This window comes from Rhizobium leguminosarum bv. viciae (assembly GCF_012276115.1).
GTDB lineage: Bacteria > Pseudomonadota > Alphaproteobacteria > Rhizobiales > Rhizobiaceae > Rhizobium > Rhizobium leguminosarum_T.
Window position 1 is genome coordinate 1 of sequence record NZ_WIEU01000004.1, and the last position, 57,671, is coordinate 57,671.

Sequence of the window (57,671 nt, forward strand, 5' to 3'; positions counted from 1 at the left end):
GCTTAGTCCCTCCCCCTTGTGGGGAGGGGTTGGGGAGGGGTTTTCCTAAAAACTGATCCGATGCCGGCTTTATTCTCCACCCGAAACTAAAAAGGCCCGGACGAGCCGGGCCTTCGAATTCCAGATATAAGTATTCCTCAGGCGGCCTGCGTCAGCTCGTCGGCAATGACCGTGTCGAGGTTCAAGAAGCAGACCATGGTCTTTTCGAGCGCGACGATGCCGCGGCAGAAGGCGCGCTGGGCTTCCGGGATGATTTCCGGCGGCGGCTGCAGGTCTTCGCTTTTGATGGTCATCATGTCGGAAACCTGCTCGACCAGCAGGCCGACCAGCTTGCCGGCGATGTCGGTGACGATGATCGCCGAGCGCTCAGATGGCTCGGTCATCTTCATGCCGAGGCGGCAGGCCATGTCGATGACGGGGATCACCGCACCGCGCAGGTTAATGAGACCCAAGACGTAGGGCGGGGTGTGCGGCATCGGCGTCACCGGCGCCCAGCCGCGAATTTCGCGGATAGCCATGATGTCGATACAGAATTCCTGATCGCCCAGATGGAACGAAACGATTTCAAGATAAGCGCCCGACTGCTTGATGGCGTTGTTGTTGTTCATGGTCAGAATTCTTCCCAGTTGTCCCCAGCGGGAGAGGCGATGCAGAACCGCTGTTAAATATAGATGTGACGGCTTAAGTCTTTCCTAACGATATGTATTTTCCGATTACCCGCCGCTCAAACGGCAAGCTATTCACAAACATGCCATTTTTGATCCGTGCCGATTCCTAAGGTCGGATTTCGTTGCCGTTGCAGTTTCTATCGGTGAGACAATTAATCACCGGTCAGAAACATATTCTTGAATTGCGCGCGTCCGATCGAGGCTATAATCACGCGGGGCAGGGGCGGACCGTGCGTCTCCGCCCGGATCGAGGATCATGCCAATGAAGACATTCCGCATCGCCGTCTGGGTCGGTGTCCTGATACTTGCCGGGTTTCTTGGCGCGTACACGCTCAACATGACGAAGTCGAGGGACATGGTGGCAGAACCGCCCTTCGGCGTGCCCTTCACGCTGGTCTCCCAAAGCGGACAGCCGATCACCGAGGAGGCGCTGCGCGGCAAGCCGACGGCGCTGTTCTTCGGCTTCACCCATTGCCCGGAAGTCTGCCCGACGACGCTTTTCGAGCTGAACGGCTGGTTGGAGAAGGTCGATCCGAAGGGCGATAAGCTGCAGGCCTATTTCGTGACCGTCGATCCGGAGCGCGACACGCCCGAGATCATGAACGAATACGTCTCCAATGTTTCCAAGCGCATCACCGGCATTTCGGGCGCGCCCGACAAGATCGCCGAGGTGGTCAAGGGGTTCCGCGTCTACGCCAAGAAAGTGCCGGTCGATGAGAAGGATCCGAACGGCGACTATACGATGGATCACACCGCCTCGGTCTTCCTGCTCGATTCGGCCGGGCGGTTTTCCGGAACGATCGCCTATGGCGAAAACCCGGACACGGCGGTAAAGAAGCTGGAGAATCTCGTCAGCAAGGGGTGACAGCTTCAGCGTGATGGGGCGTTGGCTCGATCGGCGGCGGGCAACGGAAACGGGAAAGACCGCCTATTGTGAGTGAAATCCGCCTTTATGTGACGACGACCGAAGCCAAGGCCGAGGAGATCCTCGACCTTCTGAGCGCAGTCTTCGGTGAAGAAGACTTTGCCATCGGCACCACCGAGATCGATGAGAAGAAGGATATCTGGGAAGCCTCGATCTATATGATGGCCGAGGACGAGGCTGAGGTGCAATCCCGCGTCGAGGACGCATTAAAGGCTTCTTTCCCCGATGCCCGGCTGGAGCGGGAAGTCATCCCCGAGATCGACTGGGTGGTGAAATCGCTGGAGGGGCTGAAGCCCGTCCGGGCGGGGCGTTTCCTGGTACATGGCTCGCATGACCGCGACAAGATCCGCCCCGGCGACATCGCCATCGAGATCGATGCCGGCCAGGCCTTCGGCACCGGCCATCACGGCACGACGGCCGGCTGCCTCGAGGTGATCGATAGCGTGGTGCGTTCGCGCTCGGTCCGCAACGCGCTCGATCTCGGCACCGGTAGCGGCGTACTGGCGATTGCGGTGCGCAAGCTCAGGAACATACCGGTGCTGGCGACCGACATCGATCCGATCGCGACGAAGGTGGCGGCCGAGAACGTGCGCCGCAACGGCATCGCCTCGGGCATCGTTACCAGGACCGCGCCGGGCTTTCATTCGACGGCCTTTTCCGAGCATGGCCCCTTCGATCTCATCATCGCCAACATTCTCGCCCGGCCGCTGATCCGCATGGCGCCGAAGCTTGCGACGCATCTTGCGCCTGGCGGATCGGTCATTCTCTCCGGCATCCTTGCCGGGCAGCGCTGGAAGGTGATTGCTGCCTATAGTGGCGCGAGGCTTCGCCATGTCAGAACCATCTGGCGCAACGGCTGGGTGACTATTCATCTCGATCGGCCCTGAGCTTTCAAGGTTGTGAGCAGGTGATTTCTCCTGCAACGCATGCCTTGTTTAAGGCAACGCGCCTCCTCCCCACCCTCATCCCTGTGCCCGTCACAGGGATCCAGCCACCGCGCGTCTGCGCGGTGAATGACTTCATACGAGCTTGAAGAGAGTTTTCCCGCGCCCAAGGACTTGGGCGCACTGGATCCCTGTGACAAGCACAGGGATGAGGGCGGTGGCGGGTGCCGCACCGCCTTATCGAAACGGAACCGCTCTGTGAGCCTTGTTGAAGATAAGAAAAAGGCGGTGCCGATGGCACCGCCTTGGACCGGTCTATCCGGTCAATGCCCGCGAGCTCAAGGGGAGGAGCGCTCGAGCGGGCTCTACTGCATTCCAATAGGCCGGTCCGGGAGGGAGGAGACGGACTGGCTTTCAGGCTTAGAACGCGTAGCTGGGGGCGCCCTTGTGGCGCGTGGCCCGCTGGCCGGCGCCGAGCAGCTTGAGGCTGTCCTCGTTCTGCGGACGGCGGGCGCCGATCACGTGACGCACGGTCTGGCGTTCGCCAGCCTGCACCGGGCAGCTATATGCGAAGCGCGAGAGAGAGGCGGTCATTTCAAGAATTCCTTTGTTTACAGGTTCATCGCGAACCGTTCGATGACGCCTATATAGCTATTCTGAAATGCGGAGGCAGGGGGTTTCGCTCATGGGAGCCATGCGGCCAATGCATAAAGCGTGCCAAATTAACTTTTGGCGTCACAGTTCTGTCAAAATGTTGAGCGGTCCCAGGGGTTCGACTCGTTTTGACGCTTTTTCTCCCCATCGATTGAAATTTCGCTAACATGGCCGGCATCCCATTAACCGGATTCGTCTCAATCATTCAGGTTTCCAGCATGTTCCAGTCTTTCGAGGTTACCTCTACGCCGCAATTCGGCAGGGATCGGGTTTCCGCACTACGCGCCAGTTTCGATTCGCTTGGCGTCGACGCCTTCCTCGTGCCGCGCGCCGATGAATTCAACGGCGAATATGTTCCCGCATGTTCGGAGCGCTTGGCGTGGCTGACGGGCTTTACCGGCTCGGCCGGCATTGCGCTGATCCTGCGCACGCAGGCGATCGTCTTCGTCGACGGACGTTATGTGACGCAGCTTGCCGAACAGGTCGACGGTTCGGTCTTTTCGGGCGGCGATCTCGTCAACGAGCCGCCGCATGTCTGGCTCGCCGCAAACGGAGCCAAGGGCCTGCGGCTCGGCATCGACCCCTGGCTGCATGCCGGGGCCGAGGTACGCCGTCTGGAAAGGGCGCTGTCGGAGATCGGCGGCACGCTGGTCTTCCTGCCGCACAATCCGCTCGACAGGCTTTGGGCCGACCGGCCGGCCGAGCCGCTTGGCGCGGTCAGCATCCAGAACGTCGCGCAGGCCGGCGTGCTGGCGAGAGAGAAGATCGCGACGATCGCCGCGGATCTTTCGAAGAAGAACCTTGCGGCGGTGTTGATCGCCGATCCCTCTTCGGTCGCCTGGACTTTCAATATTCGCGGCGCCGATGTGCCGCACACGCCGCATCCGCTGGCGCGCGCCATCGTCCATGCCGACGGCCGGGCCGAGATCTTCCTCGACAAGCGCAAGACCGGCATCGAGCCGGAGGCATATCTCGCGCAGATCTGCACGCAGCTGCCGCCATCGGCGCTGGAAGAAAAGCTCACCGCCGTTTCCAGGGATGGCGGCCGCGTGCTGATCGATCCTGACATCGCGGCCTATGCGCTGGCGGAGATCATCCGCAAGGCGGGCGGCGAAGTGGTGGAGGGCGCCGATCCCGCCAAGTTGCCGCGCGCAGTGAAGAACGACGTCGAGATCAACGGTTCGGCCGCCGCCCATCTACAGGACGGGGCGGCGATGGTGGAATTCCTTTATTGGCTGTCGCAGACGAAGCCCGGCACGGTGAGCGAGATCGCTGCTGCCGAACATCTCGAAGCGGCGCGCGCCCGCGTCGGCCAGAGCATGCAGAACCCGCTGAAGGACATTTCCTTCGATACGATTTCAGGTGCCGGCGAACATGCGGCGATCATGCATTACCGCGTGACGACCGAGACCAACCGGGTGATCGAAGCCGGCGAACTCTTCCTGATCGATTCGGGCGCGCAATATATCAACGGCACGACCGACATCACCCGCACGGTCGGAATCGGTACGGTATCGGAAGAGCATCGGCGCTTCTTCACGCTGGTGCTGAAGGGGATGATAGAGATCAGCACAGCGCGTTTCCCGAAGGGCACGCGCGGCTGCGATCTCGATCCGCTGGCGCGCATCGCGCTGTGGCGGGCCGGCGCCGATTTCGCCCATGGCACAGGCCACGGCGTCGGCTCCTATCTCTCGGTGCATGAGGGGCCGCAGCGCATCTCCAGGCTGTCGACGCAGGAACTGCTGCCCGGCATGATCCTTTCGAACGAGCCTGGCTATTACCGGCCCGGCAGCTTCGGCATCCGCATCGAGAACCTGATCTATGTGCGCGGGGCCGAAGAGATCGAGGGCGGCGATGCGCCGATGCTCGGATTCGAGACGCTGACCTTCTGCCCGATCGACCGCAGTCTCGTCATTCCCGAGCTTCTGACCCATGACGAGCTGCACTGGTTCAACGACTATCATCGCCGCACATGTGAGGCGCTGATGCCGCTCATCCATGATCACGATGTCAGGGCGTGGCTCGAAAACGCGACGCTGCCGCTGGAATATTGAGAAAACGGGATGCCTTGAATTTCTGCGCCGGCTGTCGGGCCGGTGCTCAGGCGCCGATCGTGTGGCGCCAGGTCATCACGACGATCCAGGCGGCGACCAGCATCCATGTATGGGTGAAGCGCAGGCCGATGAAGAGGGCGGTGATCAGCGCCAGCTTCGATTCCCAGCCGCCGATGAAGAAGGCGGGTGCGACCAGCGTCGTCAGCACGGCGGCCGGCACGGCATTCAGCGCCGCCTCCATGCGCGGGGGAATGCTCTTCATTCGGGTGATGAGGATATACCCGCCGATGCGGGTGGCGAAGGTGGCGGCGGCTGCAGCGAGGATGACGAGCGCCATGTGAAGATCAAATTCCATGGCTTAGACCTCGTGCACTTCGGATTTAAGGGCGTCGGCTTCGAGATCAGCCTCTTGCGGCGGCAAAGGCAGCACGGCGGCGAGTAGGATGCCAACGGCAGCACCGAGGCTGACATGCCAGGGCGAGCCGACATAGCGGTAGGCGAGTACGGAAGCCACCGCGCTGACGAGCGCCACGGGCAGGAAATTGTCTCGCTTGCGGAAGCCGAGGACGATGCCGAGGAAGTAGGCCGGCAGCAGGATGTCGAGGCCGATGGCCTTAGGATCGCCAATGAAGCCGCCGAGCATGCCGCCGGCGACGCTGATCAGCACCCATGGGATGTAGATGATGATGGCGAAGCCGAAATACCAGGCGAAGGTGAGTTGTCGGCCGGCCTCGCCGCGCTTTACCGCTTCGGCGAATTGCGGATCGACGAGCAGGAAGAAGGTGAAGAATTTCTGCACCGGCGTGAAATGGCCGATGTAGCGCGCCAGCGCCGCCGAATAGAGCACGTGGCGGAAATTGACGGCGAGGATCGACAGCACGATCAGCCAGGCGTGGACATTGTGGCCGAAGAGTTCGATGCCGACCATCTGGCTGGCGCCGGCATAGACCGTGGCACTCATGAAGGCGGCTTCGGAGAGCGACATGCCGTTTTCGACCGCGAGCGCTCCGAACAGGGCGCCAAAGGGCGCCGATGCCAGCGCGACGGCGGAGCCGCCCCGCAAACCTTCAACAAAGTCGGCGCGATTCATGGGATCTTTCCTGTTGGAATTCAGGTTTTCCCTTATGGTCTACTGCTTGCAACGGCAATTGAATTTCATTGATTGACCAATCGATTTCGCTGAACCATCAAACTCCCGATCGCATTCGGTAAAGAGGCAACCATGAAGAAGATCGAATTTTCGAAGGAAGAAAAGGCTGAGATCGTTTCGCGCATCCGCGCTTATTTCGACCGGGAGCTGGATCCCATCGGCGCTTTGCCGGCTGAATTCCTGCTTGACTTCTTCGTCGAGGAGATCGGCCCGTACGTCTACAATCGAGGGCTGAGAGATGCGCAGGCAGCCCTGTTGAAGCGAATGGAAGACATGGCCGAAGATATCCATCTGCTTGAGAGGGAGGAAAAAATTCTAGCGCCTTAGAATCAAACCAGAGCCTTCACTTAACGCCAAATTATTTCTGCACCGATATGGTCGTGACGCTTTCGTTCACCGGGTTGCGTGTTATTTGGCCGTGATTGTCTCTGTTATCGATGAACCTCGATCCGCCAAGCTCGGCAAAGCGTTGATCTTCACGGTCTGGCTTACGCTGGCGTCTGCGCTTTGCTGGTCCGAAACGGTCTGGCGTGACGAGGTTCGTGCTTTGTCACTCGCCCTCCAGGGGGATAATTTCATCGATATGCTTCGCCGGATGCATGGCGAGGGTCATCCTGGTCTTTGGTATATTCTGCTGCGCGCCGCCTATGTCGTGGTCGGCTCGCCTGTCGTCCTGAAGGTCGTCGCCCTGACGGTTGCGGCCGCGGCGGCCTATCTTCTGGTTTTCAGGCTGAAACTGCCGCTTTCCATCATGCTGCTGTCGTTGTTCAGCAGCTTTTCGATTTTCGAATATGCCGCGATGTCGCGAAATTACGGCATCAGCATGCTGGTGATTTTTCTTATCGTCCTGAATTGGGAGAGAGGAGCACGCAACGGCATATTGCTCGGCCTGTTGTTTGCCTTGCTTGCAAATACCAATGTCCATTCGGTCGTGCTCGTCGGCGGCTTCCTTGCCTATTGGTTTTTCGATTTGCTTCTGGCGCGACCAAGGCCTCCTCTGACGGAATATCGGGCCTTTGCGACAGCCGCTGCCATTGCCGCGGTTGGAGTTGTTCTATGTTTCGTAACGGTCTATCCGACCTTCAATGATACGGGGCAGAACGATCTCAGCGGCAAGAATTTCGCTTTGTTTGCCCTTGGTGCGCTTGCCGTGCCCAGTTCCCATTTTATGGAATTCTATCCCAACCGCGTCCTTGAACTGGTCGTGGCATATCCGTTGGCCTCCCATATTTTCGCAGCGTTGATGTCCGTGCTCATCTACGCCAGCCTGTTGGCACTGGCGAACCGGCGGCCGGCGATGATCGCAGCCGGAGTGGTTCTCTTGGGGCTTTCGCTGCTTTTTACGCTTGTCTATCCGGGCGGATACAGACATCAGGTGCTCTGGCTGGTTTTCATGATCGCGATCACCGCCTTGACCAGACATACTCAGCGCGAGGGGGCGGGCGCTGCCAGCATCGAGGCTGCTGGCGGGATCGTAAGGTTCGGGCGTCTGTGCTTCCTGATATTGCTGGCGCTACAGGTCGTGTCCGGTATCGAAAAGATCAATCAGGCCTTCATAGCCGAAATACCCCTGAGCCGAAGCAAGGATTTCGGCGCGTTCATGCAATCGCGCCCTGATCTCAAGGACGCGGTCATCATAGCGGATCCCGACTATCTCGTGGAAGCCTTGCCCTATTACGTCTCCAATCGCACCTATCTCCTGCGGGAGGAGCGGTTCGGCGCCATTGTGCGATATACCCGCAACGCGCGGCTTTCGCTCAGCCTTGCCGATATCCTCCAATCAGCACGCCGATTGCAGCAGAGTGAGGGGGTGCCTGTCATCATTCTTCTCTCGCAGCGGCTCGATCGGATCACTGCTCCCGTCTCCTTGCGTGAAAGCTACGTATGGCGGCTGTCTCTGACGCCAGAGGAGATTTCGGCTTTCCAAAGCGCGACAGAGCTCGTCAAAAGCTTCGGTGCGGTTGCCGGAAGCGATGAGACCTACGACGCCTATGTCTTGAAATAAGAAGCCAGACAGCTGCCTGCCTAACTTCCGCTCTTTCGCTCGCCCGCGCTTTCTCAGCCCTCGCGCTCGCCTGCGAGGGCTCGGCCATCGCGAAGCTGCCGGTGTCGACTTTGCCGGCGCGCTCGTAGACGCTCATGATGACGCCTGTCGTCGATACCGAGCTGGCGGTGAGCTTCAGCGCCGCCGGCTTGGTGCCCTTGCCGAACAGGCGCTTGCCGGGGCCAAGGATGAGCGGGAAGGTCAGGAGCCGGAGTTCGTCGATCAGGTCGTGCACCAGCAGGGTTTGCAGCAGGCCGCTGCTGCCCTGCGTCAGGAGGTCCGGACCGTCCTCCTGCTTCAAGCGGGCGATTTCGGCGGCGGCATCGCCGCGCAGCGCAACAGAATTTTCCCAGGTGAGCGGCTCGGCGGAAGTGGTTGCGACATATTTGGTCGCGGAATTGAAGGCTCTTCCGATGGGATCGTCTTTGCCGACGAAGGGCCAGTGCGCTGCGAAGATCTCGTAGGTCTTGCGGCCGAGCAACAGCGCGAAGGGGTCGGTAAAAATCCGGTCCATGAAACCGCCCATCGGCTCGTCCCAGTAATTGACGGTCCAGCCGCCAAGGGTGAAGCCGCCGGTCGGATCCTCCTGCGGCGTGCCCGGCGCCTGCATGACGCCATCCAAGCTCACGAAGGCTGCGGTAACAAGCTTTCTCATCTCTCAACTCCCATGATTGGTGCGTTCAGAGCCAAGGACGGATGGGCGGGTGCCGATCCGACATCCGCCACACTGTCTTTTGTCGCTGATCTCAATCAGCCGGCCAGGACCTTGGCGCTGTCGATGATCGCGATGCCATGTGTCCGCATTTCTTCGATGGCGGCGGCGACGCCTTCGGGCGTGATGCCGCGGCTTGCATCCTCGATGAAGCGCACGCGAACGTCAGGCATCATCTCCAGCGCATCGAGCGCGGAGAACTTGACGCAATAATCGGTCGCCAGCCCGCAGACGTCGAGGTCGGTGACGCCCTGATCCTCGAGGAAATCGGAAAGGCCGGTCGAGGCATCGCGGTCATTGTCGCGGAAGGCCGAATAGCTGTCGATAGCAGGATCCTCGCCCTTCTGCTGGATCAGGTCGATCTCTTCGGATTTGAGCTCGGGGTGCAGTTCGGCATCGAGCGTACCCTGAATGCAGTGATCGGGCCACATCATCTGTGGCTTGCCCGACAGTTCTCCCATCTCGAAGGGGGCGGCACCGGGATGGGCGGAGGCGAAGCTGCCGTGGCCCGGCGGATGCCAGTCCTGCGAAGCGACGATCAGATCGTATTTGCCGCTGTCGATCAGTCTGTTTGCGACGGGAACAACCTTGTCGCCCTCCGGCACCGGCAGATTGCCGCCCGGACAGAAGCCGTTCTGAATATCGACGAGCAGCAGCGCTTTCATCAAGGCCAATCCCTTCGCTCTATTGCAGTGCAAGACGCCAAGCGCACTGAATGGATCAACTAGTGGATTTCCAGGCGCGGACGCGCAAGTGTTAATTCTGGCACTAGCGGTCGTAAGTCGTCGAAACAGAATGCTCTAATACGATCATTGCGAGAGTTGACGGGGCGATCGGTGTCTGAGCGCGATTAAATCCATGCCGGTGTTGGCCCGAAATGCCGTAACGCAGTGCGGAAGAGCTATGGGCGGAGTGCCCGGGTTTGCGCGGCTACGGCATTTCGTCTGCTTTCCGCGAGAGGCGACGTCAACCGACCTTGCTCCGGGTCATGATTTCTGCCTTTCTTACCCTTGGAAGCAAGCCGGAAGCGAAACCATGTCAGAGCCGGATCCCGACGAAAAGATCGATGCGACGTTTCGCAACGGGTCGCTGACGGCGGCTGGAATCATCCTTGGCTTCTCGCTCAATTTCATCAGTGTCTGGGTTTCTAATCCCAATGACTGGAGCCGCATCGATATTCTGCCGATGCTGTTCCTGACCGTGGGCATCGCCGTCCAGGTGAAGGTCTTTGCCGATTTGCTGGCGCGGAACTCCCTCGTCGCCACCAATTATGATCGGTCGCGCCGGCTCTTTCTGATCGGGTTGGGAATCGTCGCCGCGGGCATGGGCATCGCCCTCGTCAACGATATTCTCGGGCTTGGAAGGATGCGGATGCTCGGGTGAGCGTTTTCGCGTCGTGCTGACTTGGATCGGTTCAGCTTTTCATGGGAGCGCAGAACCGCTCCAATCTTTTATTTTACGCAATTCCGGACGGAAAACCGCTTCGCACTTTTCCTGGAATTGCTCTGAGTCACACGCGATCGACGAATCCGTCCAGCACCCGTTTCTGTCCGGCCCGGTCGAACTCGATCGTCAGCTTGTTGCCCTCGATGCCAGTGATGTTGCCGTTGCCGAATTTCAGGTGGAATACGCGATCGCCGAGGGTGAATCTCGATGGTTCCGACGAGGTCGATTTCGCCACCAACTCGCCTTCGATGGTACGCCCCTTCGGGCCGCTTTCGCCGTAGCCGATGCGTTCGACGGCGTGGCCGGAGCGGGTGCCCCAATTATCGCGCGTAGCGTCGGTCTTGTTGGCCTGGGCGCGTTTCCAGCCAGGAGTGGAATACGAGTTGGCGAAGGGTTCGGCCTTGTCGAAGCGGGACTGGCCGTAGCCGCCGCGGCCATACCCGCCGTAGCTCTGCTCCATTGCGGCGACCTCGACATGGGTTTCCGGCAGTTCGTCGAGGAAGCGCGAGGGGAGGGTCGACTGCCAGAGGCCATGGATGCGGCGGTTGGAGACGAACCAGACGTGGCAGCGGTGCTTGGCGCGGGTGATGCCGACATAGGCGAGGCGGCGTTCCTCCTCCAGGCCGGCGCGGCCGCTCTCATCCAGCGAGCGCTGGTGCGGGAAGAGGCCTTCCTCCCAGCCCGGCAGGAAGACGGTGTCGAATTCCAGGCCCTTGGCCGAGTGCAGCGTCATGATCGAGACGGCGTCGAGGTTCTCGTTGGTCTCAGCATCCATCACCAGGGAGACGTGTTCGAGGAAGCCGCGCATCGACTCGAAGCTTTCCATCGAGCGGATCAGTTCCTTGAGGTTTTCGAGGCGGCCGGGGGCTTCAGCGCTCTTGTCGTTCTTCCACATGTCGGTATAGCCGGACTCTTCGAGGATCTGCTCGGCAAGTTCGGTATGCGGCGTGTTTTCAAGCAGTTCCTGCCATCGGCGGAAAGATTGAATCACGTCGAAGAGCGCTTTTCGCGCCTTCGGCTTCAGCTCGTCGGTCTCGATGATGTCGGCGGCTGCCGCAAGCATCGGGATATCGCGGGCACGCGCATAGTCGTGCAGCGCGCGCACCGTCGTATCGCCGAGGCCGCGCTTCGGGGTGTTGACGATGCGCTCGAAGGCGAGGTCATCGGCGGCCTGAGCAACCAGGCGGAAATAGGCCATGGCATCGCGGATCTCGAGGCGCTCGTAGAAGCGCGGGCCGCCGATGACGCGATAGTTGAGGCCGAGAGTGACGAAGCGGTCTTCGAATTCGCGCATCTGGAAGGAGGCGCGCACGAGGATCGCCATGTCGTTCAAGAGATGCTTGCCGCGCTGGAGCTGCTCGATCTCCTCGCCGATGGCGCGCGCCTCCTCTTCCGAATCCCAGGAAGCGTGCACCTGCACCTTGACGTCGTCCGGATCGGAGCGGTCGGTGAACAGCGTCTTGCCGAGGCGGCCCTCATTATGGGCGATCAGATGGGCGGCGGCCCCGAGGATATGTTCGGTCGAGCGGTAGTTGCGCTCGAGCTTGATCACCTTGGCGCCGGGGAAATCCTTTTCGAAGCGCAGGATATTGTCGACCTCCGCGCCGCGCCAGCCATAGATCGACTGGTCGTCGTCGCCGACGCAGCAGACGTTCTGCGGCTCGCCCTTGGGGCGCTGAGCGAGAAGCCTGAGCCACATGTACTGGGCGGTGTTGGTATCCTGGTACTCGTCGACGAGGATATAGCGGAAGCGGCCGTGATATTCCTTCAAGAGATCCGGGTTCTTGCGGAAGATCGCGATCGGATGCATCAGCAGGTCGCCGAAGTCGCAGGCGTTCAGCGTCGTCAGCCGCGCCTGATACGCAAAATAGAGATCGCGGCCGCGGCCATTGGCAAAGGCGCGGGCGTCGCCCTCGGGGATATCGGCGGGGCCGAGGCCTTTGTTCTTCCAGGTGTCGATCATGCCGGCGAACTGCTTGGCCGGCCAGCGCTTGTCGTCGAGGCCTTCGGCCTGGATGATCTGCTTGATCAGGCGGATGACGTCGTCGGTATCGAGAATAGTGAAATCGGAACGCAGGCCGACGAGCTCCCCGTGGCGGCGCAGAAGTTTGACGCCGATCGAATGGAAGGTGCCGAGCCAGGGCATGCCTTCGACGGCGCCGCCGACGAGCAGCGCGATACGCTCCTTCATCTCGCGGGCCGCCTTGTTGGTGAAGGTGACGGCGAGGATCTGCGAGGGAAAGGCGCGGCCGGTATTGAGGATATGGGCAATGCGGGTCGTCAGCACGCGGGTCTTGCCGGTGCCGGCGCCGGCGAGCACGAGGACCGGGCCTTCCAGCGTTTCGACAGCTTCGGTCTGTTCGGGGTTCAGCCCGGCGAGGTAATCCGGCCGCTTGCCGCCGTCGCGTGCTGCCATGGCGCGCGCCGCGATGCCGCCACCGGCGACGGGCGCCCTTTCGGCGGGGGCGGCAGGCGGCTGCGGCTTGCGCGCCATCTCGCCCGGCTCTTCGTCGAAGAAGGGCATATCGTCGAAACTATTGCTCATGGCGCGTAATGTAGTGATTCGGGAAGGAAAGACCAGAAAAGATGTTCTGCTTTCATTCCCGAGCCACCCGCTATCCCAAGCAGTTGGCTCTCAGCGACAGCGCCCGCCGGCGCGACGGCGGCGACACGACGGAAATATTGCAGGCACAGCATGTCGGAACCCGCGCCCGCTGCGCGTCCTTGGAGCATCGGACGGGAGTCCGGATCAACATCCGTCAACCAAGGAGATCGTTTCATGCCGAAGGTCGTTTCAAATCTCTGGTTCGCCGAGGAAGCGCGCGAAGCCGTCGAATTCTATGTGTCTGTTATCCCGGATTCCCGGATCGGCCGCACCACCATATTGCCGGCCGAAACACCGAGCGGGCCTCCCGGCAGCGTCGAACTGATCGAGTTCACGCTTGCCGACCAGGCCTTCCTGGCCATGAAGGCCGGCCCGCTCGATAGTTTCAACCATTCCTTCTCGATCGCGATTCTCGTGGAAAGCCAGGCCGAGATCGATCGGATATGGGAGGCATTCCTCGCCAATGGCGGCACGCCGGAGGCGTGCGGCTGGCTGAAGGACCGCTGGGGCCTTTCCTGGCAGATCGTGCCGCGCGTGCTCTCCGAGATGGTCGCCGACAGCGACCGTGAGCGCGCGAGGCGGGTGACCGAAGTGATGCTCGGCATGGTCAAGATCGACGTCGCTGCGCTCGAGGATGCGTTCAACGGCTGAAGCCCTGCGGAGACATGATCGCAATATCCGGCGCATGATCGTCATGCGCCCATTTCTCTAAGAATATTCTGTTTCTAAGAATATCCCGAACTTTCCAGCGTCATATGGCCCGTCGCAAATCGATATTCGCCGATCGAACGGGCTCGCCGCCTGCCGATCGCTGATTTTCGGGATCTCGAATCACGGGCGGTATTGCACACCTTTTTCATCTTTCTGTCACGTCGTGAAATGTGCTGATACCGCGATGGCGTCTTTCTGAACTATACTCACCAACAGTTTCGTACAGTAATTAAAGAACCGGTGGATGCACAATTTCGTGCATTGCTAGAAACGGCCGGTGAGCGTGGAATAACCGACGAAACTATTGATTCTCAGGAACGTCATGGCCATCTCGATGGTTATAGGGACACCTGAAGCCTGTGGCATTAACCTTGAATGGAGGGCCCATGCTGAGCGAATCCGTATTTGATGCGTTCACCCGCAGCTATGATGCGCGTCGCGAGACCGATATGTCGATCTCGGAGTATCTCGATCTTTGCAAAAAGGAACCGCTTGCCTATGCCAATGCGACCGAGCGGCTGCTCGCCGCGATAGGCGAAGCGCAGATGGTCGACACTGCCAGGGACACCCGCCTCGGCCGGATCTTCATGAACCGGACCATCCGGATCTATCCGGCCTTTGTCGGCTTCCACGGCATGGAAGAGACAATCGAACGCATCGTTTCCTTCTTCCGGCACGCGGCGCAGGGGCTCGAGGAGCGCAAGCAGATCCTCTATCTGCTCGGCCCGGTCGGCGGCGGCAAGTCATCGCTGGCGGAGCGGCTGAAGCTGCTGATGGAGGTTCATCCGATCTACGTGCTGAAGGCCGGTGACGAGATCAGCCCCGTTTTCGAAAGTCCGCTCAACCTCTTCGACCCGGACACGATGGGATCGCTCCTGCAGGAGCAATACGGCATTCCCCTGCGGCGCCTGAGCGGACTGATGAGCCCGTGGTGCCTGAAGCGGCTCGACGACTTCGGAGGCGATATTTCCCGCTTCCGCGTCGTCAGAGTACAGCCTTCGCGGTTGCGCCAGATCGCCATCGCCAAGACCGAGCCTGGGGACGAGAACAATCAGGATATCTCGTCCTTGGTCGGCAAGGTCGATATCCGAAAGCTGGAGACCTATTCCCAGAACGATCCGGATGCCTACAGCTATTCGGGCGGCCTCAACCGCGCCAATCAGGGCGTGCTCGAATTCGTCGAGATGTTCAAGGCGCCGATCAAGATGCTGCATCCGCTGCTGACGGCGACGCAGGAGGGGAACTATATCGGCTCCGAGAATATCGGTGCCATACCCTTCTCCGGCATCGTCCTTGCGCATTCGAACGAGGCGGAATGGCAGACCTTCAAGGCCAACAAGAACAACGAAGCGTTCATCGACCGTATTTGCGTGATCAAGGTGCCCTATTGCCTGCGCGTGACGGAAGAGCAGAAGATCTACGAGAAGCTGATCGAGGGATCGGAACTCGCCGATGCGCCATGCGCCCCGGCAACGCTCGAAATGCTGGCCCGCTTCTCCGTGCTTTCACGCCTGCGCAAGCATGAGAATTCGACATACTTCTCGAAGATGCGCACCTATGACGGCGAAAGCCTGAAGGAGACGGATCCGCGTGCCCGCAGTGTCCAGGAATATCGGGATGCCGCCGGCATCGACGAGGGCATGGACGGCATATCGACCCGCTTCGCCTTCAAGGTGCTCGCTTCCACTTTCAATCACGACACCACGGATATCGGCGCCGATCCCGTTCATCTGATGTATGTGCTGGAGCAGTCGATCCGGCGCGAGCAGTTTTCCGACGATGTCGAGAAGCGATATCTGGAATTCATCAAGGCCGATCTTGCGCCGCGTTACGCAGAGTTCATTGGAAATGAAATCCAGAAGGCCTATCTTGAATCCTATGCGGATTACGGACAGAATCTGTTCGACCGCTACGTGGACTATGCCGATGCCTGGATCGAAGACGTGGACTTCAAGGATCCCGATACCGGCCAGCTTCTCGACCGCGAGCTCCTCAACCAGGAACTGACGAAAATCGAAAAGCCGGCGGGAATCGCCAATCCGAAGGATTTCCGCAACGAAATCGTCAAGTTCTGCTTGAGATCGCGGGCAGCCAACGGCGGAAAGAATCCGTCATGGACGAGTTACGAGAAAATCCGGGAAGTCATCGAAAAGCGAATGTTCTCGCAGGTCGAAGATCTTTTGCCGGTTATTTCCTTCGGATCGAAGAAGGATTCCGAAACGGAAAAGAAGCACAGCGAATTCGTCTCGCGCATGGCCGCGCGGGGTTACACGGAGAGGCAGGTTCGGCGCCTCGTCGAATGGTACATGCGCGTCAAACAGGCAAGTTAATGTGGAGCCAATATGCACATTGTCGACCGTCGGCTAAATCCGCGCGGTAAAAGTCTGGAAAATCGGCAACGGTTTCTTCGGCGCATGAAAGGCGCCGTGCAGCAGGCGGTAAAGCGTTCTCTGCAAAACCGGAACATTCGTGATGTACTCGACGGCGGGGAAATCAGCCTGCCGATCGATGGAATGGCCGAGCCGAACTTGAGAAGGGGCGACGGCGGCATCCGCGACCATATCCTGCCTGGAAACAGGGCCTTCGTCGAAGGCGACATTCTTCCGCGCCCGCCGGGGAGCAGGGGCGGAAAACCCAAGGATGCGGGTGAGGGCGACGGCGAGGACGGCTTCCGCTTCGTGCTGACGCGCGAGGAATTCCTGGATGTGTTCCTGGACGATCTGGAACTGCCCGACCTTGCCAAGCGGCGCCTGGCCGAAACCGAGGAGGAAACTCCGTTCCGTGCCGGTTATTCCGTGTCGGGATCGCCGTCCAACATCGCCGTCGGTCGCACGACCAGGCTCGCGATGATGCGCCGTGTCGCGCTTCACCGTCCGCGCCGCGAAGAAATCGAAGCCCTGCGGCGGCAGATCGAGGAATGCGAGGACGACGAGAGCCGGCTGGCGCTTGAGGCAAAACTCAAATCTCTGACGGAAAAAAGCCGGCGCATTCCCTATATCGATCCGCTCGACGTGCGGTATCGCCGCTTCGAAAACGAGCCGAAGCCTGTGGCGAAGGCCGTGATGTTCTGCTTGATGGACGTTTCCGGCTCCATGTCGGAACACATGAAGGACCTGGCGAAGCGGTTCTACCTGCTGCTCTACCTTTTCCTGTCGAAGCGCTACAAGAAAGTGGAGATCGTCTTCATCCGCCATACCGACAAGGCCGAGGAAGTCGACGAGGAAACCTTCTTCTATGGCCCGGCAACCGGCGGTACGCTGGTCTCAAGTGCGCTAGCGGCAATGCGGGCGATCATCGCGGCGCGTTTCGATCCGGCGGAATGGAATATCTATGGCGCCCAGGCCTCGGACGGCGACAACGCCCATTCGGACGGGAACCTGAGCGGACAGCTGCTGCGCGAGATTTTGCCACAGTGCCAATATTTCGCCTATATCGAGGTCGGCGAAGAAGGCGGTGACTCCTCGGTATCCCGCTCGCCGCTTTGGATGCTCTATGACGGGATCCGTTCCGAGCTGCAGCCGCTTTCGATGCGCAAGGTCTGCCGGCGAAACGAAATATTCCCTGTTTTCCACGATCTCTTCCAGAAACGTGACGCACAGTCGAAGGTGACGCCATGACTATGACGATGAGGCCACGAGAGCGGCTATTATTCGAGGGGGCCGACTGGGATTTCGCAACGCTCCAGCGCATCCACGACGCCTGCGAGAAGATCGCGCTCGGCGAACTCGGCCTCGACGTCTATCCGAACCAGATCGAAGTCATCACCTCGGAGCAGATGCTGGATGCCTATTCCTCGACCGGCATGCCGCTCTTCTATCGGCATTGGTCCTTCGGCAAGCATTTCGCGCATCACGAAACCTTCTACCGCCGCGGGATGCGCGACCTTGCCTATGAGATCGTCATCAACAGCTCTCCCTGCATCTCCTATCTGATGGAGGAGAACACGGCGACGATGCAGACGCTCGTCACCGCGCATGCGGCCTTCGGCCACAACCACTTCTTCAAGAACAACTATCTCTTCAAGCTCTGGACCGATGCGGAGGGCATCCTCGACTACCTCGATTTCGCCAAGGGTTATATCACCCGCTGCGAAGAACGTTACGGCGAGACGGCCGTCGAGCGCACGCTCGACGCAGCCCATGCGCTGATGTCGCACGGGGTGCATCGATACGCGGGCAAGACCACGATTGACCTTCGCCAGGAGGAGAAGCGGCAGCAGGAGCGCCGCACCCACGAGGAGCAGATGTTCAACGACCTGTGGCGCACGGTTCCCGTCGGCAAGGCGCGGAAGGCGGGCGACAGCGGCCTGGAAAAGCGCCGCGCCGCCCTCGGGCTCCCTCAGGACAACATCCTATACTTTCTGGAAAAGTCGGCGCCGCGGCTGCAGCCGTGGCAGCGCGAGATCCTTCGCATCGTCCGCCACGTCGCGCAATATTTTCATCCCCAGCGGCAGACCAAGGTGATGAACGAGGGAACCGCCACCTTCGTCCACTACCAGATCATGAACCGGCTTCACGAGCGGGGGCAGATCAGCGACGGAAACTTCCTCGAATTCCTGAAGTCGCACGCCAACGTCGTGTTCCAGCCGAGCTATGACGACCGGCGATTCTCCGGCTTCAATCCCTATGCGCTTGGCTTTGCGATGATGCAGGACATAGAGAGGATCGTCACGACGCCGACGGAAGAGGACCGCGCATGGTTTCCCGATATCGCCGGACGAGGCGATGCGATGGCGGTCCTGCGCGACATCTGGGCCAATTACCGGGACGAGAGCTTCATCAGCCAGTTCCTTAGCCCGAACCTGATCCGGCAATTGCGGCTGTTCCATCTCTACGACGATCCGGAGCAGACCGAGGGGGTACTGGTTTCGGCGATCCACAACGAGCGCGGATATTTGCGCATCCGCCGCCAGCTCTCCCGCGAATACGATATCGGCTGGACCGATCCGGCAATCGATATCGTCGACGTCGACCTCGCCGGCGACCGCCGCCTGCTTCTGCAGCACATCGTCATGAATGGCTGCTATCTCCAGGAAGCCGACATGAAACTCGTCCTGCAGCATCTTGCCGATCTCTGGGGCTACGACGTCCTGCTTCAGGAAATCGATGATTCCAACATCGTGGCGAGAGAACACACGGCGAGCCCGCGCAAGATCATTCAGTGATCCAGCGGTTTTGTTGAGGCGCCGGACTTCTTGCTCGCTGCCGGCTATCGGTATATACCATGGTAGCTATCGAGGTATGGAGGCTATCATGGCAACCAGAACAGCCAAGATTTTTACGACCGGCCGCAGCCAAGCGGTCAGGCTCCCTGCGGAGTTCCGCTTCGAGGAGAGCGAGGTGTTCGTCCGTCGTGATCCGAAGACCGGCGATGTCATTCTGTCACGCAAGCCGGATTCGTGGGATGGTCTCTTTGAGCTTTATGGCAAGGATCGGGTTCCGGACGATTTCCTGGGGCCAGATGATCGCCACCAGCCTTCGCATGACCGTGATCCGTTCGAGGGTTGGAAGGAATGACGGCCTGGATGCTCGATACCAATATGGTGAGCCATGTCATCAAGGGCGATCGGCCGGAGATCATCGACAGGTTGGCCGCGCTTCCGATGGAGGACATCGTCATCTCATCGATCACGGAAGGGGAGCTGTTCTACGGTCTTGCCAAGCGAGGCTATCCGAAGGTGCTGTCGGAACGGATCCGCCAATTCCTGCTCCGGGTCGACGTTCTCCCTTGGGATCACGATGTCACGCGAACTTACGGCGAGCTGCGCGCTGCCTGTGAAGCCAAAGGGGTGACCCTGGCGCCCCTCGATATGATGATTGCCGCCCATGCCGTTGCAACTGCCGCAACTCTCGTCACGCGCGACAAGGCTTTTGCCCGCGTCTCGGAGCCTTTAAAGGTCGATGACTGGGCGAATGAAGGAAGCTGAATCGCCCACGCTGCCTCTCATGCCCGGAAAACGCGGGTCGACGATCGGCAATTATCGGTGGTAACGAACACAAAGGCTTAGTAACTTACCGCCGCTGCAATAGCCCATGATCTCCAATCGACCAGTTTCAGCCTTTGCAGCGAGCTTTCCCGGGGGCAGAGAGCGCGGAGACGAAAGACCATGAGTGAAACGCGGCGCAAGCTGACGACGATCTTCTGTGCTGACGTGCAGGACTATACGCGGCTGATGGGGGCTGACGAGGAGGGGACGCTTGCAAGCCTGAAGCGCTGCCGGGAGGCGATGGGGCGCCTGATCGAAAGCCATGGCGGCCGCGTCGTCAATACCTGGGGCGACGGGTTGATCGCCGATTTCCCGAGCGTGGTCGAGGCGGTGCGGGCGGCCGTCGACACGCAGAACGAACTCGCCGGCTTCAATGCCGACCGCCCGGCCGACGGTCGCATGCTCTTCCGCATCGGCATCAATCTCGGCGACGTGATCGTCGAGGGCGACGACATCTATGGCGACGGCGTTAATATCGCGGCGCGGCTGCAGACGTCGGCTGCAGCAGGCGGCATCGTGATATCGAGCACCGTCTATGACCAGGTCCGCAACAAGGTGGCTGTTGGTTTCGAGTTTCTCGGATCGCTTATGGTGAAGAATGTCGACGAAGGCGTGCCAAGTTACGCGGTGAAGATCGGCGATGCCAGGGACGAGACGCCATCTGCCGAACGATCCGGCCCCGCGCGGCCGCAGCCGCAGCCGGCGCCGGTTATGGCGGCAGCAAAGGCCGAGACAACCCCAGCACCGGGCGGACAACAGAGGCTGTATGGCGTGCTCGGCGTCATCGCCGCCGTGCTGATCGGTATCAATCTCCTTTCGTGGCAGGGCGTCTTCTGGGCGCGTTTTCCGGTGCTCGCGCTTGCCGTCGTCGCGGCGCTCGCCTGGAACCGCGACCAGATCCTGTTCAACCGCAAGATCACCTTGCTGGCGATCCTGGCGCTTGGCCTTGCCGGCATCAACCTCTTCGCCTGGACGGGGCAGTTCTGGGCGATGTGGCCGATACTGGGGATCGCGGCCGTGATGGGCGTGCGGTGGTCGATGCGCCGATAGGCATCCAACCCGCATCCTCAGGGATTTTGTACGGTATCTTGCCCGACAATCGGCGGGATCAAAGACACGGGCGAGTGTTCATTCAAGCAAAAGTGAGCGGCCGGGTTATTTCCATTCTTTGCTGATATTACAAATCGGTAATGCCGGCTGCTTATGCTTGCCGGTAAGCTGTAAACGCGCGATATTGTCGCATCAGACGGGAATCTCGACCCCGCAGCGCCTCTTTCGACCGACCCTGGTCCAACCTCGAGTCCCTCCGGAGACGTGAATGGCCTTTTGGAAGCAGTTTGTACTTTCGCTCATCGTCATTATTGCCGGCTTTGCCGCGTGGGTTTTCTTCGTGCCCGGCGCCGGCGATACGATGCGCGATGCAGGCATTCCAGACGGCATCGTTTCCAAGATCGCGTCGAAGACCGATGCCGACGCTCCGGCCCGGGCGCAAGGGCAGCAGCGTGGTGAGGGGCAGGGACAAGGGAACCGTCGCAATGGCGGCGGGCGCAACAACACCATTCTCGTCGCGACGCAGGCGGTCGTCCAGGGTATCGTCAACGACCGGCTGAACGCTATCGGCACGGGTGATGCGATCCGTTCGGTCGCGGTCACGCCGCAGGCATCGGGCACGATCCGCGAAATCCTCATCAAGTCGGGCGACAGGGTGAAGGCCGGCCAGGTGCTCGCCAAGCTCGACAGTGAGGAACAGGTGATCGCTCGCGGCCAGGCTGATGTGGCGGTCAAGGCCGCCGTTGAGAAGTCCAATCTCTATCACAACATCAAGTCCAGCGTGTCGCGCATGGACGTGTTCGATTCGGAGATCGCCGAGCAGGGCGCGCGGCTGCAGCTGCAGGCCGCCGAGCTCAATCTCGCCCGACGCAACATCACCGCGCCGATCGACGGCATCGTCGGCATCGTGCCGGTCAATATCGGCGACAACGTCACGACGAGCATCCCGATCGTCACGCTCGATGACTGTTCGGAAATCCTCGTCGACTACTGGGTGCCGGAGCGCTTCGCCAATACGGTGTCGGTCGGCCAGCCGGTCGAGGCGATGTCTGTGGCGAGGCCGGGGCAGGTGTTTTCAGGCGTGGTCGAAGCCGTCGACAACCGCATCGATGCGGCAAGCCGCACGCTTCGTCTGCGCGCCCGGATCGACAATAGTTCTGATGAGCTGCGTGCCGGCATGTCCTTCAGTGTCAGCATGAAATTTCCTGGCGACAAATATCCGGCTGTCGACCCCGTCTCCGTGCAGTGGGATTCGCAGGGCTCTTTCGTCTGGCAGGTCAATGACGACAAGTCGCATAAGGTGCGGGTCAGCATCGTGCAGCGCAACCCGGATTTCGTGCTGGTCAAAGCCGATCTCGAGGATGGCGACGTGATCGTCACACAGGGACTGCAGCGCGTGCGTGAGGGTGGGGCGGTGCGTGTGAGCGCCGATGTCGCCGCGACTGCGGAGGTCGCTACGCAATGAACGTGACCGAGATTCATCAGGACAGGGCGTCGGGCAAGCAGAGCTTCACTGCACTTTTCGTTCGCCGGCCGATCCTGGCGCTGGTGTTCAACACGCTGATGGTCGTTGCCGGCCTTGCCGCCTATGTCGGCGTCGAGGTGCGCGAACTGCCCGATGTCGACCGTCCCGTCGTTACCGTGCGTACCACCTTCGACGGCGCATCGCCGCAGACGATCGACCAGGAACTGACCAAGGTGATCGAGGGGGCGGTGGCGCGCGTCAGCGGCCTGAAATCGATTTCGTCGACCTCGTCCTTCGGTCAGAGCCGGGTGACGCTGGAATTCTCGGATGCGATCGATCTCTCGGTCGCCGCCAACGACGTGCGCGACGCGATTGGCCGCATCACCCAGAACCTGCCTGATGAGGCGGATGCGCCGCAGATCGTCAAGGCGGATTCGGATTCCTCGGCGATCATGCGCCTTGCCGTCACCTCCACCAATCTCAACATGGACGATCTGACCCAGCTCGTCGAAAACGAGGTGATCAATCGCCTCGCCTCCGTCGACGGGGTTGCCGACGTCGAGGAATATGGCGACCAGGAGAAGGTCTTCCGCGTCGATGTCGACCAGGGGGCTCTTGCCAGCCGCGGGCTGACCATCGGCGACCTGACGAAGGCACTCGACAATGCCGCACTCGACGTGCCGGCCGGCTCGCTGAAGAGCAATACGCAGGATATCGTGGTGCGCGCCACCGCCAACCTGCAGACCCCGGCGGATTTTTCCAACGTCATCCTGCAGGACCGCGTCAGGCTCGGCGACGTCGCGACGGTGATGCTTGGACCACGCGACGGCGAAACGGCGCTACGCTCCAACGGCAAGCCGGGCATTGGCCTCGGCATCATCCGCCAGGCGCAGTCGAATACGCTGAACATATCGACCGGCATCAAGGCGGCCGTCGACCAATTGTCGAAGACGCTGCCCGAGGGCACGACGATCGCCATCACCAGCGACGACGCCGTCTTCATCCAGGGTGCGATCCACGAAGTGGTGCTGGCGCTGGTGCTTGCCGCCGTGATCGTCACCGCCGTCATCTACCTCTTCCTGCGCGACTGGCGGGCGACGCTGATCCCGGCGGTCAGCATGCCGGTGGCGCTGATCGGCACGCTGGCGGCGATCTACATGGTCGGCTTCTCGATCAACATCCTGACGCTGCTCGCGATCGTGCTGGCGACCGGCCTCGTCGTTGACGATGCGATCGTGGTGCTCGAAAATATCGTACGCCGACGCTCCGAAGGCATGGGGCCGCGCGCTGCTGCCGTGCTCGGAACGCGCGAGGTGTTCTTCGCCGTCATCGCCACGACGGCGACGCTGGCCGCGGTGTTCATTCCGCTCTCCTTCTTGCCGGGACAGGTCGGTGGCCTCTTCCGCGAATTCGGCTTCGTGCTCGCCTTCTCGGTCGGTCTGTCGTCGATCGTGGCGCTGACGCTGTGTCCGATGCTTGCCTCGCGCATGCTGACCAAACCGATGCTCGAAGATCACGGCATGCTCGGTCGCTTCGGCGGGGCGCTTGCCGATCTCTACAAATGGGCGCTGCACGGCTGTCTCAACGCGCCCTTCGTCGTCATTCTGTTCTCGGTGATCTTTGCCGGTGCGGCACTCGTCGCTTTCTCGACGGTGAAGAGCGAGCTGACGCCCGAAGAGGACCGGTCGCTGGTGATGATGCGGCTGACGACGCCGCAGGGATCGAGCCTCGAATATACCCGCGACAAGATGCAGCTCGTCGAGGAATATCTGCAGCCGCTGGTCGACAGCGGCGACATTCGCAATGTCTTCTCGATCTCCGGGCAGGGCGGTTCGCTGAACAGCGGCTTCATGGTGCTGACGCTCGCCCCCTGGGGAGAGCGTGACAGGACGCAGACGGAGATCGTCGGCGATATCAACCAGGCAGCCTCTAGGGTGCCGGCCCTGCGCGGCAATGCTATTTCCTCGAACAGCCTTCGCATCCGCGGCGCCGGCAGTGGTCTGCAGATGGCGCTGATCGGCAATGATCACGAGGCGCTGACGGCGGCGGCCGCCAAGCTGGTTCAGTCGCTCGAGGCCACCGGCCAGTATGATACGCCGCGCCTGACCAACGAGCCCAGCCAGGCGCAGGTATCGGTGGCGATCGATCGCGAGCGCGCCTCGGATCTCGGCATCGACATAACCGGGCTTTCGACGGCAATCCAATCGCTGCTCGAAGGGCGATCGGTGGTCGACGTCTTCGTCGACGGCGAATCCTATCCCGTGCTTCTGACCTCGACGACGCGGCCGATCGACGATCCGACCGATCTTGAGAACGTGTTCCTGAAGACCGGCGACGGCAAGATCGTACCGATGTCGGTTATCGCCACGATGAAGGAAGGGTCGGTCGCGCCGCAGCTCAACCGCGAGCAGCAGCTCGCCTCCGTCGCGATCACCGCCGGCCTCAGGAACGGCATGTCGCTCGGCGATGCCGTCAGCCAAGTGACGGCGCTCGCCGAGCCGCTGCTGCCGCCAGGCTCCCGCCTGTTGCCGCTCGCCGAGGCGGCGACGCTCGAAGAGAATTCGAGCGGCATGGCGCTGACCTTCGGCTTCGCCATCGTCATCATTTTCCTGGTGCTGGCCGCGCAGTTCGAAAGCGTGCTGTCCTCGCTGATCATCATGTCGACGGTGCCGCTTGGTCTTGCCTGCGCCGTCTTCGCACTTGTCATCACCGGCTCCAGCCTCAACATCTACAGCCAGATCGGCCTGGTGCTGCTCGTCGGGGTCATGGCGAAGAACGGTATCCTGATCGTCGAATTCGCCAATCAGCTGCGCGACCGGGGCGAGGATGTGCGGTCCTCGATCGAGAAGGCCTGCGCGCTGCGTCTTCGCCCCGTGATGATGACGATGATCGCCACCATCCTCGGCGGCGTGCCACTGGTCTTTGCCCATGGCGCCGGTGCCGAAGCACGCGTTGCGCTCGGCTGGGTGATCGTCGGCGGTCTCGGTTTCGCGACGCTGGTGACGCTGTTCATCACGCCGGTCGCCTATCTGCTGCTTGCCCGCTTCGCCAAGCCGCACGCCCACGAGGAAGCGCGCCTGCACGAGGAGATGTCGGTCGCCACACGACCGCGCGCCGCACCCGATGACGAGCAGCTGCAGGCCGCCGAATAAGGTTTTATCCGATTGCGAAACGCCGCCGGCCAACCTCGTCCGGCGGCGTTTCTTATGGTGTATGAAACCTTGCAAAATTAGCTAAATTGCTTCTGAAGTTTAGCCGTTTGTTAAGCATAAACGGCAATGATTGTGACCAGTAACCGACTGGTCTTCTTCGTTTCTTGAAGGCTGCGATGCGCTGGAGTTTCAGCGACCCCGGACATGAATGTCCGTGCGGCACGGTTCATTTTTAGTTCAGTTTGCGTCTGTTGTGTTTTGGAGTTTAGTCCCGTGAGTATTTATCAGCGCGTCTCCGTGGACGCGGCGCTTTATGTGCTGCGCGATATCAATCGGAATATGACGGTCACGCAGAACCACATCACGACGGGTATGCGTGTCGCAAAAGCCAGCGACAATGCCGTCTACTGGTCGATCGCCACCACCGCGCGGACCGACAATAAAGCCGTTTCGGCCATCCAGGATGCGCTCGGCATGGCCGCAGCGACGATGGGAACGGCCTATACCGGCGTTCAGAGCGTCATCGACGTCGTCTCCGAGATCAAGGCAAAGCTGGTTGCCGCAACCGAGGACGGCATCGACAAGAACAAGATCAACGAAGAGATCAAACAGCTGCAGGAGCAACTGCGTAGCGTTTCGGAATCGGCGACCTTCAACAGCGACAACTGGGTGGTCCTCACCAATGATGCGACGCCGACGCAGCCGCGCCAGATCCCGGCCTCGTTCATCCGCAACGCCGACGGCACGATCTCGATCGGCATGCTGAGCTACCATATCGACAATACGCCGGTGGGAGCGACGACCTCCAAGGACGCGCGCTACCTGATCGACGACCGTGCCACCGGTTCCGGCGAATACGGGGTGCTGACATCGGCCTATTTCGCCACCGAACTCGGTGCTGCGCAAAATTACGTGCTGATGACGAGCAAGAACGGCACCACCACCGGGCAGGTGGTGATCTCGGTGACATCAAGCACGACGCAGGGCCAGATCGGCCAGATGATCAGCGTCGTGGATGCCGCGCTGACGCAGCTGACGACGGTCGGTTCGGCCTTCGGCGCGCTGGAAAAACGCATCAACCTCCAGAACGACTTCGCCACGAAACTGCACGACAACATCACCGCCGGCATCGGCCGGCTTGTCGATGCCGACATGGAGGAGGAGTCGAGCAGACTGCGGGCGTTGCAAACGCAGCAGCAGCTCGGCCTGCAGTCGCTGAACATCGCCAACGCCACTTACGACACCATGCGGCAGTTGTTCCAGAATTTCTAAAGCATGTCGCGCAAAAGTCTGCGGGCGGATCGTTGTGCGTTGCTGCGGCGCAGGAGCGATCAATCCGCTAAAACTGGTGATATCAGCGCATTCCCGCAACATGGCTGTGTTTCGACGTCCGAATTTGCCCTATCAGGAGAACATCTTCATTTTCTTGCCGCAATCCTTGCCATTTGCTCGCATCAGTCGAACGGAGACCGTCCTGTCCATGATCAAAAAATTCATACTTCTCGCTATTGCCGCAAGCTATCTCAGCGCCTGCACGACGACCGATCCCTATACCGGTGAACAGAAGGTTTCCAATACGGCCGGCGGCGCGGCGCTTGGCGCCCTCGGTGGTGCTCTCGTCGGCGTGGCTGTCGGCGGCGGCGGCCACGGCAAGCGCAATGCGGCGTTGATCGGTGCGGGCGTCGGCGCTCTCGCAGGCGGCGCGATCGGCAATTACATGGACCAGCAGGAATCCGAGCTTCGCGCCCAGCTCGAAGGCACCGGCATTTCGGTGACCCGTAATGGCGACAACATCATCCTCAACATGCCGTCGAACATCACCTTCGACGTCGATCAGGACGCGGTGAAGCCGGGCTTCTATCCGACGCTGAATTCGGTGGCGATTGTACTGCGCAAATTCAACCGCACGCTGATCGACGTCAACGGCCATACGGATTCGACCGGCAGCCTGCAGCACAATCAGGACCTGTCGCAGCGCCGCGCACTTTCGGTTGCCGACTATCTTGGCGGCCAGGGCATCGACCAGCGCCGCGTCTCCGCCGTCGGTTTCGGCCCGTCGCAACCCGTTGCCTCCAATGCGAGCGAGGCCGGCCGCGCGCAGAACCGCCGCGTCGAGATCCAGATCGCGCCGATCACGCAGGGCTGATTCTGGCTCATACCGTTTGCGGAAAGGCCGGGTCACGCCCGGCCTTTTTCGTCAGTGCTGCATCGTTGCGCCCTTGGTGATCTTGTCGACGATCTTCTTTTCGGCGCGCAGCGCGATGCCGACCACCTTGGCGTCTTCGGGCGCAAATTCTGCGAAGACGGCGCGGTTGGCCGCGTCGTGGCCGGTCGCAAACATCTCCTCGATAAACAGCGAGCTGGTGATATCGCGCTCCAGCGCGCGGCGGTGAACGGCTGATATGGTCGCCTCGTCGGCGGAGAGCACGATGATCGGCTGGATCGATAAGGGATTGTAGAGATTGCCGGCGCGGTCCCTGTAGGCTTCACCGACGATCTCGGGATGCCGGCCGGCGATGCCCGTCATCAGGAAGGCGGTGACGTTCAGCTTCTGCCAGCCGGCAAGATTGTTTCGCAGGACGACGGCAATTTTGGTATCAAACATCGGACGGTCTTTCACCTATCTAGGGGTTATGGAGTATCGGGCGCGTTGAACCAGGACTTACATCCGCAGGTCTTCGAAGGTCTTGAACGTTTGTGCGCGGGACCATCCGGCAATGGCATCCTGGCCGCACCGGCCTTTCCCGGCATCGAGCGCATCGAGGCGCAGTTCTCAGGCAATGCCTTCGAGCCGCACCGGCACGACACCTATGCACTCGGCGTGACTCTGAAGGGGGTTCAGACCTTCCGCTATCGTGGCGAGCGGCGCTTCAGCCTGCCGGGACAGGTGATCGTGCTGCATCCCGACGAAGAGCATGATGGCGGGGCGGGAACGGAGGATGGTCTGCAGTACCGCATGCTCTATCTGGAACCGTCGCTGCTTCTCGAATGCCTGAAGGCGGATGGCGTTGGCCTGCCTTTTGTCGATGAACCCGTTATCGGCGATCCGGCGCTGGCGGGCGTGCTGCTGGCGGCTCTCGGCGAACTCGACCGCGAACTGGACGCGCTTTTCGTCGACGATTTCGTATCGCAGGTGACGGGCGGGCTGTCACGGCATGCGCGCATACCGCGCCGGCCGCTCGGCCTCGTCGCCTGGCGGCAGGCGCGGACGGCACGGGACTATCTCGAGGCACATGCGACCCGGGCAGTGAATTCCGGCGAGCTTGAGGCGGTGACGGGGCTCGATCGTTTCGCGCTGTCGCGGCATTTCCGGGCGGCCTTCGCCACCAGCCCGCATCGCTACCTCCTGATGCGTCGGCTGCAGCGGGCGCGGGCGATGATCGGTGCGGGTGAGGGGATTTCCGATGTGGCGGCGGCGACCGGCTTTGCCGACCAGAGCCATCTCAACCGCCATTTCAAGAAGGCCTATGGCATGACGCCCGGCCAATGGGGAGCGCTGGCGCATAACCCCAGGCAGGGCATCAGGCGGGATTTTCCGCAAGGCCGGAACGGCGCGCGATGAAACGGGCGAGCATCGGTCCGATCATCAGGATCACCAGGAAACGGCCGGTCTGCATCGCCATCACGAAAGGCACGTCGACATCGCTGGAGGCGGCGATGATGGCGACGGAATCGGCGCCGCCGGGGCTGGTGGCGAGATAGGCGGTCAGCGGATCGATGCCTGCGAAGACGTGAAGCGCCACCGCCATGCAGCCGCAGAGCGCCATCAGCAGCACGATGCAGGCCGATACCCTCGGCAGGGCGCGCGCCACGTGGCTGAGGATCGAGCGGGTGAACCGCAGGCCGATGCTCCAGCCGACCAGCGCATAGGCGAGGGCGAGCAGCCACATCGGTAATTCAATTTTCAGGAGGCCTATGCCCTGCAGCAAGGCGCCGAGAAAGAGCGGCACGATGATCGTGCCGCCCTGGAGGCGCAGGCGCCGGACGCCATAGGCACAAAAGGCGGCAAAAGCCATCGTCGTCGCAAAGGCCGGCCAGTCGATCTCGGGAAAAAGGACGAGCGGCGGCGGCTCGGCGCCGTCGGCTGCCACCCACAGGCGCGAGACCACAGAGGCGCCGACGGCGACGAAGACGACGCGCAGATACTGCATGAAGGCGACGAGACGGGCATCGGCGCCATAGGCTTCCGACATGATGACCATGGCGGAGGCGCCGCCCGGCGAAGAACCCCAGACCGCGGTCGTGCCCGGCAGCACCTGCCAGCGCGTCAAAAGCCAGCCGAGGCCGGTGGCGATGGCGATGACCGAGAAGATGAACAGCAGAAAGAGCGGTGCGTCCTTCGCCATGGTGCCGAGAATGTCAGGGGTGATGGTGCGCGCCATCATCAGGCCGACCAGGACCTGGCCGAACTGCAGCGGCCAGAAGGGCACGCGAAGCTTTCCCTTGCCGACGGTCAATGCCAGTGCGATCGCCGCGACCATCGGTCCGATCAGCAGCGAGGCCGGCAGCGCGAAGAGTTCGAGGAAGACGACGAGAGCGGCCGAAAGTGCCAGCAGCAGCGCCAATTTCGGCAGACCGGCATCCCGCAGCAGGCGGCTCGCGTCGCTGAATGACATGATCTCCGTATCTTTCCTAGAACAGGATGATTTTAGGCCGGGGCGGCCAAAATCTGAATCCTGCTCTAATTAAATAGTTAGAGCATGACCGGCGCGAGCCCTTAAGGGCTGAAGATGGGAAGAGGCTCCGGCATGACGAAGAGAGGCCGGCTGCAAGGACCGACTGACGCGGGTTCGGTATAGGCGGACGCGAGGCGGGCGGTCAATTGCGAAATCTGGCTTCTCGGCGCCCTGAAATGCGAAACTGATTCATGCGACCGCTTCAAGTCGTTGTTTTTATGCATGTCATCATTCCAAAAGCGCTGAGCGGTTTCGGGCTGGGTGCCTCAGAAACGGACATGGCTGACGAGAAAATCGAGCAGTGCGCGTACGCGCGCCGGCAGCGGGCCGCCCTGGCCCATATAGACGGCATAGAACTCCTCGAGATCGCCGGGATTGGCCTCTTCGAGCACCGGCACCAGGCGGCCGGCATCGATATCGGTGCGCAGGGTGAAGGCGGCGAGCCGGGCAAGGCCGGCGCCTGACAAAGCGAGGTGACGCATGGCTTCGCCGTCTCCCACCTGCAGGCCCGGGGTGATCGGGATCGTTACCGTTTCGCCACCTTCGCGCAGCGGCCAGCCCTCGATGGCGCGGGCGTAGGAAAAACCGATACGGCAATGGCGGCGGAGATCGGCGATCGTGCGTGGTTTGCCATGACGCGAGAGATAATCCGGCGATGCGACGATGATCTTGCCGGTGGCGCCAAGCTTGCGGGCGATCAGGCTGGAATTCTTCAGGGGGCCGGCGCGGATTGCGACATCGGCGCGTTCTTCCATCAAGTCGACTATCCTGTCGGTATGGGAAATATCCAGCGTCACGGCCGGATGAAGCGCCATAAAGGCCGGCACGAGCGGCGCCAGCACATGGTTGCCGAAAGAGCCGCTGGTGTTGATGCGGATGCGGCCTGAGGCCTGTTCACCCGTCGAGGCCTGGCGTTCAGCCTCGGCGATATCGGCAAGGATGGCGACGCAGCGCTCGTAGAAGGCACAGCCTTCCGGCGTCAGCTGCAGCCTGCGGGTGGAGCGGTTGACGAGGCGGGCGCCGAGGCGTGTCTCCAGCCGGGCGAGGAGCTTGCTGACAGCCGACGGCGTCATGCGCCGGGCCGTGGCCGCCGCAGAAAAGCCGCCGCGCTCGACGACGCTGACGAAGACTTCCATTTCGCCGGAGCGGTTGATGTCCTGACGGCTCATGATGAATTCAAGTCACAGATGATTTGCTGATAGGCAATCTATATCATCGAATGCCCGAGGTCTATCTCATAGGAAATACAGGAGACAGATCCATGGATTACAGAAATCTCGGCGCCTCCGGCCTCAGAGTGCCGGTCTTGAGCTTCGGCGCGGGCACATTCGGCGGCAGCGGGCCGCTGTTCGGCGCCTGGGGCAATACCGATGCCGAGGAAGCGCGGCAGCTCGTCGACATCTGCCTGGAGGCCGGTGTCAATCTCTTCGACACGGCCGACGTCTATTCGGCCGGCGCGTCCGAGGAGGTGCTCGGCCAGGCCATCCGCGGCCGGCGCGACGCTGTGCTGATCTCAACGAAGACGGCGCTGCCGATGGGCGAGGGGCCGCAGGACTGGGGAACGTCGCGGGCGCGGTTGATCCGGGCGACCGAGGATGCGCTGCGCCGGCTCGGGACCGACTATATCGACCTGCTGCAACTTCATGCTTTCGATGCCTCGACGCCGGTCGAGGAGGTGCTGTCGACGCTCGACGGGCTCGTGGCGGCAGGCAAGATCCGCTATGTCGGCGTTTCCAATTTTGCCGGCTGGGAACTGATGAAGTCGCTCGCCGCCGCCGATCGCCACGGTCATCCGCGTTACGTCGCCCATCAGGTCTACTATTCGCTGGCAGGGCGCGATTACGAATGGGAGCTGATGCCGCTCGGCGCCGACCAGGGTGTGGGAGCTCTCGTCTGGAGCCCGCTTGCCTGGGGACGGCTGACCGGCAAGATCCGCCGCGGCCAACCGCTGCCCAAGGCAAGCCGGCTGCACGAGACGGCGCAATACGGCCCGCCCGTCGACGGCGAGAAGCTGTTCGAGATCGTCGAGGTCCTGGACGCCATCGCAGGCGAGACCGGCCGGACGGTGCCGCAGATCGCCATCAACTGGCTGCTTAACCGGCCGACGGTATCGAGCGTCATCATCGGCGCCCGCAACGAGGAGCAGCTCAGGCAGAACCTCGGCGCGGTCGGCTGGAGCCTGTCGAAGGAGCAGATCGAAAGTCTCGACGTCATCAGCGCGGTGACGGCGCCCTATCCCTATTTCCCCTATCGGCGACAGGAGGGGTTTGCACGGCTCAATCCGCCGATTGTCTGAGGTGCGAGGGCGGCGGACTTGGCTATAGCAACCGGCCTATAACAAAAGGGGAATGAAATCTTCTGCCAATCTTAACTGGACAGCCGCTTTGACTTGCCGCATACCCAGCCTGCTGCATAATTCCTTAAATCGGAATCGATTTAAGGATGAAATTATGCAGCAATTTTAGAGTTCTACAGCGTCCTTTGCTCGTCTGAAAAGACGCGCGGCGCTGTAGCCTGCGGAACACGATATGGCTTCTGCGGAATGGCAGGGAGATCAAAGGGATGGCGCTGAAGGACGCGAAGGCGGGCACACGCAACGAGGCGGGAATTGCCGCGGTGCTCGGCATTCTCAAGCAGAGCTTCGGCGAGCGTTTCCAGACCGGCCAGTCCTTCCGCGAACAGCATGCCCATACGACCACCTACATCCCGCCGCAGCTGCCCGACGGGGTGCTCTTTGCCGAGAGCGCTGAGGATGTGAAGGCGGCGGTCAGAGCCTGTGCGACCCACAAGGTACCGGTGATCGGCTTCGGTGTCGGCACCTCGCTGGAGGGCCAGGTCAATGCCGCCAATGGCGGTATTTCGATCGATTTCAGCCGCATGAACCGGGTGATCGAGGTCAATCCCGAAGATCTCGACTGCACCGTCGAACCGGGTGTGACACGCGAGGCGCTGAACATCCACCTGCGCGATACCGGCTTGTTCTTCCCGATCGATCCCGGCGCCAACGCCTCGATCGGCGGCATGGCCTCGACGCGGGCCTCCGGCACCAATGCCGTGCGCTATGGAACGATGAAGGACAATGTGCTTGCCGTCACCGCGGTCACGGCCAATGGGGAGGAGATCCGCACGGCCCGGCGCGCCCGCAAATCCTCGGCGGGCTACGACCTGACGCGGCTCTTCGTCGGCGCCGAGGGCACGCTCGGTATCCTGACCTCGGTGACGCTGCGCTTGCAGGCGATTCCGCAGAAGATCGCCGGAGGGGCCTGTGCCTTTCCGAGCATCAAGGCCGCTTGTGATGCCGTCATCATGACGATCCAGATGGGCATTCCGGTGGCGCGCATCGAGCTGCTCGACACGGTACAGATGCGGGCCTGCAACGCCTATTCCAAGCTTTCCTATGCCGAAAGCCCGACGCTGTTCCTCGAATTCCACGGCACCGACGAGACGGTGCCGCTGCAATCGGCAGCCTTTGCCGAGATCGCGGCGGAATGCGGCGGCGGCGAATTCCTATGGACCGCCAATGCCGAGGAGCGGACGAAGCTCTGGAAGGCGCGCCATGACGCCTATTGGGCTGCAAGGGCGCTGGCGCCCGGGCTTGCCGCACTTTCGACCGATGTTTGTGTTCCGATATCAAGGCTTGCCGATTGTGTTTCCGAAACGCAGGCGGATATCGAGGAGCATGGGCTGCTGGGGCCGATCGTCGGCCATGCCGGCGACGGGAACTTCCATGTGCTGCTGTTGTTTGATGACAAGAGCACCGAAGGCGTCGCCGTGGCCGAGGCTTTCGTGCAACGGCTCAACCGGCGGGCGCTCGAAATGGACGGAACATGCACCGGCGAACACGGGGTCGGACAGGGCAAGATGGCGTTTCTGGAACAGGAGCTTGGCGGCGCGGTGGATCTGATGCGACAGGTGAAACAGGCGCTCGATCCGGACGATATCTTCAATCCCGGCAAGATTTTCCACCATGGCTGAGAACGGAACATTCTCATGAAGTTGGGTCTTGCCCCCGGCATGAATAGCGCTAGAACAGGATGATGTTAGGCCGGCTCGCCTTGAAATCTGAATCCTGTTCTCAATTAAAGAGTTAGAGCATGATGTCGTCCGAAAACCGCTCACACTTTTCGGCATCATGCTCTGGTGTCGGCAACAGAATCCCGAATGGAGACGCTTTGCATTGGTAGGCCGGTTCCTCGTCTTTCTGGGGGGAGTGATCGTCGTAGTGCTGTTTGTGGCGCTGCTTGCGCCGCTGTTCATCGACTGGACGGATTTCCGCAAGAATTTCGAGGATCAGGCAAGCCGCATCATCGGTAAGAAGGTCACCGTCTACGGCACGGTGGATGCGCGCCTGCTACCGTTCCCGTCGGTGACGCTGCATGACGTGCGCGTCGGCCAGGAAGCGGACGGCACGCCGATCGTCAAGGTCGAGCAGTTCTCCATGGATGCGGAGCTTGCACCTTTCCTGTCGGGCGAAGCGCTGATCTTCGACATGCGCGTCGTCAATCCGAAAGTGCGCTTGAGATTGCTCAAGGACGGCACGCTCGACTGGATGCGCGGCAGCCGCGCGGAAATACCGGCAAGGACCGTCGTTCTCGAAAACGTGCATGTCAGCGGCGGCGAGGTCGAATTCATTGACGATCAGTCGGGTCGCTCGCGTCGCATCACCGGCCTCAACGCGGAAATGTCGGCAAAGTCGCTGGCCGGTCCTTGGCGCATCGAGGGCGACGCTGCGCTCGATGGCGAGCACGGCGGCTTCTCGATCTCGAGCAGTCAGCCGGACGAGAAGGGAGTGCTGCGCATGCGCACGAGGCTCTCGCCGGACAAGCACCCTGTCAGCGTCGATCTCGATGGCGAGCTGAAGCTCGTCGACAGCAAGCCGAACTATCAGGGCCAGCTTTCGGCAGCGATCGAGATCCGCAACAGCGCCAAGCCCGCCAACAAGAAAGAGCAGCCGCCGCGCGTCAAGGGCCGCTTCGAGCTCACCAACGAACGCATCCGCATCCCCGAATACCGGATGGAGATCGGCCCGACGGACGATCCCTATGTCATAACCGGCGAGGCGACGCTCGATACCGGCAATGCGCCGGAATTCCTGCTGACCGCCGTCGGGCAGCAGATCGACGTCAACCGCATCGGCAATCAGGGCTCGGCTGGCAAGACGACGCGGGATCCCGCTGTTTCGGCGCGCCAGCGGCTGAATTCGCTGATTGACATCGTCGCGCAGGTGCCGATCCCGCAGGTGCCGGGCAAGGCGAGCGTCAAGCTGCCGGCGATCGTCGCCGGCGATACGACGCTGCGCGACGTGCAGCTGGAGCTCGAACCGGCCGGCATCGGCTGGATGATCGACAGCGCCACCGGCACGCTGCCGGGGCGCACGCAAGTGGAAGGCAAGGGCAAGCTCCTGCTTCAGGGCGAACCTTCATTCAACGGCCAGATCGTGATGGCATCCAGCCAGCCGACCGGGCTTGCCTCCTGGCTTGCCGGCTCGGTCGATCCGGCCATCCGGCAATTGCGGCAGGCGGGCTTTTCCGCCAATGTCAGCCTGACGCACGAATTGCAGCGTTTTGAAAATCTCGAGATCGCCATCGGACCGGCGACGCTGAAGGGTCGGCTGGAGCGCCAGGCAATCTCCGGCCAGCCGCCGACGCTGTCGGTGGCGCTAAACGGCGATACGCTCGATCTCGACGCGCTGCAGGCGCTGAGCGGGCTGATGACCGGCCAGGATGCCGGCGACAACGTGCTTGACCACAAGATCGCCGCCCAGCTCAAGGCGGACAAGTTCACCGCCTTCGGCGTCAGTGCCGAGAATGTCGAGACCACGTTTACGATCGCCGATGGGGCGCTTGCCGTCGACCGGCTGTCGATCAAGAATATCGCCGGCGCCGAGCTGACGGCGACGGGCAGGGCGGAAGGTTCGCTGCTCGATTACAAGGGTGCGGGCGAAATCACCTTCAAATCGGCCGATCCCGGCGGCTTCTTCACCATGCTGCGCGAACACCTGCCGCATCACCCGGTGCTCGACCGGCTGGTGCGCAACGCCGGCTGGTACGGCAATACGGCATTGCGCGGCGCACTGACGCTCGGCGGCGAGGAGGGCGACGCATTGACGGTGACGCTTGCCGGTGTGGCGAACGGCAGCCGCGTCAATCTCGATTACCGCATGTCCGACCTTCTGGCGTTGACCGGCAACGGCACGACGAGCCTCGAGGCGACGCTCGAAAACGCAGTGCCATCAGTCCTGTTTGGCCAGGCCGGGCTCGACCCGCTGCCGGTCGATGTCGGCGCCAATGGCCGACTGACGCTGAAGGTGAAGGCATCGGGCAACGATCCCGCCGACGCGGCGCTGACCTTTGCGACCGACCGGACCTCGTTCATGGCCAACGGCAAGGTCGACGTCCGGCCGGAGACCTTCATGAACGGCCAGATCGCGCTTTCGCTCGACAGCGCTGATATCGACCCCTATCTCATCATGAACGGCATAGCCTTGCCGCAGACCGGAACCGGGCTGCCGTTCGGCCTGCAGGTCAATACTGCCGTCGACAGCGACAAGATCGTCTTTTCGGATCTCAAGGGACATGCGGCCGACAACGAATTTTCCGGTGCGCTGACCTTCGACCGGAAGGCTGCGAAGACGACCGCGAGCGGCGGGCTGACACTCGCCAAGGCCGATGCCGGCTGGCTCGGCGAGGCGGTATTCGGCCAGATCGTCGATCCCGCCAACGGTCAGCTGACGACGGCGCCGCTGGGGCTGCCCATCTTCAAGGATCTCGACGTCAACGTGAAGCTGGCGGCCAAGGAGTTCTGGCCCGGCCTGCCGGAAACGGCGGTGTCGGACTTCACCAGCGATGTTGCCTACAAGGGCGACGAGCTGCAGCTCAACGACATGGCCGGGAACTGGGACGGCGGAAAGCTCTCCGGCAATCTGCTCTTCACCAATGCCAGCGGCACAGGTTTCCTGCAGACGAAGCTTGCGCTTGCCGATTCCGATCTTTCCGGCGTCGTCTGGCTGCGCGATGGCGCACCGATCGCCAACGGCAAGTTCGGATTGTCGCTGTCGATGGAGGCCTCGGGCAAGACGATCGGCGAGATCGCCAGCTCGCTCAATGGTTCGGGCGAACTGAGGCTCGGCGATACCAGCATACGCGGGTTGAACCTTGCCATCCTTCCGCCGCTGCTTGCCGCGACCGATACGATGCAGGAGCAGATCAATGCCGGCAAGGTGCATCCGATCATCGAGACGCTGCTCAGCAACGGCGAGGCGAAGCTGCCGCCGCTCGGCATCCCTTTCAATATCGCCGACGGGACGCTGAGGGTGCAGAATGTCACCGTCGCCAACGATCTCGCCCGCATCACCGCCGATGCGCAGATCGCGCTGCCGGAAGAGCGCATCAGCGCGACGCTGGGTGTCGGGTTCAATCCTGGCACGGAAGCGCTTTCCGGCGCCGAGCCGGCGCTCCGGCTGAATTTTTCCGGCATGCTGCCGTCGCCCGGCAAGACGATGGATGTGACCGATATTACCAGCTATCTGTCGCTGCGCGCCTTCGAGCGCGAGCGCCGGCGTGTCGAGCGGCTGCAGGCGATCGTGCTCGAAAAGCAGCGGCTGCGCCGCGAGGTGGCGCTCTACCGGTTCAACGACGCCGAGCGCATCAAGGCGGCCGAGATCGAGCAGCAACGGCGGGCGGAGGAAGAGCGGCTGCGCGCGCTGGCGCGGAAAGCCGCCGCTGAGAAAGCTGCTGCCGAGGCGGAGGCCGCACGCGCGGCGGAAGCCAAAGCGAAGGCGGATGCGGATGCGCAGGCGAGGGCGGCGGCCGAGGCGGAAGCAGCACGGCGCAGCGGGCAGGCGCAGCCCGGTCCGCTCAATTTCGACCAGTTGCCGGGCGTTCAGGCGCAGTGAAAGCGCATAGAATTTGATTCATGCAAGACGCTTCAGGTCTTTGTTTTCATTGATGTCGTCTCAAATCGCTATGCGATTTTGAGCAACATGCATCAAGGCTGGTGGCCTTCAGCCAGGAAAGCACATGCAAGCGCAGCGCCGAGGACAGATTGCTGTCGGGTGGGCGGTGGTCGTCGATTTCGGAGATCAGCGCGGCGAGCGGTATCGAACGGGCTCCGGCAATCGTCTTCAACTCGGTCCAGAACTCATCCTCCAGCGAGAAACTGGTGCGATGGCCGTGCAATGTCGCCGAATGCTTGCGAATCATGGAGCCTTCACATCCCGGATAGAGCACAGCGCGTCCGAGACGACACGCTCAGGACTCTCCATCAAATTAAGGGTGGGTTGGCAGATCGCTTCAAGGAAAGTGCGCAAGTGGCTGATCGCAGAATCCATTCCGGCTTTCACGCGTTGCGTGAAACCGTCACGCGCCGTCGTCATCCGTCTCGATCCGGCCGTCGCGATGGGCTTTATCGGCCTTGTCGTTCAGGCTGCGGGTCAGCTGTTTCTCGGCCTTGGTGCGGCCGAAGGAGACGCGGTTCTGTTCGGCCTGCTTCTCCTTTTCGGAGCGAGCCTGCTTCTTGCGGAACTGGCGCAGATTGATGATTTCGGCGCTCATGCGGTTGCCTGGACCCTCACGAAAAAGGGAGGCTTGGCCTCCCTCCAGATCACTGCTTCTTGCGGAAGGAGTCGAGCGAGACGACAGAGCCCGGTTTCTTCTCCTCGCCGTCGGCGGGTTTTGCGCCTGCGGCGTCAACGGGCTTCCCGGCCGCATCCACCGGATAGGCGGTGATTTCGCCGGACGGCAATTCCTCGCCATCGGCGAGCGGTACGTCGAATTCGAGCTCGAAGTTGACGGAGGGATCGTAGAAGCCGCGGATCGCATTGAATGGGATAACCAGCTTTTCCGGAACGTCCGAGAAGGAAAGGCCGATCTCGAAATGCGTCTCGGTGATCTTCATGTCCCAGAACTGGTGCTGGATGACGATGGTCATCTGCTCGGGGTATTTCGACTTCAGGTGCTGGGAGATGCGCACGCCGGTGGCGCCGGTGAGGAAGGTGATGAAGAAGTGATGATCACCGGGCAGACGGCCCGTCGCTGCGACTTCCGCCAAAACCTTGCGGATGACGCCGCGAAGTGCATCCTGTGCCAGAATGTCGTAGCGGATATGATCCTGCCCCATGCTTTTCCTGTCTTTCGTCGGTTCGGAAGTCTTTTCACAAGGTTATATGCCACGTCCGGGCGCCTTGGGAAAGACCGGAGCCGAGTCACGTTTTTAAGCAGCATACATGATTTCGGCGGCAGGGAGAAGGTGAAGGCTTCTGTTGCCAGGTGCCTTCGGACCCCGCCTAGAGGTGCGAACCACTAGGACTTTGATTGAAGTGTCACACCGCGATTAAGCAGCGAGACGAGCTTCCGCATAGTTGTCGTTTGCAACTACAATTTTAGCCCGATAACGGCGGTACAATGCCGAGCAAAAAGACGATCTTTACACCCTTGTCGATCCTGTTTCGCCCCCATCAAAAGCCGGCCTCTAAGACCGCCGGTTTTTGGTGGAGGCGCCGGGTACCGCCCCCGGGTCCAATAGGTTTATTACACCGCTCATTTATCGCCATAGCCGACCCGAAAGCCGGCAAGGGTGATATAGTGGTTTCCTCAGCCCAAGGAAAGGGCAAACGTCATAAAAGCGTTATGCGCCCCATCAGAAACATTGGGAAAATACCGGCCGGTGATTGGTTTCCCGGCTCCGAAGGCTTAAATTGGCCGAAAGGGAATCAGCGCGACATGAAGCAATATCTCGATCTCTTGAATCATGTGATGGAAAAGGGCTCCGACCGGGGCGACCGCACCGGCACCGGCACGCGCTCGGTCTTCGGCTACCAGATGCGCTTCGACCTCGAAGAAGGCTTCCCCGTCCTTACCACGAAGAAGCTGCATCTGCGCTCGATCATCCACGAGCTTCTCTGGTTCCTGAAGGGCGAGACGAACATCCGCTATCTCAAGGAGAACGGCGTTTCGATCTGGGACGAATGGGCCGATGAAAACGGCGATCTCGGGCCGGTCTACGGCGCCCAATGGCGTTCCTGGCCAGCGCCCGATGGCGGCCATATCGACCAGATCGCCAATCTCGTCAAAGGCATCGTCAACAATCCGAATTCGCGCCGCCACATCGTCTCAGCCTGGAATCCGGCCGAAGTGGACGAAATGGCGCTGCCGCCCTGCCATTGCCTGTTCCAGTTCTATGCGGCTGACGGCAAGCTCTCCTGCCAGCTCTACCAGCGCTCGGCCGATATCTTCCTCGGCGTGCCGTTCAACATCGCCTCCTATGCGCTGCTGACGATGATGGTGGCTCAGGTGACCGGGCTGAAGCCCGGCGATTTCGTCCACACGCTCGGCGACGCCCATCTCTATCACAACCATTTCGACCAGGCGAAGCTGCAGCTGGCGCGCCGGCCGAAGCCGCTGCCTTTCATGCGCATCAAGCCTGATGTGAAGGACATTTTCGGCTTCACCTTCGACGATTTCGAGCTGATCGGCTACGAGGCCGATGCCAGCATCAAGGCGCCGATCGCCGTCTGATCCGGGACATTCCATGGCCGACATTCGCAGGACCATTATCGCCGCCGTTGCCCGCAACGGCATTATCGGCCGCGACGGCGATATGCCGTGGCGGCTTTCGAGCGATCTGAAGCGCTTCAAGGCGCTGACATTGGGAAAGCCTGTCGTGATGGGCCGCAAGACTTACGATTCGATCGGCAAGCCGCTGCCGGGACGGCCAAACGTCGTCATTTCGCGGCAAGCGGCGATAGACCATCCTGATGTCTCCATGGCCCATTCGCTGTCCGAGGCGATGACGGCGGCCGACAGGCTGGCGCTCGAAACCGGCGTCGACGAGATCTGCATTCTCGGCGGCGGGCAGGTCTATGCCCAGGCGATCGGTCTTGCCGACAGGATGTGCATCACGCATGTCGAGGCCGATCTCGACGGAGACGCGTCGTTTCCCGCGATCGATCCCGACATCTGGCAGGCGGGGGAGATAATCGCGGTTCCGGCCGGCGAAAAGGACAGTTATCCCACGCATTTCATCGTCTACGAACGCCGCCACGCCTGAAAATGAACTATTTTCCAATTAAATTGACCAAGTTTCTCACGTTGCGTTGAAAGCCGATGCGGCGATACCTATAACGGTCACCAACGCGTCCGCCGGTCAGCCCCCACGGTTCGGATGCGTGGAGACTTAACGAACAACGAGGTTTTGATGCCCTGGAGCAATCAGAATGGCGGCGGCGGCCCTTGGGGCGGCGGCGGCGGTAATAATCAGGGACCATGGGGACAGGGGCCGAACCGGCCGCGCGGTGGCGGCGGCAAGGGCGGGCCGCCTGATCTGGAAGATATTATCCGGCGCGGCCAGGACCAGCTGCGCAACATCATTCCCGGCGGCTTCAACGGCGGCGTGGCAGTGATCGTCGCGGCGATCGTCGCGGTCTTCTGGCTGATCCAGTGCATTTATGTCGTGCAGCCGGACGAGCGCGGCGTCGAGCTGCAGTTCGGCAAGCCGAAGGACGAAATTTCCATGCCGGGCCTGCATTTCCACCTGTGGCCGATGGAAACCGTCGAGACGGTCAAGGTGACCGTACAGCAGCTGAACATCGGGGCGACTTCGGCATCGTCTTCGAACGGCCTGATGCTGTCCAGCGACAAAAGCGTGATCAACGTGCAGTTCGCGGTCTTCTATACCGTCAGCGATCCCAAGGCCTATCTCTTCAACGTCGAAAACCCGGCGGAGACGCTGCAGCAGGTATCCGACAGTGCCATGCGTGAGATCGTTGGCCGACGTCCGGCGCAGGACGCCTTCCGCAGCAATCGTCAGCCGATCGAAGTGGACGTGCTCAACATCGTGCAGGACACGATGAACCGCTATGGCGCGGGCGTGACCGTGACCGGCGTGACGATCCAGAACGTGGCGCCGCCGCGGGAAGTCGCCGATGCTTTCGAAGAAGTGCAGCGTGCCGGCCGTGACCGCGACAGCACGATCGAAGAGGCCAATCGCTACACGAACCAGAAGCTCGGCCAGGCGCGAGGCGATGCGGCCAGAATCCGTGAAGATGCAGCCGCCTACAAGGACCGTGTCGTGAAGGAGGCGGAAGGTGAAGCGCAGCGGTTCACGGCGATCAACGACGAATATTCCAAGGCGCCCGACGTGACCCGCAAGCGGTTGTATCTCGAAACGATGGAGCAGGTGCTGAAGAATTCCCGGAAGGTCATTATCGACGAGAAGCAGGGCGTCTTGCCCTATCTGCCGCTCAATGAGCTCGGCAAGCCGGCACAGCAGGGAGGTTGAGTCATGACATCGAACAGACTTCCCATCATTCTCATCATCCTCGCTATCGTGCTGGTCGGGCTTTATTCGTCCATCTTCGTGGTGAATGCACGCGAGCAGGCCATCGTCGTCCGTTTCGGCCAGATCCAGTCGGTCAAGACCGAGCCTGGCATTTATTTCAAGCTGCCTTTCGGCTTTATGGATGCCGACCGCGTTCAGTTGGTCGAAAAGCAGGCGCTGAGGCTCGATCTCGACAATATTCGCGTTCAGGTTCAGGATGGCCAGACCTTCGACGTCGATGCCTTCGTGATCTATAACATCGCGGATGTTCGCCGCTTCCGCGAAACGGTATCGGGCGATCGCGAAGCCGCGGAAGCGCGGTTGAGAGCGCAGCTCGATTCATCGCTTCGCCGCGTCTACGGTCTGCGTGACTACAATGCCGCGCTCTCGGAAGAGCGTGTGGCTATGATGCTGGAGATTCGCGACGACCTGCGCACGGATGCCGAAAATCTCGGCCTGCATATAGACGACGTTCGCATCCGCCGCACCGACCTTTCGCCGGAGGTTGCGCCGAATACCTATAATGCCATGCGGTCGGAACGCCTCGCCGAGGCCGAGCGTATCCGTGCGGAGGGCAATGAGGAAGGCCAGCGGCGCCGGGCCGTCGCCGACCGTCAGGTCGTCGAGTTCACCGCAGGCGCCCAGCGCGATGCGGAAATCCTTCGAGGCCAGGGCGATGCGGAACGCAACCGCGTCTTCGCAGAAGTCTTCAGCAAGGATCCAGCCTTCTTCGAGTTCTATCGCTCGATGGCTGCCTATTCCTCCTCTCTGTCGTCGCAGGACACGACGCTGGTGCTGTCGCCGAATTCGGAATTCTTCCGCTATTTCGACAATGCCGCCGGAACCCTGCAGCCGACAAATCCGGCTGCGCCAGTTCCGGCAGTTCCCGGCGCAACTGCTCCCGCAGCACCGGTCCCGGCGAACTGACAGCCAGGGAAGCGACCACCGACAATTTCGGAAGGGCCGGCCCGAGCGCCGGCCCTTTTTTCGTGGAATGATTGTGACGATCCGGCTTTTGCGAGGCCACGTCACATTGCACGGGGATTTCGCGAAAAGGTGATTTCACCCTCCATCATTCCGCCTTATGCTGATGCTCAATGTGCGCATGCACGCCTTATGAGGAAGCTTGATGGCCCCCACGATTCGCTCGCCCTTCAGACGAACGCTCGCGCTTATGGCCAGCGCCGCAGTCCTGGCGCAAGCCGGCGTGAGCGGGATTGCCTATGCGCAAACCGCGCCTGAGACGACCGCACCCGGGATCACGGCACCCGCTCCGGCTACTCCCGCTCCTACGCCTCCCGCAGCCGGCGCTCCACAGCAGACCGCTCCGATCCAGGCCGCCGTGCCCAATAACGGCCCGGCTTCCGTCGCCGATCTCGCCGAGGGGCTGCTCGACGCCGTGGTCAACATCTCGACCTCGCAGAAGGTGAAGGACGATGAGGGCGCGGGTCCGGCGCCGCGCGCGCCCGACGGCTCGCCTTTCCAGGAGTTCTTCAACGACTTCTTCAATAAGCAGCAGGGCAACAAGGGCGGCAACCACAATGTCAGCTCGCTTGGCTCCGGCTTCGTCATCGATCCGGCCGGTTATATCGTCACAAACAACCACGTGATCGAGGGCGCCGACGATATCGAGATCAATTTCGCCAATGGTTCGAAGCTCAAGGCGAAGCTGATCGGCACCGACACGAAGACCGATCTTTCGGTGCTGAAGGTCGAGCCGAAGACGCCGCTGAAATCCGTGAAATTCGGCGATTCCAGCACGATGCGCATCGGCGACTGGGTGATGGCGATCGGCAATCCGTTCGGCTTCGGCGGTTCGGTGACGGTGGGCATCATTTCCGGGCGTGGCCGCAACATCAATGCCGGTCCTTACGACAACTTCATCCAGACCGATGCGGCGATCAACAAGGGCAATTCCGGCGGCCCGCTCTTCAATATGAAGGGAGAAGTGATCGGCATCAACACGGCGATCATTTCGCCGAGCGGCGGCTCGATCGGTATCGGCTTCTCGGTGCCGTCGGAGCTTGCTTCCGGCGTCGTCGACCAGTTGCGCGAATATGGCGAGACGCGGCGCGGCTGGCTCGGCGTGCGCATCCAGCCGGTGACCGACGATATCGCCGACAGCCTCGGGCTCGACACTGCAAAGGGCGCGCTGGTCGCCGGCGTCATCAAGGGCGGCCCCGTCGACGACGGCTCGATCAAGGCTGGCGACGTCATTTTGAAATTTGACGGCAAGACCGTCAGCGAAATGCGCGACCTGCCGCGCGTCGTGGCGGAAAGCACGGTCGGCAAGGAAGTCGACGTCGTGGTGCTGCGCGACGGCAAGGAGCAGACCGTCAAGGTGAAGCTCGGCCGGCTCGAGGACAGCGATCAGGCGGCTGCATCCGACGATGCAGCACCCGATGGCTCGCAGGACGACGGTGTGATCACCCCGGATCCCGGCGAGAACAATGACATGGACCAGCCGGATTCCGGCGATCAGGCCAAGCCTGCACCCGATACACCCGACCAGCATAAGGGCCAGGTGTCGCCGGATGCGGCCACGCCGAAGAACGTGCTCGGGCTGTCGCTGTCGCTGTTGAGCGCTGAGACGCGCAAGGCCTTCGGCATCGCCGAGAGCGTCGATGGTGTCGTCGTGACGGAAGTGACACCCGGCTCCGCCTCGGCTGAAAAGGGGCTGAAGCCCGGCGACGTCATCGTCGAGGTGGCGCAGGAGTTCATGAAGTCGCCGGATGCGGTCGCCGCCAAGGTGCAGGCGCTGAAACAGGAAGGCCGCCGCAACGCCCAGCTGATGATCGCAGGGGCGAATGGCGATCTGCGGTTCGTGGCGGTGCCGATGGAATAGGGGAGCTACGGGGTAGTGAACTAGCCGCGGTTTCCAGCTCTACCTCATTCCTGTGCTTGTCACAGGAATCCAGTGCGCCCAAGTCTTTGGGCGCAGAAGATTCTTCTCTCCTGATGTAAGTCACTCACCGCGCAGGCGCGCGGTGGCTGGATTCCTGTGACGAGCACAGGAATGAGGGCCGAGAGGATGTGCCAGCCGGCCTTTCGAAACGGGACCGTTGGCGTAACGGTCCGGAGATGGCAAGCCATTTGGCGGGTTTACGGAGGTTGCCCTTCCGTACGAGCCACCAGCGATCAGCCCCGATTTCGGGAATATCGCTGCTATCGCCTTCATACTGTCACGAAATCCGTCTTGCGGTAACCCTGGATATAAAGCAGGGCGGTCAGGTCGCCGTGGTTGATTTGAATCTGAGCTTGAGCAGCGACGGTGGGCTTGGCGTGGAGGGCGACGCCGGAGCCGGCTAGCTGCAGCATGCCGAGATCGTTGGCGCCGTCGCCGACGGCGATCGCTTCTTCCGGCGAAATGCCGAGGCTTGCCGCAATTTCGTTCAGCGCATCGACCTTCGCCTGTTTTCCGAGGATCGGTTCGGCGACGAAGCCGGAGAGAATGCCGCCGTCTTCGAGCAGCGTGTTGGCACGGTTCTCGTCGAAGCCGAGGGTAGCGGCGATGCGGCTGGTGAAGACGGTGAAGCCGCCGGAGACAAGCGCGGTGTAATGGCCTTTAGACTTCATGGTGGCAAGCAGTTCCGGACCGCCCGGGGTGAGCGTGATGCGCTTGGCGATGACCTCGTCGACGACCGATATCGGCAGCCCCTTCAGCAGGGCGACACGCTCACGCAGGGCAGGCTCGAAAGCGATCTCGCCGTTCATGGCGCGGGCAGTAATGGTCGCCACCTTCTCCTTCAGGCCGACTTCAGCAGCGAGTTCATCGATGCATTCCTGGCCGATCATCGTCGAATCCATATCGGCGATCAGCAGCTTCTTGCGGCGGGTCTCCTGCTCCTGGATAACGAGGTCGATGGGCGCGCTTGATATGACGGCGAGGATATTGGCCTCGGCCGCTTGCCTATCGGTGCCGTCGCGCAGCGCGATGTCGCAGGCAACGCCATCGGCAAGCCAGTAGAGACCGGAAGCATTCACGGCCTCGGCCGCCCGTTCGGCGATTTCCGGGGTCAGCACGGGATTTGACGGATTGGCAACAAGCGTGGCAACGAGGGCCATGATGGAAAACCTTCTGAGCACAGTGAACGCGATCCTGATAACCGGGCCGACCGCCAGCGGCAAGTCCGCGCTCGCCGTCGAATTGGCCAGACGCCATGACGGCGCGGTCGTCAACGCCGATAGCATGCAGGTCTACGACACGCTGCGGGTGCTGACGGCGCGCCCGTCGGAGGCGGAGATGCAGGGCGTGCCGCATCATCTTTACGGCCACGTGCCGGCAGGCGCGGCCTATTCGACTGGCGCCTGGCTGCGGGATGTCTCGGCACTATTACCGGGGCTCAGGGACGCAGGACGGCTGCCGGTCTTCGTCGGCGGCACCGGACTTTATTTCAAGGCGCTGACCGGTGGTCTCTCCGATATGCCCGAGATAGCGAAGGTGTTGCGGGAGAAACTCAGGACGCGGCTGCTGGAGGAGGGGCCGGACGGGCTCTATATCGAACTCGCCGAGGCCGACCCCGCCATGGCGGCAAGCTTGAACCGTCAGGACGGACAGCGCATCGTCCGGGCGCTGGAGGTGGTAAGGGCGACGGGGCGGTCGATCGCCGATTTCCAGGGCCGGTCGGGGCCGGAGGTCATCGACGCGGCTGAGGCCCGCAAGATCGTCGTGCTGCCGGACCGGGCTCTGCTGCATCAACGCATCAACGGCCGTTTCGAAAAAATGCTGCAGCAAGGCGCGGAAGAAGAGGTGAGGGCGCTGCTTGCGCTCGATCTGCCGGCCGAGGCCCCTGTGATGAAAGCAATCGGCGTGTCGCAGATTGCGGCGATGCTCGCGGGCGAGATGACGCGCGGCGAGGTACTGGAGAAGGGTGCTGCGGCGACGCGGCAATACGCCAAGCGGCAAATGACATGGTTCCGCAACCAGATGGACGATAGCTGGGAGCGGCTGACGGTTTAGGCTTCAGCTTGTTGCGGGCCTTGTGGTTGAGACATCTGCTGGCCCAGTAGTTTGACGAGTTCGCGAACCGCCGCCTGCAGCTGTTCCGGCAGAAATCCGCCGAAGCCTAGCATCAGACCGGGATGCGCCGGCCGTGTGGCATACATTGGGGAGATCGCCCGCACGGCGAGGCCGGACGAGAGGGCGCGGGCTGCGAGTTGCACGTCGTCGACCTCCTCAGGCAGCCACAGAAGAATATGCATGCCCTGGTCGCTCTGCTGCACGCGGCAGCCCTCAGGCAATGCCCGGGCGAGCGCCGAAAGCAGAACAGCGCGGCGCTCGGCATAGAGGCCGCGGATGCGTCGGATGTGCGCTTCGAAATAGCCTTCCCGCATATAGGCCGCCAGAACGTGCTGTTCGGCGGTCGGCGAATGCCGGTCGAGAATGGCACGGGCGCCGGCAAAGGCTTCCGCGAGTGGCGAAGGGGCGATGACGTAGCCGAGGCGCAGGGAGGGAAAGAGCACCTTGCTGAAGGTGCCGAGATAGATGACGCGTGAGGGACGCAATCCCTGCATTGAGGGAAACGGGTGTCCGGCATAACGCAGCTCGCTGTCGTAGTCGTCTTCGACGATCCAGGCGCGATTTTGGTCGGCCCAGGTGATCAGGGAATTGCGCCGAGCCATGCTGAGCGGCATTCCGATCGGATATTGGTGCGACGGGGTCACGAATGCGGCGCGCGCCTGCGGGCATAGCTCGAGGCCGCGTTCCACGTTCATTCCCTGTGCATCGACCGGCAGGCGGTGCGTCTGGACGCCGAGATCATCGAGCACCGCCGTCAGGCCGGGATAGGCCGGATCCTCGGCCCATACCGGATCGTCACGCGAGAGAAGCACCCGGCCTGCCATATAGAGGCCTTGCTGGGTGCCTGACGTGACGATGACCTGTTCGGGCTCACAATGAACGGCCCGCGCGCGGCGGACGTGATCGGCAATGGCAAACCTGAGTTCGAGCAAACCCATAGGATCGTGGTAACCCGAGGGGGCGGCCTGTCGCGACGCGCGCACACGGTTGCCGAGACGGCGCCAGTTGTCGTCCGGCGCAATACCGCAGGCCGGGACGGCGATGGCGAAGGGAACGGGCGGGTGAGGGGTGAGCGCACGGGCGATGGAAATCAGCCGGGCCGCCTGGGACGGCAGATCGACAGCATCCGCAGTAGACGGCACTGCCGGAGCGGGCGGGCGGGCCGGCGTCGCGTCCATCAGATCAGCGGCAACGCGGGTTCCGGCTCCGACCCGCGCTTCGAGATAGCCTTCTGCGGTCAACTGATCGAACACCTCGACGACAGTGCCGCGCGCGATTTTCAGCGAAGCCGCAAGGCTACGCGTCGAAGGAAGGCGTTCTCCCGACCTCAGCTCACCGCGGGCGATTGCGTTCCGCAGGGCCTGCGCAAGCTGGCGACCGACATTGGCCGTTCGATCGATCGCCTCGAGCGATGGTATTTCGATGGTGCTGCGCCGTTTGGACATCGCAAAATGGTCCATACAAATTCTTCAAAATGGCGCTTCACAATGAACCAATTTTGGAAGAAAAGGAAGCTTATTGGCGGTTCCCGACGGAGCATTCTTCGTCTTCGTGGGTCGTGCGGGCGCAAACTCCGGAAAAGAACGTAAATGCAGGATCTTCTCGTCGTCTACATTGCCTACACAATCGCTGCAGGCAGTCCCGGACCAAGCAATATGGCCATCATGAATGTGGCGATGCGGCAAGGGCGTCGACCGGCGCTCGCCCTTGCCGCCGGTGTTATAACAATGTCGACATGCTGGGGGCTGATCGCGGTCACCGGCATCTCGACACTCCTCGTCCGCTATGCCCATGCCCTGCTGTTCCTTAAGATCGCAGGCGGATTGTACCTTCTCTGGCTCGCCTGGAGAGCGGCCCGCTCGGCCGCCGCCCCGGATAGGCCGGCAAGCGAGGCCGTGCGGCCTGCCGCGCAACGCGGCGCGCTCTATCGTCGCGGCGTTCTGATGCATCTCGGCAATCCGAAGGCGGTTCTGGCCTGGGTGGCGATCATGTCGCTCGGCCTCAAGCCGGGCGCTTCGCCGCAGATGGCCGTCACCGCCTTCGGCGGCTGCGTGCTCTTAGGGATCTCGATATTTGCCGGCTATGCCGTGCTCTTCTCCACGGCACCGATGGTGCGCGGCTACGCCCGTGCGCGGCGGTGGATCGAAGGCAGTCTTGCCGTCTTCTTCGCTGGCGCCGGATCGCGCCTTCTGTTTTCACATTGACCGGATTTTCAGGATCGCATCATGTCTGTCGTTTCTCCATTTCATGGTCTTTCGGCCTTTCCGCCAACTCCCGCCGATAGGGACGGCCGCGTCGACACGGAAGCCCTCGGCCGCCTGCTGGAACGCCTGTGTGATGCAGACGTGGCTTCGATAGGCCTTCTCGGCAGCACCGGGATCTATGCCTTTCTCACACGCGAGGAGCGACGGCGAGCCGTCGAGGCTGCGGTCGAGTGCGTTCGTGGTCGTATTCCTCTCGTCGTCGGTGTCGGTGCTCTGAGGACAGACCATGCCCGGAGCCTGGCGAGGGATGCCGAGGCCGCCGGTGCAGACGCTCTTCTGCTTGCCCCGGTGTCCTACACGCCGCTGACCGAGGACGAAGCCTACGAGCATTTCCTGGCGGTCACCGAGGCGGCGAAGCTGCCGCTTTGTATCTACAACAATCCCGGCACGACCCACTTCACCTTCAGCCGGGATCTTCTGCAGCGCCTATCCGATATCCAGACGATCAGGGCCGTGAAGATGCCTCTGCCTGCTGACGGCGATTTCGCAGGCGAGCTGGCGGCATTGCGAGGCAAGACCAGGCTTGCGATCGGCTACAGCGGCGACTGGGGCGCGGCCGAAGCGCTGCTTTCAGGTGCCGACGCCTGGTACAGCGTCATCGGCGGCGTGCTTCCGCGCGTCGCCCTTGCCCTGACCAGGGCTGCGATTGCGGGCGAGGGCGGCGAAGTGCGTCGGCTCGATGGTCTTCTCGAGCCGCTCTGGCAAACGTTCAAGGCGTTCGGAAGCCTTCGTGTGGTCTACACGCTGGTCGACCTTCTTTCACTCGCCAGGGCAGAGCTCCCACGCCCTCTCTTGCCGCTCGGGCCGATGGACCGGCAACGGGTGCTCGATGCCGTCGAGCCACTGATCGCCCTGGAGAGCGAGCTGAAGCCTCAATCCTTATTGTAGAGGCTGCTCAGCGGTTTTTTCAGGATGCTTTCGCGCAGTGACGTGCCGGGTTCCCGGCGCGAGACGGCGGGCTGATCCGCCGGCGGTGCCGGCCGGGGAAAGACCGGCTCATCGCGGCGCATCTCGCGGCGAAGCGCGTCCAGCCTTGGATCGATCGCGGGTGACGTGGCCGGGTCCAGCCGCGGTGTCTGCGGCAGCAGTTCGCGGCGGTAGGATTCGAGCGGTGCGGAGGCGGGCGGCGCGGCGGAAGAGGTGGGCGGCGCGTAGGGCTTCGCGTCGAGATCCTCGTCGGCTGGATCAGCCTCGTCGAAGTCTGCCACGGACGCAGCATAGTTCTGCTGGAAATTCGAAATGTCGGGTCCGACGGTCACCGCCCGCATGCGGGTGACGATCTTGCGCAGATCGACCGTATCCGGATCTTCTTCGCTGTTCTTGCTGTTGGCGCTGCTCGCCTTCGGCAGGAGCTTTTCGTCGACGCGGGAAAAGCGCATGCGCATCGGCACGCTGATCGCCTCGCCAAAGGCGATCGCCTCGCCATTACCGATCGAGGAGATGAAGCTGGTCGTCGAGATCGAGGAGTTCGGGATGGCCGAGCGGATGATTTCCTGGTCTCGGTCGTTGGCAAGGCGCATGGCAAAGAGTGTCGAACACTGCGACAGGATCGTCTGGTCGAGCTCGCCCGGCCGCTGGGTGATGATGCCGAGCGAGACGCCGTATTTGCGGCCTTCCTTGGCGATGCGGGCGATCGCCTGGCGCGTCGGCACGAAGCCGAGGCTCGGATCGGAGGGGATATAACGGTGAGCTTCCTCGCAGACGACGAGCATGTGGATGGCGCCGTCGCTCCACAGCGCCACCTCGAAGGCCATGCGGCAGAGTACGGAGGCGACCGAATTGACGACCTCGGAGGGGATGCCGGCAAGCTGGAAAGTGCAGATCGGCCGGTTCTCGCCGGGGATGCGGAAGATCTGCGCGATGGTTTCGGTGATCGTGTCGCTGATCGTGTTGTTGGAGAACATGAAGTGATAGCGCGGATCGTTGATCGCAGCGATGAGGCGCATCTTCAGCGACCGCAGGAAGGGCTTTTCCGAGCGGCCTTCCAGGCGGCCGATGCGCTCGTCGATCAGCGCCAGCAGATCAGCCATGCGGTAGGGAACCGGCGTATCGGCGGTGATCGAGCTTTTTTCCGTCGTGCGGCGCACCAGCGAGTTGTCGCTGCCGCGGAAGGCGCGCTTGGCTTCCGGCAGGATATCGCGCAGCATGTCGAGCTCTTCGGGCACCGGCGGGCGGCCCCGAAAGACGACTTCGGCGAACTCCTCAAGCCGCATCAGCCAGAAGGGCAGATCAAGCGTATCGGTATCGATGGTGACGGAGTGCTCGGGAAAGGCGGCGGCGAATTCGTTATGCGGATCGAGGATCAGGACGCGCAGCTTCGGGTCCGCCGCGATCGCCTTGTGCAGGAGCAGCGACACGGCCGTCGACTTGCCGACGCCGGTCGAGCCGACGACGGCGAAATGCTTGGAGAGCATCGAGGGGATATGGATCGCCGCATCGATGCTTTCGTCCTGCGTCAGCTTGCCGATGACGGCGGTCGTACCTTCGCCGGCATCGTAGATGCGCATCAGGTCGGCCGATCGGATGCGGTGCGCGATGGCGCCGAGATAGGGATAACGCGAGATGCCGGTCGAGAATTCCTCGCGCCCGTCCTCGTCGACACGGACTTCGCCGAGCAGTTCGGTCTCGATCTTGAAGATATTGTCTTCGCCTTCGCCCCAGGCATGGCTGCCGGTGTTCATCTGATAGACGAGCGCGACGACGCGGTTGCGGCCGACGCTGATCGAAATCAGCCGGCCCACGGACCAGAGTTCGGTCAGATCGGTGCCGCCCTGTTCGGCGACGGCGGCAATCGTCGCCCGCGAACCGCTGCATGCGACGACGCGGCCGAGAAAGCGATTCCCCGGCGCATGGCCATCGCGGCGATCATGCTCGCCTGCCTTGCCAGACATGCGCAAGTCGTTGTTGAGCAAAGGGCTACTCCCTGCGGTAGCGTAGAAGAATAAAGTCGATCCTTTAACAAATCCTTCATCCTATCGATTTTCGGGGATGCAGGCGGGGGGAGTTTTTTATTGCGGCATGCGTTGACGCTGCGAAATTTTCTGTCTATCACTTCCGACCATGAAAATCGCAACGGCTCTTATCGTGGTGGGAAAGCGCATGGGCAGGATGGTGTAACCATCCGGCGATAGCCACCCATGCGCTAGATGACAGGCTCCTCAGGGGCCTTTTTTTATGCCCGAAATTCGGGCTTCCGGCCACAAACGCAATCCCAGCATCAAACGGAACAGACAGATGAGCACGGACAATCAGGCGGCAGGCAATCGGATGACGGGGGCGGAGATCGTTCTCAAGGCGCTGAAGGACAATGGCGTCGAACATATCTTCGGCTATCCCGGCGGCGCGGTCCTGCCGATCTATGACGAGATCTTCCAGCAGGAGGATGTCAAGCACATCCTCGTCCGCCACGAGCAGGGCGCCGGCCATGCGGCCGAAGGTTACGCCCGCTCCACCGGCAAGGTCGGTGTCATGCTGGTGACCTCCGGTCCGGGCGCTACCAACGCCGTCACGCCGCTGCAAGATGCGCTGATGGATTCGATCCCGCTCGTCTGCCTAACCGGTCAGGTTCCGACCCCACTGATCGGCTCCGACGCCTTCCAGGAATGCGATACGGTCGGCATTACCCGGCCCTGCACCAAGCACAACTGGCTGGTCAAGGATGTCAACCAGCTCGCCGCCGTCATTCACGAGGCCTTCCGCATCGCCCAGTCCGGCCGTCCGGGCCCCGTCGTCGTCGATATTCCGAAAGACGTGCAGTTTGCGACCGGCACCTACACGCCGCCCGCCGATTACGCGATCCAGAAGAGCTACCAGCCGAAGATCCAGGGCGATCTCAACCAGATTCATGCGGCGATCGAGCTGATGGCGAATGCGCGCCGTCCGATCATCTATTCCGGCGGCGGCGTCGTCAATTCCGGCCCCGAGGCTTCCAAGCTGCTGCGTGAGCTGGTCGAGCTCACCGATTTCCCGATCACCTCGACGTTGATGGGCCTCGGCGCCTATCCTGCTTCGGGCAAGAACTGGCTGAAGATGCTCGGCATGCACGGCTCCTATGAGGCCAATATGGCGATGCACGACTGCGACGTCATGGTCTGCATCGGCGCCCGTTTCGACGACCGCATCACCGGCCGTCTCAATGCCTTTTCGCCGAACTCGAAGAAGATCCATATCGATATCGACCCATCCTCGATCAACAAGAACGTCCGTGTCGATATCGGCATCCGCGGCGATGTCGGCCATGTCCTCGAGGACATGGTCCGCCTGTGGCGGGCGCTGCCCAAGAAGCCGGAAAAGGGCCGCCTGGACGACTGGTGGACCGATATCACCCGCTGGCGGGCGCGCAACTCCTTCGCCTATACGAAGAGCAATGATGTCATCATGCCGCAGTATGCGCTGGAGCGGCTCTTTGCCCACACCAAGGACCGCGATACCTACATCACCACCGAAGTCGGCCAGCACCAGATGTGGGCGGCACAGTTCTTCGGTTTCGAGCAGCCGAACCGCTGGATGACCTCGGGCGGCCTCGGCACGATGGGCTACGGCCTGCCGGCAGCACTCGGCGTGCAGATCGCCCATCCCGACAGCCTCGTCATCGACATTGCCGGTGACGCTTCGATCCAGATGTGTATCCAGGAAATGTCGGCGGCGATCCAGCACGATGCGCCAATCAAGATCTTCATCATGAACAACCAGTATATGGGCATGGTGCGCCAGTGGCAGCAGCTGCTGCACGGCAACCGTCTCTCCAATTCCTATACCGAAGCAATGCCCGATTTCGTCAAGCTGGCGGAGGCCTATGGCGCTGTCGGCCTGCGCTGCGAAAAGCCGGATGCGCTGGATGACACCATTCTGGAGATGATCGAGGTCAGAAAGCCTGTCATCTTCGATTGCCGCGTCGCCAATCTCGCCAATTGCTTCCCGATGATCCCCTCGGGCAAGGCCCATAACGAAATGCTGTTGCCGGACGAAGCCACCGACGAAGCTGTCGCCAATGCGATCGACGCCAAGGGCCGCGCGCTCGTCTGATCAGGGAAGGAACCAGAACAATGAACGCACACCTACAGCCCACGGGCTCCGCCTATTTCATCTCGCCGGAAACGGCGGCGGTCGAAAGCCACACGCTTTCGGTTCTCGTCGACAACGAACCGGGCGTTCTTGCCCGGGTCATCGGCCTGTTTTCCGGCCGCGGCTACAATATCGAGAGTCTGACGGTCTCCGAGACCGAGCATCAGGCGCATCTTTCCCGCATCACGGTCGTCACTCGCGGCACGCCGCAGGTGCTGGAGCAGATCAAAGCGCAACTGGAACGCATCGTGCCGGTGCACCGCGTCGTCGATCTGACGGTGCGCGCCCGCGAGCTTGGCCAGGATCGGCCGATCGAGCGCGAAGTGGCGCTGGTCAAGGTGATCGGCGAGGGCGAGATGCGCGCCGAGACCCTGCGCCTTGCCGATGCCTTCCATGCCAAGGTGGTGGATGCGACGGTCGGTCACTTCATTCTGGAGATCACCGGCAAATCGTCGAAGATCGATCAGTTCGTGGCGATCATGAAGCCGCTCGGCCTCATTGAGGTGTGCCGTACCGGCATTGCGGCGATGAACCGCGGCGTGCAGGGCATGTAAGGCACAAGCTTCATACTTTCCTCGGCGTCATCCTCGGCCTTGTGCCGAGGATCTGCCCACGTATCGAGCGGCGCAGATGCTCGGGACAAGCCCGAGCATGACGAAAGAGGAGTCGGCAGGCTTTGTCAGCAGTTCGAGTCGCTGAAGGTCAGAGCATCTCCAGCGGCTTTTTCTTTGTGGGCGGCGGAAAGGCGGCGTCGAGGGCATCCCAGTCATCGTCGGTGATGTCGAGCGAGACGCAGTCGCGGTTTTCCGCTGCGCGTTCGGCATTTGCCGTCTTCGGAATGACGATGACGCCGTCGCGTTCCAGCAGGAAGGCGAGCGCCAGCTGGGCGGGCGTTGCCTGATAGGCCTTGGCGATGCGGATCAGTTCGGGATGGTGCAGGATGCTTCCCTGGTCGATCGGCGAATAGGCCATGATGGGAATGCCGCGGCTCTGGCACCAGGGTAGCAGATCGAATTCGATGCCGCGGCGGGAAAGGTTATAGAGCACTTGGTTGGCGGCGACGTTGGCGCCGTCGGGCACTCCAAGCAGTTCCTCCATGTCGTCGGTGTCGAAATTGGAGACGCCCCAGGCGCCGATCTTGCCGGATGCCTTCAACGTTTCGAAGGCCGCGACGGTCTCTGTGAGCGGATAATTGCCGCGCCAGTGCAGCAGATAGAGATCGATGCGATCGGTGCCAAGGCGTTCGAGACTATGCTCGCAGGCTTCGATCGTACCATGCAGGCTGGCATTCCAGGGATAGACCTTGCTGACGATGAAGACCTCGTCGCGCCGACCCCTGATCGCCTGGCCGACGATCTCCTCGGCGCCACCGTCGCCGTACATTTCGGCGGTGTCGATCAGCGTCATGCCGAGATCGATGCCGGCCTTGAGGCTTTCGATCTCTGCCTTGGCATGGCCGGCATCCTCGCCCATGGCCCAGGTGCCCTGGCCGAGCGCCGGCACCTCAGTGCCATCAGGGAATGTGATCGATGGAATCGGGTCGTCCTGCATGGTTTTCTGTCCCTTTGACAGAAGATTGGGCCGGGTCGCCATCTTTCAAGTAATCCTGTCACCATGACAATGATGTAATGGTATCGGCCATTTAGGACAGTTATGCTGACCTAAATAAATAGGCCGCAGAAAGCTGGCTTCGGGAGGTCGCATGCCGCTGGATACATTTCTCGCCCTCGTTCTCTTCGCCTTCACGACCTCGATCACACCGGGGCCGAACAATATGATGCTCTTCGCGTCGGGCGTAAATTTCGGCTTCCGCAGGACGATCCCGCATATGTTCGGCATCGGCGTCGGTTTCTTCTCGCTGCTGATCGGCGTCGGCCTCGGGCTCGGCGCGCTGCTGCATGCGGTGCCTATGGTCTACACGGCGCTGAAATTTGCAGGCGGCGCCTATCTCGTCTGGATCGCCTGCAAGATCGCCTCGTCGCGCTCGCTGAGCGAAGGCAGGAGCGGCGTCCAGCCGATGTCCTTCTTCGCGGCGGCGGCCTTCCAGTGGGTCAATCCAAAAGCTTGGGTGATGGCGGTCACCGCGATGGCGACCTACACCAATCCGCAACTCTACCTGGTGAGCGTGCTGATCGTCGGGCTCGCTTTTGCGGCGGTCAATGTGCCCAGTGTTTCGACCTGGGCCGGCTTCGGCTCGGCGCTGAGGGAATGGCTTTCCGATCCGGTGCGGCTGAAATGGTTCAATATCAGCATGGCGGTGCTGCTGGTGCTAAGCCTCTGGCCGATGCTAAAATAGAGCGATCGACGGCTTCGTCAGCATCAGCCAGAGAATGCCGATGACGGCTGAGAAGGCCGGAAAACCGCAGGCGAACCAGATGCGGTAGAGGCTGAAATAGGCTGGCGGCAGTGCTTTTCCCGCCGCTGCTGCGGCGCGGGCATGATCGCGCAAGCGGATCTGGATCCAGACGACCGGCAGCCAGAACAGGCCGGTCACGACATAAAGCAGCAGCGACAGCGCAATCCATCCCTCCGACAGGTCCCAACCGATCGACCGGGCCAGCAGATAGCCGGTCACCGGCTGGAGAATGGCTGCGGTGGCGGTGAAGAGGGTGTCGGCGATGACAACCGTGCTGGCGACATGGGCGATCAGACGGGGATCGCGTGTCCGGTGTGCCATCACCATGAAGAAGGCGATGCCGGCGCCGGTGCCGAAGAGCACGGTCGCGCCGATGACATGGGCAAGCAGCAGCCATTCCTCAAGCATCAGCGTTCATCCAGCGTGGAAAGTGCGGTGAGCGTCAGCAGGATCGATGGCAGCACCTTGAC

At 61.7% G+C, this 57,671-nt stretch carries 50 protein-coding genes, 1 other RNA gene and 1 pseudogene (1 of these 52 running past the window's edge); 32 read left to right on the forward strand and 20 right to left on the reverse strand.

The window, feature by feature from the left end; genetic code table 11:
* Positions 1-137 precede the first annotated feature (137 nt).
* Entirely contained in the window at positions 138-608 is a 471-nt protein-coding gene (locus GFM02_RS08385) for a chemotaxis protein CheW (RefSeq protein ID WP_003541378.1), read from the reverse strand.
* Positions 609-930: 322 nt separating this feature from the next.
* On the opposite strand from GFM02_RS08385, the gene GFM02_RS08390 reads away from it, so the two are divergent.
* Both GFM02_RS08390 and GFM02_RS08395 read left to right on the forward strand, forming a co-directional pair.
* Positions 931-1,533, forward strand: coding sequence for an SCO family protein (locus GFM02_RS08390; RefSeq protein WP_131666703.1), 603 nt, complete (start codon positions 931-933; stop codon positions 1,531-1,533).
* 68 nt (positions 1,534-1,601) lie between these two features.
* Positions 1,602-2,480, forward strand: coding sequence for a 50S ribosomal protein L11 methyltransferase (locus GFM02_RS08395; protein WP_131666704.1), 879 nt, complete (start codon positions 1,602-1,604; stop codon positions 2,478-2,480).
* 417 nt (positions 2,481-2,897) lie between these two features.
* On the opposite strand, the gene GFM02_RS08400 is transcribed toward GFM02_RS08395, so the two are convergent.
* Positions 2,898-3,071 (reverse strand): hypothetical protein, encoded by a 174-nt coding sequence (locus tag GFM02_RS08400; RefSeq protein WP_168321390.1) that lies wholly within the window; start codon positions 3,069-3,071, stop codon positions 2,898-2,900.
* Between the two features lie 278 nt (positions 3,072-3,349).
* Here GFM02_RS08400 and GFM02_RS08405 point away from each other — a divergent pair, with 278 nt between their 5' ends.
* A complete protein-coding gene (locus tag GFM02_RS08405; protein WP_168321391.1) occupies positions 3,350-5,185 on the forward strand; it encodes an aminopeptidase P family protein in 1,836 nt (611 codons plus the stop codon).
* Positions 5,186-5,231: 46 nt separating this feature from the next.
* Here GFM02_RS08405 and GFM02_RS08410 read toward each other — a convergent pair whose 3' ends face one another.
* Entirely contained in the window at positions 5,232-5,540 is a 309-nt protein-coding gene (locus GFM02_RS08410) for an AzlD family protein (protein ID WP_168321392.1), read from the reverse strand.
* 3 nt (positions 5,541-5,543) lie between these two features.
* Entirely contained in the window at positions 5,544-6,275 is a 732-nt protein-coding gene (locus tag GFM02_RS08415) for an AzlC family ABC transporter permease (protein ID WP_077978777.1), read from the reverse strand.
* A gap of 132 nt (positions 6,276-6,407) precedes the next feature.
* Between GFM02_RS08415 and GFM02_RS08420 the strand changes: the two genes are divergently transcribed.
* Complete coding sequence (locus tag GFM02_RS08420) at positions 6,408-6,662, forward strand: DUF2164 domain-containing protein (RefSeq protein WP_017961276.1); 255 nt, start codon at positions 6,408-6,410, stop codon at positions 6,660-6,662.
* An 85-nt stretch (positions 6,663-6,747) separates the two neighbouring features.
* The gene (locus GFM02_RS08425; RefSeq protein WP_168321393.1) at positions 6,748-8,340 is read left to right on the forward strand and encodes a hypothetical protein; all 1,593 of its coding nucleotides are present in this window, start codon (positions 6,748-6,750) and stop codon (positions 8,338-8,340) included.
* Between the two features lie 43 nt (positions 8,341-8,383).
* On the opposite strand, the pseudogene GFM02_RS08430 reads toward GFM02_RS08425, so the two are convergent.
* Together GFM02_RS08430 and pncA are read right to left on the reverse strand one after the other, a co-directional pair.
* Positions 8,384-9,034 (reverse strand): annotated as a pseudogene (locus GFM02_RS08430) (dihydrofolate reductase family protein); the annotation flags it as partial.
* Positions 9,035-9,129: 95 nt separating this feature from the next.
* Positions 9,130-9,756: a bifunctional nicotinamidase/pyrazinamidase gene (gene pncA, locus GFM02_RS08435; RefSeq protein ID WP_026265348.1), complete on the reverse strand. Its 627-nt coding sequence runs from the start codon at positions 9,754-9,756 to the stop codon at positions 9,130-9,132.
* Positions 9,757-10,126: 370 nt separating this feature from the next.
* Here pncA and GFM02_RS08440 point away from each other — a divergent pair, with 370 nt between their 5' ends.
* A complete protein-coding gene (locus GFM02_RS08440; protein WP_131666710.1) occupies positions 10,127-10,474 on the forward strand; it encodes a hypothetical protein in 348 nt (115 codons plus the stop codon).
* A gap of 127 nt (positions 10,475-10,601) precedes the next feature.
* Here GFM02_RS08440 and GFM02_RS08445 read toward each other — a convergent pair whose 3' ends face one another.
* Entirely contained in the window at positions 10,602-13,082 is a 2,481-nt protein-coding gene (locus tag GFM02_RS08445) for an ATP-dependent helicase (protein ID WP_168273090.1), read from the reverse strand.
* A 234-nt stretch (positions 13,083-13,316) separates the two neighbouring features.
* On the opposite strand from GFM02_RS08445, the gene GFM02_RS08450 reads away from it, so the two are divergent.
* From GFM02_RS08450 to GFM02_RS08500, 11 genes are all read left to right on the forward strand, one after another.
* On the forward strand, positions 13,317-13,793 hold the full coding sequence (locus GFM02_RS08450; RefSeq protein ID WP_020050805.1) for a VOC family protein: 477 nt from the start codon (positions 13,317-13,319) through the stop codon (positions 13,791-13,793).
* 446 nt (positions 13,794-14,239) lie between these two features.
* Positions 14,240-16,183 (forward strand): PrkA family serine protein kinase, encoded by a 1,944-nt coding sequence (locus tag GFM02_RS08455; protein ID WP_020050804.1) that lies wholly within the window; start codon positions 14,240-14,242, stop codon positions 16,181-16,183.
* A 12-nt stretch (positions 16,184-16,195) separates the two neighbouring features.
* Positions 16,196-17,470 (forward strand): YeaH/YhbH family protein, encoded by a 1,275-nt coding sequence (locus GFM02_RS08460; protein ID WP_168321394.1) that lies wholly within the window; start codon positions 16,196-16,198, stop codon positions 17,468-17,470.
* Entirely contained in the window at positions 17,467-19,017 is a 1,551-nt protein-coding gene (locus GFM02_RS08465; RefSeq protein WP_168306500.1) for a SpoVR family protein, read from the forward strand. The genes GFM02_RS08460 and GFM02_RS08465 overlap by 4 nt, the downstream gene beginning before the upstream one ends.
* 88 nt (positions 19,018-19,105) lie before the next feature.
* Entirely contained in the window at positions 19,106-19,369 is a 264-nt protein-coding gene (locus GFM02_RS08470; RefSeq protein ID WP_020050801.1) for an antitoxin, read from the forward strand.
* Entirely contained in the window at positions 19,366-19,779 is a 414-nt protein-coding gene (locus GFM02_RS08475; protein WP_168321395.1) for a type II toxin-antitoxin system VapC family toxin, read from the forward strand. The genes GFM02_RS08470 and GFM02_RS08475 overlap by 4 nt, the downstream gene beginning before the upstream one ends.
* Before the next feature lie 180 nt (positions 19,780-19,959).
* Positions 19,960-20,889, forward strand: a complete 930-nt coding sequence (locus GFM02_RS08480) for an adenylate/guanylate cyclase domain-containing protein (RefSeq protein ID WP_168321396.1) — start codon at positions 19,960-19,962, stop codon at positions 20,887-20,889.
* Positions 20,890-21,157: 268 nt separating this feature from the next.
* Positions 21,158-22,354 (forward strand): efflux RND transporter periplasmic adaptor subunit, encoded by a 1,197-nt coding sequence (locus tag GFM02_RS08485; RefSeq protein ID WP_168321397.1) that lies wholly within the window; start codon positions 21,158-21,160, stop codon positions 22,352-22,354.
* A complete protein-coding gene (locus GFM02_RS08490) occupies positions 22,351-25,506 on the forward strand; it encodes an efflux RND transporter permease subunit (protein WP_168321398.1) in 3,156 nt (1,051 codons plus the stop codon). Before GFM02_RS08485 ends, GFM02_RS08490 begins: the two co-directional genes overlap by 4 nt.
* Before the next feature lie 273 nt (positions 25,507-25,779).
* A complete protein-coding gene (locus tag GFM02_RS08495) occupies positions 25,780-26,778 on the forward strand; it encodes a flagellin (RefSeq protein WP_026265346.1) in 999 nt (332 codons plus the stop codon).
* A 208-nt stretch (positions 26,779-26,986) separates the two neighbouring features.
* The gene (locus GFM02_RS08500) at positions 26,987-27,652 is read left to right on the forward strand and encodes an OmpA family lipoprotein (protein WP_003541337.1); all 666 of its coding nucleotides are present in this window, start codon (positions 26,987-26,989) and stop codon (positions 27,650-27,652) included.
* 51 nt (positions 27,653-27,703) lie between these two features.
* Here GFM02_RS08500 and GFM02_RS08505 read toward each other — a convergent pair whose 3' ends face one another.
* The gene (locus tag GFM02_RS08505) at positions 27,704-28,111 is read right to left on the reverse strand and encodes a DUF2000 family protein (protein WP_168321399.1); all 408 of its coding nucleotides are present in this window, start codon (positions 28,109-28,111) and stop codon (positions 27,704-27,706) included.
* A 45-nt stretch (positions 28,112-28,156) separates the two neighbouring features.
* On the opposite strand from GFM02_RS08505, the gene GFM02_RS08510 reads away from it, so the two are divergent.
* Positions 28,157-29,068 (forward strand): AraC family transcriptional regulator, encoded by a 912-nt coding sequence (locus tag GFM02_RS08510; RefSeq protein ID WP_168321400.1) that lies wholly within the window; start codon positions 28,157-28,159, stop codon positions 29,066-29,068.
* Here the strand turns inward: GFM02_RS08510 and GFM02_RS08515 are convergent.
* Positions 29,028-30,122, reverse strand: coding sequence for an AbrB family transcriptional regulator (locus tag GFM02_RS08515; RefSeq protein ID WP_168321401.1), 1,095 nt, complete (start codon positions 30,120-30,122; stop codon positions 29,028-29,030). The genes GFM02_RS08510 and GFM02_RS08515 overlap by 41 nt on opposite strands.
* A 326-nt stretch (positions 30,123-30,448) precedes the next feature.
* Complete coding sequence (locus GFM02_RS08520; protein ID WP_131666719.1) at positions 30,449-31,351, reverse strand: LysR family transcriptional regulator; 903 nt, start codon at positions 31,349-31,351, stop codon at positions 30,449-30,451.
* 92 nt (positions 31,352-31,443) lie between these two features.
* On the opposite strand from GFM02_RS08520, the gene GFM02_RS08525 reads away from it, so the two are divergent.
* From GFM02_RS08525 to GFM02_RS08535, 3 genes are all read left to right on the forward strand, one after another.
* Positions 31,444-32,478 carry an aldo/keto reductase gene (locus GFM02_RS08525; protein WP_168321402.1) on the forward strand — a complete coding sequence of 345 codons (1,035 nt, stop codon included), beginning with the start codon at positions 31,444-31,446 and terminating at the stop codon, positions 32,476-32,478.
* 266 nt (positions 32,479-32,744) lie between these two features.
* Complete coding sequence (locus GFM02_RS08530) at positions 32,745-34,157, forward strand: FAD-binding oxidoreductase (protein ID WP_168321403.1); 1,413 nt, start codon at positions 32,745-32,747, stop codon at positions 34,155-34,157.
* 202 nt (positions 34,158-34,359) lie between these two features.
* A complete protein-coding gene (locus tag GFM02_RS08535; RefSeq protein ID WP_168321404.1) occupies positions 34,360-38,076 on the forward strand; it encodes an AsmA family protein in 3,717 nt (1,238 codons plus the stop codon).
* A gap of 46 nt (positions 38,077-38,122) precedes the next feature.
* Here the strand turns inward: GFM02_RS08535 and GFM02_RS08540 are convergent, their stop codons facing one another.
* The 4 genes from GFM02_RS08540 to ssrA all read right to left on the reverse strand — a co-directional run bounded on the left by GFM02_RS08540 (position 38,123) and on the right by ssrA (position 39,790).
* The gene (locus GFM02_RS08540) at positions 38,123-38,383 is read right to left on the reverse strand and encodes a ribbon-helix-helix domain-containing protein (RefSeq protein WP_168321673.1); all 261 of its coding nucleotides are present in this window, start codon (positions 38,381-38,383) and stop codon (positions 38,123-38,125) included.
* A gap of 156 nt (positions 38,384-38,539) precedes the next feature.
* Positions 38,540-38,734, reverse strand: coding sequence for a DUF4169 family protein (locus GFM02_RS08545; protein WP_131639470.1), 195 nt, complete (start codon positions 38,732-38,734; stop codon positions 38,540-38,542).
* Positions 38,735-38,783: 49 nt separating this feature from the next.
* Complete coding sequence (locus GFM02_RS08550; protein WP_020050784.1) at positions 38,784-39,299, reverse strand: SspB family protein; 516 nt, start codon at positions 39,297-39,299, stop codon at positions 38,784-38,786.
* Between the two features lie 128 nt (positions 39,300-39,427).
* Positions 39,428-39,790, reverse strand: a transfer-messenger RNA (tmRNA) gene (gene ssrA, locus GFM02_RS08555).
* 111 nt (positions 39,791-39,901) lie between these two features.
* Between ssrA and GFM02_RS08560 the strand changes: the two genes are divergently transcribed.
* The 5 genes from GFM02_RS08560 to GFM02_RS08580 all read left to right on the forward strand — a co-directional run bounded on the left by GFM02_RS08560 (position 39,902) and on the right by GFM02_RS08580 (position 45,342).
* On the forward strand, positions 39,902-40,696 hold the full coding sequence (locus tag GFM02_RS08560; protein ID WP_020050783.1) for a thymidylate synthase: 795 nt from the start codon (positions 39,902-39,904) through the stop codon (positions 40,694-40,696).
* Positions 40,697-40,709: 13 nt separating this feature from the next.
* On the forward strand, positions 40,710-41,228 hold the full coding sequence (locus GFM02_RS08565) for a dihydrofolate reductase (protein ID WP_168306487.1): 519 nt from the start codon (positions 40,710-40,712) through the stop codon (positions 41,226-41,228).
* A gap of 147 nt (positions 41,229-41,375) precedes the next feature.
* On the forward strand, positions 41,376-42,458 hold the full coding sequence (hflK, locus tag GFM02_RS08570; RefSeq protein ID WP_020050781.1) for an FtsH protease activity modulator HflK: 1,083 nt from the start codon (positions 41,376-41,378) through the stop codon (positions 42,456-42,458).
* A 3-nt stretch (positions 42,459-42,461) separates the two neighbouring features.
* Positions 42,462-43,424 (forward strand): protease modulator HflC, encoded by a 963-nt coding sequence (hflC, locus tag GFM02_RS08575; protein WP_168321405.1) that lies wholly within the window; start codon positions 42,462-42,464, stop codon positions 43,422-43,424.
* A gap of 202 nt (positions 43,425-43,626) precedes the next feature.
* Positions 43,627-45,342, forward strand: a complete 1,716-nt coding sequence (locus tag GFM02_RS08580) for a Do family serine endopeptidase (RefSeq protein WP_168321406.1) — start codon at positions 43,627-43,629, stop codon at positions 45,340-45,342.
* 329 nt (positions 45,343-45,671) lie between these two features.
* On the opposite strand, the gene serB is transcribed toward GFM02_RS08580, so the two are convergent.
* Positions 45,672-46,562 carry a phosphoserine phosphatase SerB gene (gene serB, locus GFM02_RS08585; protein WP_168321407.1) on the reverse strand — a complete coding sequence of 297 codons (891 nt, stop codon included), beginning with the start codon at positions 46,560-46,562 and terminating at the stop codon, positions 45,672-45,674.
* Between serB and miaA the strand changes: the two genes are divergently transcribed.
* The gene (miaA, locus tag GFM02_RS08590) at positions 46,561-47,457 is read left to right on the forward strand and encodes a tRNA (adenosine(37)-N6)-dimethylallyltransferase MiaA (RefSeq protein ID WP_168321408.1); all 897 of its coding nucleotides are present in this window, start codon (positions 46,561-46,563) and stop codon (positions 47,455-47,457) included. The two genes, serB and miaA, sit on opposite strands and share 2 nt — an antisense overlap.
* On the opposite strand, the gene GFM02_RS08595 is transcribed toward miaA, so the two are convergent.
* Positions 47,454-48,962 carry a PLP-dependent aminotransferase family protein gene (locus tag GFM02_RS08595; RefSeq protein WP_205930236.1) on the reverse strand — a complete coding sequence of 503 codons (1,509 nt, stop codon included), beginning with the start codon at positions 48,960-48,962 and terminating at the stop codon, positions 47,454-47,456. The genes miaA and GFM02_RS08595 overlap by 4 nt on opposite strands.
* 144 nt (positions 48,963-49,106) lie before the next feature.
* On the opposite strand from GFM02_RS08595, the gene GFM02_RS08600 reads away from it, so the two are divergent.
* Together GFM02_RS08600 and GFM02_RS08605 are read left to right on the forward strand one after the other, a co-directional pair.
* Complete coding sequence (locus GFM02_RS08600; RefSeq protein WP_168321410.1) at positions 49,107-49,721, forward strand: LysE family translocator; 615 nt, start codon at positions 49,107-49,109, stop codon at positions 49,719-49,721.
* Positions 49,722-49,742: 21 nt separating this feature from the next.
* Entirely contained in the window at positions 49,743-50,669 is a 927-nt protein-coding gene (locus GFM02_RS08605) for a dihydrodipicolinate synthase family protein (RefSeq protein ID WP_168321411.1), read from the forward strand.
* Here GFM02_RS08605 and GFM02_RS08610 read toward each other — a convergent pair.
* Positions 50,654-52,693 (reverse strand): ATP-binding protein, encoded by a 2,040-nt coding sequence (locus tag GFM02_RS08610; protein ID WP_168321412.1) that lies wholly within the window; start codon positions 52,691-52,693, stop codon positions 50,654-50,656. The two genes, GFM02_RS08605 and GFM02_RS08610, sit on opposite strands and share 16 nt — an antisense overlap.
* Before the next feature lie 322 nt (positions 52,694-53,015).
* Here GFM02_RS08610 and GFM02_RS08615 point away from each other — a divergent pair, with 322 nt between their 5' ends.
* Together GFM02_RS08615 and ilvN are read left to right on the forward strand one after the other, a co-directional pair.
* Positions 53,016-54,806 carry an acetolactate synthase 3 large subunit gene (locus GFM02_RS08615; protein WP_168306828.1) on the forward strand — a complete coding sequence of 597 codons (1,791 nt, stop codon included), beginning with the start codon at positions 53,016-53,018 and terminating at the stop codon, positions 54,804-54,806.
* A gap of 20 nt (positions 54,807-54,826) precedes the next feature.
* Positions 54,827-55,399 carry an acetolactate synthase small subunit gene (gene ilvN / locus GFM02_RS08620; protein WP_003560902.1) on the forward strand — a complete coding sequence of 191 codons (573 nt, stop codon included), beginning with the start codon at positions 54,827-54,829 and terminating at the stop codon, positions 55,397-55,399.
* Positions 55,400-55,547: 148 nt separating this feature from the next.
* Here the strand turns inward: ilvN and GFM02_RS08625 are convergent, their stop codons facing one another.
* Positions 55,548-56,396 (reverse strand): aldo/keto reductase, encoded by an 849-nt coding sequence (locus tag GFM02_RS08625; protein ID WP_168321413.1) that lies wholly within the window; start codon positions 56,394-56,396, stop codon positions 55,548-55,550.
* 151 nt (positions 56,397-56,547) lie between these two features.
* Between GFM02_RS08625 and GFM02_RS08630 the strand changes: the two genes are divergently transcribed.
* The gene (locus tag GFM02_RS08630) at positions 56,548-57,141 is read left to right on the forward strand and encodes a LysE family translocator (RefSeq protein ID WP_168321414.1); all 594 of its coding nucleotides are present in this window, start codon (positions 56,548-56,550) and stop codon (positions 57,139-57,141) included.
* On the opposite strand, the gene GFM02_RS08635 is transcribed toward GFM02_RS08630, so the two are convergent.
* The gene (locus GFM02_RS08635) at positions 57,133-57,609 is read right to left on the reverse strand and encodes a DUF2269 family protein (protein WP_168272660.1); all 477 of its coding nucleotides are present in this window, start codon (positions 57,607-57,609) and stop codon (positions 57,133-57,135) included. The genes GFM02_RS08630 and GFM02_RS08635 overlap by 9 nt on opposite strands.
* On the reverse strand, positions 57,609-57,671 hold the 3' end of the coding sequence (locus tag GFM02_RS08640) for an SDR family oxidoreductase (protein ID WP_168321415.1). It continues 1,212 nt past the right edge of the window; only the last 63 of its 1,275 coding nucleotides appear in the window; its start codon lies off the right edge, out of view — the gene reads right to left on this strand; the stop codon is at positions 57,609-57,611. The genes GFM02_RS08635 and GFM02_RS08640 overlap by 1 nt, the downstream gene beginning before the upstream one ends.

Bases quoted from the DNA above. Each gene is read 5' to 3' on its own strand.
- GFM02_RS08500 (WP_003541337.1), top strand. From the start codon at position 26,987: ATGATCAAAAAATTCATACTTCTCGCTATTGCCGCAAGCTATCTCAGC.
- GFM02_RS08405 (WP_168321391.1), top strand. From the start codon at position 3,350: ATGTTCCAGTCTTTCGAGGTTACCTCTACGCCGCAATTCGGCAGGGAT.
- GFM02_RS08480 (WP_168321396.1), top strand. From the start codon at position 19,960: ATGAGTGAAACGCGGCGCAAGCTGACGACGATCTTCTGTGCTGACGTG.
- pncA (WP_026265348.1), bottom strand. From the start codon at position 9,756: ATGAAAGCGCTGCTGCTCGTCGATATTCAGAACGGCTTCTGTCCGGGC.
- GFM02_RS08420 (WP_017961276.1), top strand. From the start codon at position 6,408: ATGAAGAAGATCGAATTTTCGAAGGAAGAAAAGGCTGAGATCGTTTCG.
- GFM02_RS08385 (WP_003541378.1), bottom strand. From the start codon at position 608: ATGAACAACAACAACGCCATCAAGCAGTCGGGCGCTTATCTTGAAATC.
- GFM02_RS08545 (WP_131639470.1), bottom strand. From the start codon at position 38,734: ATGAGCGCCGAAATCATCAATCTGCGCCAGTTCCGCAAGAAGCAGGCT.
- GFM02_RS08530 (WP_168321403.1), top strand. From the start codon at position 32,745: ATGGCGCTGAAGGACGCGAAGGCGGGCACACGCAACGAGGCGGGAATT.
- hflC (WP_168321405.1), top strand. From the start codon at position 42,462: ATGACATCGAACAGACTTCCCATCATTCTCATCATCCTCGCTATCGTG.
- miaA (WP_168321408.1), top strand. From the start codon at position 46,561: ATGATGGAAAACCTTCTGAGCACAGTGAACGCGATCCTGATAACCGGG.
- GFM02_RS08400 (WP_168321390.1), bottom strand. From the start codon at position 3,071: ATGACCGCCTCTCTCTCGCGCTTCGCATATAGCTGCCCGGTGCAGGCT.
- GFM02_RS08505 (WP_168321399.1), bottom strand. From the start codon at position 28,111: ATGTTTGATACCAAAATTGCCGTCGTCCTGCGAAACAATCTTGCCGGC.
- GFM02_RS08605 (WP_168321411.1), top strand. From the start codon at position 49,743: ATGTCTGTCGTTTCTCCATTTCATGGTCTTTCGGCCTTTCCGCCAACT.
- GFM02_RS08630 (WP_168321414.1), top strand. From the start codon at position 56,548: ATGCCGCTGGATACATTTCTCGCCCTCGTTCTCTTCGCCTTCACGACC.
- GFM02_RS08520 (WP_131666719.1), bottom strand. From the start codon at position 31,351: ATGAGCCGTCAGGACATCAACCGCTCCGGCGAAATGGAAGTCTTCGTC.
- GFM02_RS08580 (WP_168321406.1), top strand. From the start codon at position 43,627: ATGGCCCCCACGATTCGCTCGCCCTTCAGACGAACGCTCGCGCTTATG.
- GFM02_RS08440 (WP_131666710.1), top strand. From the start codon at position 10,127: ATGTCAGAGCCGGATCCCGACGAAAAGATCGATGCGACGTTTCGCAAC.
- GFM02_RS08565 (WP_168306487.1), top strand. From the start codon at position 40,710: ATGGCCGACATTCGCAGGACCATTATCGCCGCCGTTGCCCGCAACGGC.
- GFM02_RS08560 (WP_020050783.1), top strand. From the start codon at position 39,902: ATGAAGCAATATCTCGATCTCTTGAATCATGTGATGGAAAAGGGCTCC.
- GFM02_RS08455 (WP_020050804.1), top strand. From the start codon at position 14,240: ATGCTGAGCGAATCCGTATTTGATGCGTTCACCCGCAGCTATGATGCG.
- GFM02_RS08475 (WP_168321395.1), top strand. From the start codon at position 19,366: ATGACGGCCTGGATGCTCGATACCAATATGGTGAGCCATGTCATCAAG.
- ilvN (WP_003560902.1), top strand. From the start codon at position 54,827: ATGAACGCACACCTACAGCCCACGGGCTCCGCCTATTTCATCTCGCCG.
- GFM02_RS08595 (WP_205930236.1), bottom strand. From the start codon at position 48,962: ATGTCCAAACGGCGCAGCACCATCGAAATACCATCGCTCGAGGCGATC.
- GFM02_RS08460 (WP_168321394.1), top strand. From the start codon at position 16,196: ATGCACATTGTCGACCGTCGGCTAAATCCGCGCGGTAAAAGTCTGGAA.
- GFM02_RS08485 (WP_168321397.1), top strand. From the start codon at position 21,158: ATGGCCTTTTGGAAGCAGTTTGTACTTTCGCTCATCGTCATTATTGCC.
- GFM02_RS08465 (WP_168306500.1), top strand. From the start codon at position 17,467: ATGACTATGACGATGAGGCCACGAGAGCGGCTATTATTCGAGGGGGCC.
- GFM02_RS08490 (WP_168321398.1), top strand. From the start codon at position 22,351: ATGAACGTGACCGAGATTCATCAGGACAGGGCGTCGGGCAAGCAGAGC.
- GFM02_RS08390 (WP_131666703.1), top strand. From the start codon at position 931: ATGAAGACATTCCGCATCGCCGTCTGGGTCGGTGTCCTGATACTTGCC.
- GFM02_RS08450 (WP_020050805.1), top strand. From the start codon at position 13,317: ATGCCGAAGGTCGTTTCAAATCTCTGGTTCGCCGAGGAAGCGCGCGAA.
- GFM02_RS08550 (WP_020050784.1), bottom strand. From the start codon at position 39,299: ATGGGGCAGGATCATATCCGCTACGACATTCTGGCACAGGATGCACTT.
- GFM02_RS08540 (WP_168321673.1), bottom strand. From the start codon at position 38,383: ATGATTCGCAAGCATTCGGCGACATTGCACGGCCATCGCACCAGTTTC.
- GFM02_RS08525 (WP_168321402.1), top strand. From the start codon at position 31,444: ATGGATTACAGAAATCTCGGCGCCTCCGGCCTCAGAGTGCCGGTCTTG.
- GFM02_RS08415 (WP_077978777.1), bottom strand. From the start codon at position 6,275: ATGAATCGCGCCGACTTTGTTGAAGGTTTGCGGGGCGGCTCCGCCGTC.
- GFM02_RS08625 (WP_168321413.1), bottom strand. From the start codon at position 56,396: ATGCAGGACGACCCGATTCCATCGATCACATTCCCTGATGGCACTGAG.
- GFM02_RS08410 (WP_168321392.1), bottom strand. From the start codon at position 5,540: ATGGAATTTGATCTTCACATGGCGCTCGTCATCCTCGCTGCAGCCGCC.
- GFM02_RS08470 (WP_020050801.1), top strand. From the start codon at position 19,106: ATGGCAACCAGAACAGCCAAGATTTTTACGACCGGCCGCAGCCAAGCG.
- GFM02_RS08515 (WP_168321401.1), bottom strand. From the start codon at position 30,122: ATGTCATTCAGCGACGCGAGCCGCCTGCTGCGGGATGCCGGTCTGCCG.
- GFM02_RS08615 (WP_168306828.1), top strand. From the start codon at position 53,016: ATGAGCACGGACAATCAGGCGGCAGGCAATCGGATGACGGGGGCGGAG.
- GFM02_RS08600 (WP_168321410.1), top strand. From the start codon at position 49,107: ATGCAGGATCTTCTCGTCGTCTACATTGCCTACACAATCGCTGCAGGC.
- GFM02_RS08635 (WP_168272660.1), bottom strand. From the start codon at position 57,609: ATGCTTGAGGAATGGCTGCTGCTTGCCCATGTCATCGGCGCGACCGTG.
- GFM02_RS08445 (WP_168273090.1), bottom strand. From the start codon at position 13,082: ATGAGCAATAGTTTCGACGATATGCCCTTCTTCGACGAAGAGCCGGGC.
- hflK (WP_020050781.1), top strand. From the start codon at position 41,376: ATGCCCTGGAGCAATCAGAATGGCGGCGGCGGCCCTTGGGGCGGCGGC.
- serB (WP_168321407.1), bottom strand. From the start codon at position 46,562: ATGGCCCTCGTTGCCACGCTTGTTGCCAATCCGTCAAATCCCGTGCTG.